At 75.7% G+C, this 43303-nt stretch carries 44 protein-coding genes; 31 read left to right on the top strand and 13 right to left on the bottom strand.

From position 1 onward, the window contains the following. Positions 1-69 precede the first annotated feature (69 nt). The gene (locus tag UXQ13_RS20590) at positions 70-1080 is read left to right on the top strand and encodes an Acg family FMN-binding oxidoreductase (RefSeq protein WP_404820984.1); all 1011 of its coding nucleotides are present in this window, start codon (positions 70-72) and stop codon (positions 1078-1080) included. A gap of 487 nt (positions 1081-1567) precedes the next feature. Next, a complete protein-coding gene (locus tag UXQ13_RS20585) occupies positions 1568-1903 on the top strand; it encodes a hypothetical protein (protein ID WP_225236169.1) in 336 nt (111 codons plus the stop codon). Positions 1904-2127: 224 nt separating this feature from the next. Here the strand turns inward: UXQ13_RS20585 and UXQ13_RS20580 are convergent, their stop codons facing one another. Continuing rightward, positions 2128-3192, bottom strand: coding sequence for a universal stress protein (locus UXQ13_RS20580; protein ID WP_336392880.1), 1065 nt, complete (start codon positions 3190-3192; stop codon positions 2128-2130). 238 nt (positions 3193-3430) lie between these two features. On the opposite strand from UXQ13_RS20580, the gene UXQ13_RS20575 reads away from it, so the two are divergent. From UXQ13_RS20575 to UXQ13_RS20565, 3 genes are all read left to right on the top strand, one after another. After that, a complete protein-coding gene (locus UXQ13_RS20575; protein WP_225235704.1) occupies positions 3431-3784 on the top strand; it encodes a hypothetical protein in 354 nt (117 codons plus the stop codon). Positions 3785-3869: 85 nt separating this feature from the next. After that, entirely contained in the window at positions 3870-4766 is an 897-nt protein-coding gene (locus UXQ13_RS20570) for a universal stress protein (protein ID WP_225235703.1), read from the top strand. Next, positions 4763-4996, top strand: a complete 234-nt coding sequence (locus UXQ13_RS20565; protein WP_225235702.1) for a DUF1918 domain-containing protein — start codon at positions 4763-4765, stop codon at positions 4994-4996. Before UXQ13_RS20570 ends, UXQ13_RS20565 begins: the two co-directional genes overlap by 4 nt. Before the next feature lie 71 nt (positions 4997-5067). On the opposite strand, the gene UXQ13_RS20560 is transcribed toward UXQ13_RS20565, so the two are convergent. Continuing rightward, positions 5068-5610 carry a universal stress protein gene (locus UXQ13_RS20560; protein WP_225235701.1) on the bottom strand — a complete coding sequence of 181 codons (543 nt, stop codon included), beginning with the start codon at positions 5608-5610 and terminating at the stop codon, positions 5068-5070. Positions 5611-5802: 192 nt separating this feature from the next. Between UXQ13_RS20560 and UXQ13_RS20555 the strand changes: the two genes are divergently transcribed. From UXQ13_RS20555 to UXQ13_RS20545, 3 genes are all read left to right on the top strand, one after another. Next, positions 5803-6837 (top strand): PEP-utilizing enzyme, encoded by a 1035-nt coding sequence (locus UXQ13_RS20555; RefSeq protein WP_336392879.1) that lies wholly within the window; start codon positions 5803-5805, stop codon positions 6835-6837. Between the two features lie 121 nt (positions 6838-6958). Continuing rightward, entirely contained in the window at positions 6959-7228 is a 270-nt protein-coding gene (locus UXQ13_RS20550) for a DUF1876 domain-containing protein (RefSeq protein ID WP_225236158.1), read from the top strand. Between the two features lie 144 nt (positions 7229-7372). Then, positions 7373-7810 (top strand): proteasome activator, encoded by a 438-nt coding sequence (locus UXQ13_RS20545; protein ID WP_318250083.1) that lies wholly within the window; start codon positions 7373-7375, stop codon positions 7808-7810. Between the two features lie 163 nt (positions 7811-7973). Here UXQ13_RS20545 and UXQ13_RS20540 read toward each other — a convergent pair whose 3' ends face one another. Further along, positions 7974-9512, bottom strand: coding sequence for a GAF domain-containing sensor histidine kinase (locus tag UXQ13_RS20540; protein WP_225236159.1), 1539 nt, complete (start codon positions 9510-9512; stop codon positions 7974-7976). 285 nt (positions 9513-9797) lie between these two features. Between UXQ13_RS20540 and UXQ13_RS20535 the strand changes: the two genes are divergently transcribed. Together UXQ13_RS20535 and UXQ13_RS20530 are read left to right on the top strand one after the other, a co-directional pair. Then, on the top strand, positions 9798-10508 hold the full coding sequence (locus UXQ13_RS20535; protein WP_336392878.1) for an HAD-IC family P-type ATPase: 711 nt from the start codon (positions 9798-9800) through the stop codon (positions 10506-10508). Between the two features lie 153 nt (positions 10509-10661). After that, positions 10662-12428, top strand: a complete 1767-nt coding sequence (locus UXQ13_RS20530) for a cation-translocating P-type ATPase (RefSeq protein WP_225235699.1) — start codon at positions 10662-10664, stop codon at positions 12426-12428. Positions 12429-12482: 54 nt separating this feature from the next. On the opposite strand, the gene UXQ13_RS20525 is transcribed toward UXQ13_RS20530, so the two are convergent. Beyond that, positions 12483-14111, bottom strand: a complete 1629-nt coding sequence (locus UXQ13_RS20525; RefSeq protein WP_225235698.1) for a DUF4389 domain-containing protein — start codon at positions 14109-14111, stop codon at positions 12483-12485. A gap of 208 nt (positions 14112-14319) precedes the next feature. Between UXQ13_RS20525 and UXQ13_RS20520 the strand changes: the two genes are divergently transcribed. From UXQ13_RS20520 to UXQ13_RS20510, 3 genes are all read left to right on the top strand, one after another. Then, a complete protein-coding gene (locus UXQ13_RS20520; protein ID WP_225235697.1) occupies positions 14320-14679 on the top strand; it encodes a hypothetical protein in 360 nt (119 codons plus the stop codon). 91 nt (positions 14680-14770) lie between these two features. After that, entirely contained in the window at positions 14771-15691 is a 921-nt protein-coding gene (locus UXQ13_RS20515; RefSeq protein WP_225235696.1) for an ABC transporter ATP-binding protein, read from the top strand. Then, positions 15688-17286, top strand: coding sequence for an ABC transporter permease (locus tag UXQ13_RS20510; RefSeq protein WP_336392877.1), 1599 nt, complete (start codon positions 15688-15690; stop codon positions 17284-17286). Before UXQ13_RS20515 ends, UXQ13_RS20510 begins: the two co-directional genes overlap by 4 nt. Before the next feature lie 18 nt (positions 17287-17304). On the opposite strand, the gene UXQ13_RS20505 is transcribed toward UXQ13_RS20510, so the two are convergent. Both UXQ13_RS20505 and UXQ13_RS20500 read right to left on the bottom strand, forming a co-directional pair. After that, complete coding sequence (locus tag UXQ13_RS20505; protein ID WP_225235694.1) at positions 17305-17619, bottom strand: hypothetical protein; 315 nt, start codon at positions 17617-17619, stop codon at positions 17305-17307. Positions 17620-17751: 132 nt separating this feature from the next. Beyond that, positions 17752-18780 carry a universal stress protein gene (locus tag UXQ13_RS20500; protein WP_225235693.1) on the bottom strand — a complete coding sequence of 343 codons (1029 nt, stop codon included), beginning with the start codon at positions 18778-18780 and terminating at the stop codon, positions 17752-17754. Between the two features lie 145 nt (positions 18781-18925). Here UXQ13_RS20500 and UXQ13_RS20495 point away from each other — a divergent pair, with 145 nt between their 5' ends. Then, complete coding sequence (locus UXQ13_RS20495) at positions 18926-20671, top strand: sensor histidine kinase (protein ID WP_225235692.1); 1746 nt, start codon at positions 18926-18928, stop codon at positions 20669-20671. 366 nt (positions 20672-21037) lie between these two features. On the opposite strand, the gene UXQ13_RS20490 is transcribed toward UXQ13_RS20495, so the two are convergent. From UXQ13_RS20490 to UXQ13_RS20475, 4 genes are all read right to left on the bottom strand, one after another. Further along, on the bottom strand, positions 21038-21520 hold the full coding sequence (locus UXQ13_RS20490; RefSeq protein ID WP_225235691.1) for an Hsp20/alpha crystallin family protein: 483 nt from the start codon (positions 21518-21520) through the stop codon (positions 21038-21040). 206 nt (positions 21521-21726) lie between these two features. Then, positions 21727-22737 carry a zinc-dependent alcohol dehydrogenase gene (locus UXQ13_RS20485; protein ID WP_225235690.1) on the bottom strand — a complete coding sequence of 337 codons (1011 nt, stop codon included), beginning with the start codon at positions 22735-22737 and terminating at the stop codon, positions 21727-21729. A 53-nt stretch (positions 22738-22790) separates the two neighbouring features. Next, positions 22791-23021: an SHOCT domain-containing protein gene (locus UXQ13_RS20480; RefSeq protein WP_225235689.1), complete on the bottom strand. Its 231-nt coding sequence runs from the start codon at positions 23019-23021 to the stop codon at positions 22791-22793. A gap of 228 nt (positions 23022-23249) precedes the next feature. Continuing rightward, entirely contained in the window at positions 23250-23990 is a 741-nt protein-coding gene (locus UXQ13_RS20475; RefSeq protein WP_336392876.1) for an ABC transporter transmembrane domain-containing protein, read from the bottom strand. Between the two features lie 282 nt (positions 23991-24272). Here UXQ13_RS20475 and UXQ13_RS20470 point away from each other — a divergent pair, with 282 nt between their 5' ends. The 10 genes from UXQ13_RS20470 (at position 24273) to UXQ13_RS20425 (ending at position 33431) form a co-directional block, all read left to right on the top strand. Next, complete coding sequence (locus tag UXQ13_RS20470) at positions 24273-24926, top strand: CBS domain-containing protein (RefSeq protein WP_225235687.1); 654 nt, start codon at positions 24273-24275, stop codon at positions 24924-24926. After that, a complete protein-coding gene (locus tag UXQ13_RS20465) occupies positions 24923-25348 on the top strand; it encodes a hypothetical protein (protein ID WP_225235686.1) in 426 nt (141 codons plus the stop codon). The genes UXQ13_RS20470 and UXQ13_RS20465 overlap by 4 nt, the downstream gene beginning before the upstream one ends. Then, positions 25345-25806 carry a CBS domain-containing protein gene (locus UXQ13_RS20460; RefSeq protein ID WP_225235685.1) on the top strand — a complete coding sequence of 154 codons (462 nt, stop codon included), beginning with the start codon at positions 25345-25347 and terminating at the stop codon, positions 25804-25806. Before UXQ13_RS20465 ends, UXQ13_RS20460 begins: the two co-directional genes overlap by 4 nt. A 49-nt stretch (positions 25807-25855) precedes the next feature. Then, positions 25856-26809: a universal stress protein gene (locus UXQ13_RS20455; RefSeq protein ID WP_225235684.1), complete on the top strand. Its 954-nt coding sequence runs from the start codon at positions 25856-25858 to the stop codon at positions 26807-26809. Next, positions 26806-27144 (top strand): DUF4808 domain-containing protein, encoded by a 339-nt coding sequence (locus UXQ13_RS20450; RefSeq protein ID WP_225235683.1) that lies wholly within the window; start codon positions 26806-26808, stop codon positions 27142-27144. The genes UXQ13_RS20455 and UXQ13_RS20450 overlap by 4 nt, the downstream gene beginning before the upstream one ends. Then, the gene (locus tag UXQ13_RS20445; RefSeq protein WP_225235682.1) at positions 27141-29600 is read left to right on the top strand and encodes a phosphoketolase family protein; all 2460 of its coding nucleotides are present in this window, start codon (positions 27141-27143) and stop codon (positions 29598-29600) included. The genes UXQ13_RS20450 and UXQ13_RS20445 overlap by 4 nt, the downstream gene beginning before the upstream one ends. After that, the gene (locus UXQ13_RS20440; protein ID WP_225235681.1) at positions 29597-30517 is read left to right on the top strand and encodes a universal stress protein; all 921 of its coding nucleotides are present in this window, start codon (positions 29597-29599) and stop codon (positions 30515-30517) included. Before UXQ13_RS20445 ends, UXQ13_RS20440 begins: the two co-directional genes overlap by 4 nt. A 41-nt stretch (positions 30518-30558) precedes the next feature. Continuing rightward, entirely contained in the window at positions 30559-31092 is a 534-nt protein-coding gene (locus UXQ13_RS20435; RefSeq protein WP_263639407.1) for a flavodoxin domain-containing protein, read from the top strand. 147 nt (positions 31093-31239) lie between these two features. Then, positions 31240-31698 carry a pyridoxamine 5'-phosphate oxidase family protein gene (locus UXQ13_RS20430; protein ID WP_225235679.1) on the top strand — a complete coding sequence of 153 codons (459 nt, stop codon included), beginning with the start codon at positions 31240-31242 and terminating at the stop codon, positions 31696-31698. Continuing rightward, on the top strand, positions 31695-33431 hold the full coding sequence (locus UXQ13_RS20425) for a sensor histidine kinase (RefSeq protein WP_225235678.1): 1737 nt from the start codon (positions 31695-31697) through the stop codon (positions 33429-33431). The genes UXQ13_RS20430 and UXQ13_RS20425 overlap by 4 nt, the downstream gene beginning before the upstream one ends. Before the next feature lie 17 nt (positions 33432-33448). Here UXQ13_RS20425 and UXQ13_RS20420 read toward each other — a convergent pair whose 3' ends face one another. Continuing rightward, the gene (locus tag UXQ13_RS20420) at positions 33449-34120 is read right to left on the bottom strand and encodes a response regulator (RefSeq protein WP_225235677.1); all 672 of its coding nucleotides are present in this window, start codon (positions 34118-34120) and stop codon (positions 33449-33451) included. A gap of 236 nt (positions 34121-34356) precedes the next feature. On the opposite strand from UXQ13_RS20420, the gene UXQ13_RS20415 reads away from it, so the two are divergent. From UXQ13_RS20415 to UXQ13_RS20405, 3 genes are all read left to right on the top strand, one after another. Continuing rightward, on the top strand, positions 34357-34764 hold the full coding sequence (locus tag UXQ13_RS20415; RefSeq protein WP_225235676.1) for a hypothetical protein: 408 nt from the start codon (positions 34357-34359) through the stop codon (positions 34762-34764). A gap of 131 nt (positions 34765-34895) precedes the next feature. Further along, positions 34896-35495: an Rv1733c family protein gene (locus tag UXQ13_RS20410; protein WP_336392875.1), complete on the top strand. Its 600-nt coding sequence runs from the start codon at positions 34896-34898 to the stop codon at positions 35493-35495. Then, positions 35492-36394, top strand: a complete 903-nt coding sequence (locus UXQ13_RS20405; protein WP_225235674.1) for a universal stress protein — start codon at positions 35492-35494, stop codon at positions 36392-36394. The genes UXQ13_RS20410 and UXQ13_RS20405 overlap by 4 nt, the downstream gene beginning before the upstream one ends. A 37-nt stretch (positions 36395-36431) precedes the next feature. Here UXQ13_RS20405 and UXQ13_RS20400 read toward each other — a convergent pair whose 3' ends face one another. Further along, positions 36432-36785, bottom strand: a complete 354-nt coding sequence (locus tag UXQ13_RS20400) for a universal stress protein (protein WP_225235673.1) — start codon at positions 36783-36785, stop codon at positions 36432-36434. Between the two features lie 128 nt (positions 36786-36913). Here UXQ13_RS20400 and UXQ13_RS20395 point away from each other — a divergent pair, with 128 nt between their 5' ends. From UXQ13_RS20395 to UXQ13_RS20385, 3 genes are read left to right on the top strand one after another with little or no spacing between them, the layout of a single operon-like run. Then, entirely contained in the window at positions 36914-38056 is a 1143-nt protein-coding gene (locus UXQ13_RS20395) for an Acg family FMN-binding oxidoreductase (RefSeq protein ID WP_225235672.1), read from the top strand. Continuing rightward, positions 38047-38955, top strand: a complete 909-nt coding sequence (locus UXQ13_RS20390; RefSeq protein ID WP_318250053.1) for a universal stress protein — start codon at positions 38047-38049, stop codon at positions 38953-38955. The genes UXQ13_RS20395 and UXQ13_RS20390 overlap by 10 nt, the downstream gene beginning before the upstream one ends. Positions 38956-38960: 5 nt before the next feature. Then, entirely contained in the window at positions 38961-39890 is a 930-nt protein-coding gene (locus UXQ13_RS20385; protein ID WP_225235670.1) for a hypothetical protein, read from the top strand. Positions 39891-39904: 14 nt separating this feature from the next. Here UXQ13_RS20385 and UXQ13_RS20380 read toward each other — a convergent pair whose 3' ends face one another. Beyond that, positions 39905-40921: a universal stress protein gene (locus UXQ13_RS20380; protein WP_225235669.1), complete on the bottom strand. Its 1017-nt coding sequence runs from the start codon at positions 40919-40921 to the stop codon at positions 39905-39907. Positions 40922-41958: 1037 nt separating this feature from the next. Between UXQ13_RS20380 and mdo the strand changes: the two genes are divergently transcribed. Next, on the top strand, positions 41959-43251 hold the full coding sequence (gene mdo / locus UXQ13_RS20375) for an NDMA-dependent methanol dehydrogenase (RefSeq protein ID WP_336392874.1): 1293 nt from the start codon (positions 41959-41961) through the stop codon (positions 43249-43251). Positions 43252-43303 lie beyond the last annotated feature (52 nt).

Genomic DNA, 43303 nt, shown 5'->3' with positions numbered 1-43303 from the left:
CGCCCGCCCGACGACCGGACACGCCCTGCCGCCCGGTGGCGACACGGTGCCGGTGCCGGCGACGCCCTGTTGGACCCGGCGACGGCGAGGAGCGTCATCGAGCTGGCCTGCCGTGCGCCTTCGTTGCACAACACGCAGCCGTGGCGGTGGCGGATCGGACCGTCGTCGCTGCACCTGTTCGCCGACCCAGACCGTCGGCTGGACGCCAGCGACCCCTACGACCACGACCTCGTGGTGGCGTGCGGGGCTGCGCTGCACCACCTGCAGGTGGCGCTGCGTGCGGCCGGCTGGCAGCCGCTGGTGCACCGGATCCCCGACCCGGCGCGACCCGACCACCTCGCGGCCGTGGAGATGCATCCCCGCGAGCCGAGCCAGGAGGACCTGGCCCTGGCGTCGGCGATCGAGCGGCGCCGCACCGACCGGCGGGCGTTCACCTCCTGGCCGGTCCCGGACCAGCTGCGGGAAGGATTCTGCCGCCTCGCCGAGGACGCCGGCGCGGAGCTCCTGCCGCTGGACGCTCCTGGGGAACGGTGGCGGATCGCGCAGTTCGCCGAGGCGGCTGCCGTAGCGCAGGCCCTCACCCCCGGGGTTGTCGCGGAGACGCACTCCTGGTCAGGCCGCCGCCGGGGGGCTCAGGACGGCGTCCCGGCCGGGAACGTGAGCGACCCGGGCCGTGGTGATGACGCACCGACCTTCCCGCTGCAGAACGTGGCGGGGGCCGAGCTCCCCGCGCCGCTGACCACCGACCCCGACGACGGGACGTGGCTGGCCCTCCTGGTCACCCGCGAGGACGGTCGGCTGGCCCGGCTGCGCGCCGGGGAGGCCCTCAGCTCGGTCCTGCTGGAGGCCACCGTCGTGGGGATGGCCGCACAGCCCGTGACCCAGCTCCTCCAGGTCCCCGAGCTGCGAGCCCGGGTGCGGGACGAGGTGACCGGTGGGCTGGTCCCGCACGTCCTGCTGCGCCTGGGCTGGGCGTCCTCCAGCGCGCCGCCTGTGCCGCCCACCGGGCGGCGCGGGCTGGCCGACGTGCTCGAACCGTGGGATGCGCCCTGGCCCGACCCGGCCACCGCGGAGCCGTGACCGTGCCGCACACGTCGGGGCACGGCCGACGGACGGGGAGGTCAGCGTGGCCGAGGTCGTGGTGATCCGCCCGGACGGGTCCCGGAGTCATCTCCAGGTACCCGGGTCGGCCTCGCTGCGGGTGACCGGAGACGGAGCCCTGGTGGTGCTGGGGACCGACCCGGGCGGCGTGGACCTCGGCGTGCACCTCGCGGTGGCCGGGACGTGGTTCCGGGCCCGCATCGGGGCGGACCTGCCGCGGTGTCCCCGGGCTCGCGTGTCGGCCCCGCTCCCCGAGCCCTGAGCGTCGACGGGCGCGCGGCGGCACGGGAGGCCATCGGTCCTCGTCGCAGGTGTCGAGGGACCCCTGCGCGGAAGGGTGGTTCAGCCCGACGATCGACCGGTACCCACCCCTGATCGACGGAGGACGACCGTGAGCCCTGGCCGAGCACCCGACACCCGGCCGCCCCCGGACCGACGACCGCGTGGTCAGGCACCCCTCGCGACCGTGCCGGCGCCGACCGCCTGGTGGTTCGAGCACGACCCACACGGGCTGACGGCCCACGACCAGGCCGGCTTGGTCGGCCGGGTGGACGTCCAGGACACCGAGGCCGAGGTCAAGGTGGTGTTCTCCCTGACCGACCGCGTGCCGCACGGCATGGCCACCGAGCTGGCCCGGGGTGCCTTCGCCCACCCTGCGCTCGAGCCCGACCGGACGGTGGCCGTGTCGCTCCCCCAGGGTGAGGTCGACGTGCTGGCCGAGGTACGGCGGCACCTGTGGGTCGTCCAGACGCACGTCGCCGGCGCGACGTGCCTGGTCGAGGGCCGGGTCCGCGGCAGGTGAGCGGCCAGCGCGGTCACCTGCTGCTGGTCACCCCGCGCGGCACCGCCTCGGGCACGGGCACCACCCCGGCGACGTCCTCGCCATCTCCCCAGCACACCCGGTGGCCGCACGTGGGCGACGACGGCGCCGTCCCCGGACGTCTGCGGCAGGCCGCCCGCCGCCCCGGCGGGGTCGCGCCCGACGGCGATGCGCAGGCCGCCGGGCACCTCAGGTCGAACCGGGCGTCAGCCGGTGCCCGAGGCGCCGGTGCGGACCGCGGAACCGTCCTCGGTGCGGGCATCGGGGTGGGCGACCTCGTCGGCGGGAGCGGCGCGCACGACCAGGACCGGGCAGGGGGCGTGCAGCACGGCGTGGAGGGCGACCGAACCCAGCACCAGCCCGCGCGCCTCTCCCTGGTTCCGGGTGCCGACCACGAGCAGCTCGGCCCCCTGCGCCTGGTCGATCAGCACCCCGGACGCCGGCCCGGCCAGCACCGAGGTGTCGACCCGGTCGGGACGCTGCGCCGGGGGCAGCGCGGAGAACTCCTCGGCGACCACGGCCTGCACCCTGGACTCCACGGCACGGCGGATCTCGGCCTCGGCCGGCGCCCACGCCGCGTGCACCGGGCTCCACAGGTCCAGCTCCGAGACGGCCGCGACCACCACCAGGCGCGACCCGGCCCGGGCTGCGTGCGCCGCGGCCTCGCGGACGGCGGCCCGGCCGGCGGCGGAGCTGTCCACACCCACCACCACCCGTCGGTCGGACTGCGGGGTGAGCGGACCCGGCGCGTGCGGGCTCCCCGGGCCGGGGACGACGACCACCGGGCACCCGGCGTGCACCACCACGTGCAGGGACACCGATCCGAGCAGCACGCTGCGCGCCGCGCCCCGTCCGCGGGACCCCACGACGAGGAGCGCGGCATCGACGGCCGCCGTCTCCAGCACGGTCGTGGGCAGACCCACCCGGGTCTGCACGGTCACCTCCGGCCAGGGCCGGTCCCCGACGGCGAGCTCGGCCCGCGCCCGGTCGACCTCCTCCGCCGCCAGCCGCGCGGTGTCGGACCGGGCCTGGTCGGCGCGTTCGGTGAGCACGAGCAGGGGGTCGGCCCACGGCTCGTCCACCGGCACCGCGCAGACCACCCTCAGCCCCACCCCCCGGCTCACCGCCTCCCGGGCGGCCCACACCAGCGCGGCCCGTGACCCGGGTGACCCGTCCACCCCCACCAGCACGTCGCCGGCCCGGCGCCGGTCACGCGGCGGGTCGTCGAGCCCGAGGTGGGTGTACGGCTGCGGTCCGGTGCTGTTCGGCATGGTTCCTCCTGGCTCGGCAGCGGGGCGCCCGGGTGCGGGCACCACATCGGGTCACCCCCGGTCCCCGGCGCGGCCGGGGAGGCTCCTCGGGCTGTCCGACCCGATGGTGTGGCCGGCGCCCGTCGAGGACCAGGGACCCAGGTCCCCGACGCCGGGGCCGTCGTGTGGTGCCGGACCTCCGGCCCACGGCCCAGACTCGTCGCCACCCTGATCGAGCGGCCCTCCCGGAGGAGATCCCGTGGACCTGCAGGACGTGTTGAGCCAGACCCGCGACGCCATCACCGTCAGGCGGGTGTTCGCCGACCCCGTGCAGGTCGACGGGGTCACCGTGATCACCGCGGCCGCCGTGGGGGGCGGTGGCGGTGGCGGTGGCGGTCATGCCGAGGACCAGGAAGGCCAGGGAGCCGGGTTCGGGGTCGGCGCCCGGCCGGCCGGTGCCTACGTGATCAGCGGTGGCACCGTGTCGTGGCGCCCTGCCGTGGACGTCAACCGACTCGTCGGCGTGGCCGGACTGGTGCTAGTGACGCTGTTCCTGACCCGGGCCCGGGTCGCCCGTCCACGCGTGTCCGTGCGCCGATCCCGCCGGGGCTGACCCGAGCGGGCCGCCCGGGTCCCGGGGCGGACACCCGACCACCACCCGACGAGCCGGGGTCCTCCCCGGCGGACAGGAGCTGGACATGACCCACGCCGAAGGCCCGGTCGTCGCCGCGGTCGACCACACGCCGGGAGCCCGGGCCACCGTCCGGGCAGCGGCCATCGAGGCCGCGCGACGCCGCACCCCGCTACGGCTGGTGCACGTGCACCGCCCGGTGCGCCGGAGCTGGTTCGCGGGACCGGCCGCGACGGACCTCGGGACGACGACCCGGTGGGCTGCCGAGGACCTGCTCCAGGCCATCGGCGACCTGGTCCCCAGCTGCCGCGTGGACACCGTCGTGCGGACCGGGCACCCGGCCGAGCTGCTCGTGGACGAGACGGTCACCTCACCCCTGGTGGTGCTCGGTGGCCGGTCCGGCAGCCCCCTCACCGGCGTGGGCTCCACGGCGGCCCGGGTCGTCGCCCACGCGGCCGGCCCGGTGCTGGTGCTGCCCGACGAGGACGACCGGGCCCTGGTGGCGGGCCGATCGGTGGTCGTCGGCGTGTCCGGGGGACCTGGGGACGAGGCGGTGCTGCAGGCCGCCTTCGAGGAAGCCGACGCCCGGGGCTGCGAGCTCGTGGCCGTGCACACCTGGATCGAGCCTGCCCTGGAACCCACGTACCAGACGATCAGCCCGTTGATCGACTGGGACAGCGTCCGGGACGAGGAGCAGCGCCTGCTCGCCGAAGCGCTGGCCGGGCTGCAGGAGAAGTGGCCGGGCACCGAGGTCCGGCCGGCGTTGATCAAGCAGCGCCCAGCGCCGGGGCTGTGCGGTGCGGCGAGCACCGCGGAGCTGCTGGTGGTCGGTCACCGCCACCACGGCCGGGTCCCGGGGCTGGGCTCGACCACCCGATCGCTGCTGCACCAGGCGCCGTGCCCGGTGCTCGTCGTGCCGGTCGCTGGTCGATCGGACCACAGGACCTCGGAGCACACCCGATGACGCGGGCGCAGGTCGGGGACTGGCTCACCGTGCGCGGGCCGGCCGTGGGCGGTCGGGTGCGCCATGGCCAGGTCATCGACGTCGCGCACGCCGACGGCAGCCCGCCGTGGACGGTGCGTTGGACCGACGACGACCGGACCAGCGTGGTGGTGCCCGGCTCCGACGCGACGATCGAGCACCACCCACCCAGCCCGGAGGATCGAGGAGGGACGAGGGCAGCGGAGCCGTGACCGCAGCCGCGGTCGTTCGTCGTCGCCTGCCGGGCCCCGGTGGCGGAGTGAGCAGCCACCACCGGGCCGGCTCAGCGACCGGCTGCCGACCGCGGGGCGGTGTGCACGACCGTGACCGGGCAGGGCGCATGCCGCACGCACTGGTCGCTCACCGAGCCGAGCAGCAGGCCCCGGAAGCCACCCCTGCCGCGGGACCCCACCACGAGCAGGTCGGCCTTCGCGGCCGACTCGATCAGCCGGGGCGCGGGCGCGCCGTGGACGGCGTGCAGGACGACCGACCCACCGGCGCGGATGCCGGCTGCCGCGACGTCGGCCGCGAGCTGCTCGCGCACCGCGCCCTCCCAGTCGTGCAGCGGCGGGACGTAGCCGGGTTCCCAGCTCGCCGGGCGCGGAGCGTTCGTCAACGACCAGGCGCGCACCACGTGCAGGTCGTAGCCCGCCCGGGTCGCCAGGGCCGCCGCCCACCGGAGGGCCTCGGTCGCGCAGGCAGACCCGTCGTGCCCGACCAGCACGCCGCTGGGCACGTCCGCCACCCGGTCGACCCGGTCCACGTAGGACTCCGCGTCCGACACGTCCTGCCTCGTCTCCTCCGGCACCAGCACTCCCCAGTCCATGCCCACCCGTGGGCCACCGACGACGGGACCAGGCTGCGGGACGGCGCCGGGTCCCCGGCAGGGTCCTCGGTCCCCCGCGGGCGGGACCTCGGCCGCACCCGGGGACCCCCGTCCCGCAACTCCTGCCAGAGGTCCCTGCCCAGCCGCCGATGGCCCGGGGACCCTCGGGGAGGACGACACCGAGGAGGCACAGTGGACCACGCCGTCCCGTCCCGCGACGCCGCGCCGTTGCTGACCGGGCTGGGCGATCCGGTCGACCCCGCGGAGACCGGGTGGGCCAGCGCGCGGCTGTCCGCGCTGATGGGGGCCGGCTTCCCGGTCCGCCCGGGCTTCGTCGTCACCGCGAGTGCCCGCGAGCGCGCACTGCGGGAGACCGGGGTCGACGGTGAGCTCGCCCACCTCTACCGGCGGGCCGTCACGGGTCTGCTGGACGGCGCGTGGGGGGACGGTGACGCGGGGCTCGCCGGCGCCTGCCACCGCGCCCGTTCCCTGGTCCTCCGGGCGGGCCTGCCCGACCGGCTGGCGGCCGACGTGCTCACGCGGTGGAGTGCCCACCCGGGCGACCCGGCGACCGACCTCACCTCGTTGTCGACCTGCGTGGTCGACGGGCGGGACCTGCCCACGGCGCGGGCGCTGGTCGACGGCACCGGCGGAGCTCGCGGGCCGGGCGTGACCGCGGCCCTGGTCGCCGGGTGGGGATCGGTCTTCGCGCCCTCGGTGGTGGCCGCCCGGACGGACGCCGGCCACACCGCCTCCCCCCGGGTGGCCGTGCTGGTCCAGCACGGGGCCCGCCCCGCGGTCACCGGGACGGTCACGACCGCGGACCCGGTGACGGGTCGGCCCGACCGCGTCGTCGTGGTCGCCCGGGCGGCCACGGTCGGCAGCGGGGTCCGTCGCTGGGTCTTCGACCCCACCGGCCGCCTGGAGTGGCCCGGCGACGCCTCCCCGGCGACCACGCCTCCCCTCCCGGAGCACCAGGTCCTGTCCGTGGTGGAACTCGGGCTGCACCTGCAGGCGCACGCGGACGCGCCGCAGTCGGTCCAGTGGAACCTGGACCCGGAGGGCCTGTGGGTGACCGACGCCCGGACCGTCCACCCGCCCCGCGGCAGCGCCCGCCCCCGAGCCCCCCACCGACCCCCAGGTGACCCGGGCCGCACACCTCCGTGCCCCGCGCCCTCCCCGGAGGACCCCGGCCTCGAGGTCGGCACGGCAGCACCGGTCCGGTGACGGGCCCGGCACCCCCCGCCGGGCCCGCCCGGGTCGATGGTCCCTGCGTCGACGGCCCTCCGACCGCGTCGGTGGGGCCCCGGCGCGGGCAGGGTCGGACCTCCCGAGCGAGGAGGCCGACGTGGACGCGACCACGACCTGGACCACCAGGATCACCATCGGTGAGCACGACGGGCGCACGCGGGCGGTGGCCCACCTGCGCACCCGCGACCTCGACGAGCTGGTCGGGGTGGGCTTCACCCGCCTGTCCCCCGCCGACCCGGACGTGCCCCGGATCGGTGACGAGATCGCCGTCGCCCGAGCCCTCGTGGACCTGGGCCACCGTCTGCTGCACGTGGCCGCCGAGGACCTCGAAGAGGTCACCGGCCGGCCCGCGCACCTGGTGGTGTGAGCGCGCCGTGCGCAGGATCTCGCCGGTGATCGCCGCCAGCGGGCGGCCACCGGGTGGGCCGATGCTGCTCCGCCACCTCGACCGGGGCGACCACCCTGGTCAGCCTGCTGCGCCGACAGCAGCCGGGACAGGGCAGCTGACCTGGTGACCGGGTCGACGAGCAACCTCCCCGGACCGGTCGTGCCGGTGGAGCACCCGGCGAAGCTCGTGCGGATCGGTTCCATGGTCAAGCAGCTGCTGGAGGAGGTGCGTGCCGCACCCCTCGACGACGCCGGCCGAGAACGACTGCGGCAGATCCACCACACCTCCGTCGCGGAGCTGCAGGACAGGCTCGCCCCCGAGCTGCGGGAGGAGCTCGACCGGCTCGCACGGCCTCTGGGGAGCGGACCACCGCCCTCCGCCGCAGAACTGCGCGTCGCCCAGGCCCGGCTGGTCGGTTGGCTCGAAGGGGTCGTCCACAGCCTCCGGATCAGCGTCCTCCTGGGGCCGATGGGGCCCGCGCGGCTGGGCGCCCAGCACAGCGCCGCGCCCGAGCCGGAGCCGGAGGACTCCTTCCCGGCCACCCCGGGCACCTACCTCTAGTCCCCTGGGCAGCCACCACACCGCAGGAGGAGCAGGTGGCCTCAGGACCCGCACCCCGGACCGACCGTCGTCGCGGTGCTGCCGCTGCTGGGCACGGCGCTGAGCGGGCTGCTGAGGCACGAACTCGGGGTGGACCTGATCGCGGTGCGGGCGCTGCGCGGGGTCAGGGCCGGGGCACCCACCAGTACTGCGAAACCCCGTGCGGTGTCGCCGCGCTGACGGTGAAGGTGCCGCCGTGCCGGCGTGCGCGGTCCCGCAGGTCGACGCCCGCGGCGCCGGGACCGTCCGGTGCCCGCGCGTCGTCGTCGCGCACGTGCACGACCAGCCCGTCCCGGTCCTCCACCACGTCCACGACCGCGGTGGTCGACCGCCCCCGCCCGGCGACGTCGAGCAGGGCCCCCCGGACGACCGCCGCGACGTCCTCGGCCAGGTCGGCGGCCACCCGTCCCGAGCGCAAGCCGGAGAACCGCACGTCGGGCTCGAAGCCCAGCACGCCGCCCGCCTCGGCCACGGCGTCCAGCACCCGGTCGAGCGGGTCCACCGGGGCCGACTCCGTGCTCGACGGGAAGACCGTGCTGCGGACGTGGTCGATGGTCGCGTCCACCTCGTCCACGATGGCCCGCAACCGGCCGGCGGCCCGCCCGTCGCCCAGCTCGGCGAGCACGCCCTGCATCGCCAGCCCGATCCCGAACAGCCGCTGGACGACGGTGTCCTGCAGGCCGGTGGCGATCCGTTCGCGTTCGTCCAGCACGGCGGCACGTTGCTGGTCCGCCCGTGCCTCGGCCAGCTCGATGGCGACCGCGGCCTGGTTGGCGAAGCCACCGGCCATCTCGGTGTCGGTGACCGAGAACCCGGGCCGGCCGGGGCGACGGGCGGCGCAGAGCACCCCGCGGACGTCCCCGGCCCCGACGAGGGGCACCGCGATCACCGCCCCCATCTGCACGCCGGTCCACGGCAGGGCGCCGGACTCCTCCTCAAGCGCGCCGCCGACCAGGGACTCCGGCGCGCCCCCCTCGAAGACCCGGCCCAGCACGGTCCCGGCGAGGGGCACCGACCGGGCCGCCCGGGCGCCCTCGCCCGGAGCGACCAGGACGTCCACCCCCAGCTGCCGGACGCCGGACCCCTTCGCGCCGGGCCGGAGGACGGCCACCACGTCGGCCCCGACGACGTCCCGGCAACCCCGGGCGAGGAGGTCGAGGGCCTCCGCACCGCTCGTCGAGCCGGAGAGCAGCTGCCGGGTGATCGCGGCCGAGACCTGCAGCCACTCGACCCGACGGCGGGCCGACTCGTACAGCCGGGCGCCCTGGATGGCTGTGCCGGCGGTCGACGCCAGGGCCTGGACCAGCTCCTGGTCCTCGGTGGTGGTGGACCCGTGGTCGCTGTCCTCCAGGTGGCGCGTCCCGATCGGGGCACCGCGGACCTGGACGGGCACCTCGAGGCCGCCACCGTGCTGCCGCTGAGGCGGACCGGACGACCGCCTGCCTGTGCCGCCCGGTTCTGCGACCTGCCGGCCGGCTCGCCGGGCTCCGACGAGGTCCCCGGCGGCCTCCGCGGTGCGGTGCAGCACGCTGCTGGACGCCCGGTCGACCAGCTGCGCGAGGAGCTGGTCGAGCTCCAGGCGCGGGACGTCCGGGAACGACGGCCGCGGCTCGCCGTCGGGGACGCGCGGCACGGGTAGGTCGGGGTCGTCGCGTTGCGCCATCGGATCCACGGGGTCCTCCGACCGCACCGCAGGGAGGTCCGGTGCAGGTCGACCGTAGTGGGAGAACTCCGTCCCGGGCCAGAGCCGGTTGCGCACGACCGACGTCCGGTCCGGTCGACCTCGGTCGCGGCCACCGCGTCCAGGACTGCCCGGAGGCGGTCCCGCGCCGACTCCGCTGCGGATCGGTCCGCGAGCACACCGCCCTTGGTCCCTGTCCCGGAGCGCGGGCGGGCACGCAGGGTCGGGGGGACGCCGGGGGCCGGTGCGGGAGCGGGAGGACCTGGGGTGGACGCGATCGGTCCGGCGGGAGGGCGGCCACGGTCGTCGTCGGAGGGGCTGACCGGCGCCGAGGTGGCCGACCGGCAGGTGCCCGGGGGCAACCGGTTGCCCCAGCAGCGTCCCCCGTCCGCGGCGCGCATGCTCGTGGCCCAGTTCGTGCACTTCTTCGCGCTGCTGCTGTGGGGGGCCGCCGCGCTGGCCGTGCTCGGTGGGATGCCGCAGCTCGGGATGGCGATCGTCGTCGTCGTGCTGCTCAACGGCACCTTCGCCTTCGTCCAGGAGCACCGGGCCGACCGGGCGGCGCAGGCCCTGCGGGACCTCGTCCCGCACCGGGTCACCGTCGTCCGCGACGGGCGCCGGCAGGAGGTCGACGCCGTCGACCTGGTCGTCGGCGACCGGGTGCTGCTCGAGGCCGGTGACCGGCTGGCCGCCGACCTCGTGCTGGTGGAGGTGCACGGCCTGCGGCTGGACGAGGCGATGCTCACCGGGGAGAGCGAGCCGGTGGACAAGGCGGGCGGGGACACCGGCTCGGCGGGGTGCTTCGTCGTCGAGGGCGAGGGCTCGGCCGCCGTCACCGCCGTCGGCGGTGACACCCGGCTGGCCGGGATCGCCACGCTCACCGGCACGGTGCAGCGCGCGAGGTCGCCGCTGGGCCGGGAGCTGGACCGGGTGGTCCGGGCCATCACCGTCCTGGCGGTCGCCGTCGGGCTGGCGTGATTCGGCACCGGCCTCCTCCTGGGGCTCCCGGCCTCCGACGGGTTCCTGTTCGCCGTCGGCGTCACCGTCGCGCTGGTCCCCGAGGGGCTGCTCCCCACCGTCACGCTGTCCCTGGCCCGCGGCGCCCAGCTGCTGGCCCGTGAGCAGGCCCTGGTGCGCCGGCTCGAGTCGGTGGAGACGCTGGGTTCGACCACCGTCATCTGCACCGACAAGACCGGCACCCTCACCCAGAACCGCATGGCGGTGCTCGAGGTGTGGACACCGGCAGGTCGGGTGCAGGTGAGCGGCGTGGGCTACGAGCCGACCGGGCAGCTCACCGGTCCACCGGGCGCGCGGGAGGCCACCGCGGAGCTCGCCCGGGCGGCGGTGCGCTGCTCGACCGGGCGCATCCAGGAGGCCCCGGACGGGTGGACCGCCTCCGGCGACCCCATGGAGGCCGCCCTGGACGCCCTCGCCCGCCGCAGCGGCGCCCCGGCTCCGGACGACGTCCCGGCCACCCGCCGGTTCCCCTTCGACCCGCGTCGCCGCCGGATGTCGGTCCTGGTCGGCCACGAGCTGTACGTGAAGGGTGCCCCCGACTCGGTGCTCCCCCGCTGCACCGACCCGTCCGGCGCCGCTGCGGAGGCGACCCGGCTGGCCTCCGCCGGGCTGCGGGTGCTCGCCGTCGCCGTCCGCACCGTGGACCTGCCTGCGCGGGCGGGGGCCGACGAGGCCGAACGGGAGCTGCACCTGCTGGGCCTGGTCGGTCTGGAGGACCCACCGCGGGAAGGTGTGGACGCCGCGCTCGTGGAGTGCCGGCGGGCCGGCATCGCGGTCGCCATGGTCACCGGGGACGCCGGTGCCACCGCGACCGCGATCGCCCGCCAGGTGGGGCTGTGGCAGGAGGGCTCCAGCCGGGTCGTCACCGGCGCCGACCTGCCGGCCGACGCGACGGCCCTGGGTGCGCTGCTCGACCACGACGGGATCGTGGTGTGCCGGGTCGCGCCGGAGGACAAGCTGCGCATCGCCCGGGCACTGCAGGCACGCGGTCACGTGGTGGCCATGACCGGCGACGGGGTGAACGACGGGCCGGCGCTGCGGGCGGCCGACATCGGCGTGGCCATGGGGCGCAGCGGCACCGACGTCGCGCGCCAGGCAGCGGACCTGGTGCTGCTGGACGACCACTTCGCCACCGTCGTGGCGGCGGTGCGGCAGGGGCGCACGACGTTCGCCAACATCCGCCGCTTCCTGACCTACCACCTGACCGACAACGTGGCCGAGCTCGCGCCCTTCCTGGTCTTCAGCGTCACCGGGGGTGCGGTCCCCCTGGCCATCGGGGTGCTGCAGGTGCTCGGCCTGGACATCGCCACCGACCTGTTGCCGGCGCTGGCGCTGGGCGCGGAGCCCTCCTCCCCTCGGGTGCTGGAGGGTCCACCGCCCCGCCGCCGGCTCGTCGACCGGCACGTGCTCACCCGGGCGCTGGCCGTGCTGGGACCCGTGGAGGCGACCGTCGCGATGACCGCCTTCCTCACCGTGCTGGTGTCGGCGGGGTGGAGCTACGGCGAGACGGCATCCGGCACCGCGCTGGCGACCGCCTCGGGCGCAGCCTTCACGGCAATCGTCCTCGGCCAGTTCGGCACCGCCTTCGCCTGCCGCAGCAGCAGCCGGCCGGTCTGGCGGCTGGGCTGGCGCGGCAACCCGCTGCTGGTCGGTGCGTTGGGTGTCGAGGTGCTCGTGCTGGCCGCGGTGCTCACCGTGCCACCGGTCGCGGACCTGCTGGGCCATCGGCCGCCGTCCCTGGCCGGCCTGGCCGTGGCCGGGTGCGCGGTCCCCGCGGTGCTGGCCGTGGACGCGATCGGCAAGGCCGTGCGGGCCCGGCGGCCTGGCCGAGGCGTCGATGCCGTCGACCGGACCGGGCGGGCAGCACCGCCGCGCGGCTGAGCCGCAGGCACCCCCGACCCGACGGTCGGTGCGCGGTGTCGGCCCGCGGACAGCTCAGCGCTGCCCGCCGGAGGGGCTCAGCGGCCGGTCGACGGTCGGAGCCGGTGGAGCGCCGCCCGGGTCCGGGGCCGGGCCGGTCGGCGCGGCCGGGTGGCCGGCCGGCGGTGGCGTGGGGCGGCCCTGGGCGCGGTGCACCGCCAGCGCGATCAGCAGGACGCCGGCGACCAGCAGCACCGCACCGAGCGCGAGCAGCCCCGAGGCCAGCCAGACCAGGCCCGGTGCGGTCGCGGCCACGGCCAGCCGCACGGCGAGGCCCGCGCCCCGGTCGGTGGGCATCACGACGACCGTCCAGTCGCCGTCCTCCGGGGTCCACTCCAGCGTCTGCGTCCCGGCGCCCTCGGACGACGCCGTCCAGATGTCGAGCTCGCCGGGGGCGGTCCCCGGCGGTCCGCCGGGCAGGTCGTCCATCATCGCCGGGCCCATGCGGGACCCGGAGCCGGTGTCCCAGGCCCAGCCGCGCCCCTCGTCACCCACGTCGTCGACCCGGGTGCGTCCGACACCGCCCAGGTACCCGGCGACCGCGGCGGACGGCGCGACGCCGACGAACACCTCCTCCCCGTCGAGTGCGGTCACCTCGATGCGGACGTCGCCCAGGAAGTCGTCGACGACCCAGTCCGCACCGGCGGTGTCCAGGGGGACGTCGTCGCTGACCAGCGCGTAGCGGTCCGTCGCGGCCACGACGTCCGGGCTGGTCAACCAGTCGCCGTCCCGCTGGGTGCGGTCGGCCCACAGCAGCGCTCCGCCGCCGAGGAGCGGCCCGGTGGAGGCGAGCACCAGCAGCGCGCCGATCACCAGGGCCGCCACGCGCCCCCCGGTCCACCGGCTGCCCACCGGGTGCCGGCCGTCGCCGACCGACGGCGAGCCGACCGCCGGCGAGCTGGCCGGCGGGGTCGGCCCGTCCACAGCCGCCCCGCCCCCGACGGGTGCCGGTGGGCCGGTCAGGGGCCGCGAGCCCGGGTCGGTGCCGCCCATGTCCAGCCGGAACGGGGGGTACTCGTCGGTCAGCAGGGTGGCGTAGGCCACGACCCGCAGCACCCAGCGGTCCAGGCCCAGCACGAAGTCGAAGAGCTGCCCGGGATAGCGCCCGGTGAACAGCAGGATGACCCCCGTGACGACGACCAGCAGGCCCACCAGTCCGCCGAAGGCCCAGCCGTCGTCCCCGCCGCGGCTGGACCAGGAGCTCAACCAGAGGCCGCCACCGGCGAGGACGGCGACGACCAGGTACTGCGGCAGCGCCAGCAGCCACCACTTGACCAGCACCAGCCCACGGGACAGCCGCTCGGGGTACGGCACGTCCAGGTGCGCCGGGTAGTCCGGCACGTCGGCGAGGGTGAACGGCGGGTAGCGGTCGGTGCCCAGAGCCGCGTAGCCGTAGTAGTGGACCCGCCAGGTCCAGCGGAGCACCCCCACGGTGTAGTCGAACAGCGGCCGGGGGTACCGGCCGGTGACCAGGACGGCGACGAAGGCGACCACCGACACGACCCCGACGCCGATCCACAGGAACGCCAGCACGACGGCGTGCGGGATCAGCAGCAGCCACTTGACCAGCCAGAGCCACCGGGAGATCGGTGCGTCGAGCGTGGCGTCGACGCGGACCGGGTACGGCGTGTGCTTCTCGGTCACCGGGGACCCTCCTCGCTCTCCCGCCCGCACCGCAGGTCGATCCCGGGGTCCCGCCCAGCCGGTCCCGCGCCCGGCCTACGTCCCGATCGCCGAACGGTTTGCCGCCCGGCTGCGCGGGTCCGGGGTGCTGGTCGCCTGCCTGCCGCTGGGCCCGGACGTGCAGCCGTAGGACTTTGGTGCACGGGTGGTGGGCAGCGCGGTGCACGGCATGGCGTGGTTGCCGGAGGCGGTCGACTTCCTCCGGCGCGCGTTCGAGGTCCCTGCACGGCCCTGCTGGGCCTTCAGCGTCGGCGGCGTGGCCCCGGACGGGTTCCTGGGCCGCCGGATGGCCGCACAGGAGGTCCGCCGGGTGCAACGGAAGTTCGCCCCGGGCCTGGCGCTGCACGTCCACCCGCTGTTCGCCAGGGTCGTCGACACCCGGGAGGTGGGCCTGGCCGGTCGGGCCTTCTGGCGGGCGGTCGGCGGTAGTCCCGGCGACGCACGGGACTGGCCGGCGATCGACCGCTGGGCGGACCGGGTGGCCGCCCAGCTCGAGGTCGACCAGGTCGTGCCCCCGGGCGCAGCGTGACCTGCGGCGACGGGACCAGGGTCGCCGGTCCCGCGGATCAGCAGCGGGAGCACCTTCCCGCGGACCGCCCGGCCGGGCACGGTCCTCAGCTGTGACCGCGGTGATCTCGGTGTCGGACCTGGTCAAGACCTTCGGGCGCACCCGCGCCCTGGACGGGCTCGACCTCCAGGTGCGGGCCGGTGAGGTGCACGGGTTCCTCGGCCCGAACGGATCGGGCAAGTCGACCACCATCCGGGTGCTGCTGGGTCTGCTGCGGCCCACCTCCGGACGCGTCCGGCTGCTCGGGGGGGACCCCTGGCGGGACGCCGTCGCGCTGCACCGGCGGCTGGCCTACGTGCCCGGCGACGTCACGCTGTGGCCGACCCTCAGCGGTGGCGAGGTGATCGACCTGCTCAGCCGGCTGCGGGGCGGGATCGACCGGCGGCGCCGAGAGCAGCTGCTGGAACGCTTCGAGCTCGACCCGCGGAAGAAGGCGCGCACCTACTCCAAGGGCAATCGGCAGAAGGTCGCCCTGGTCGCGGCCCTGGCCTCCGACGTGGAGCTGCTCGTGCTCGACGAACCGACCTCCGGCCTCGACCCGCTCATGGAGGCCATCTTCCAGAGCTGCATCCGCGAGGCCCGGGCCGAGGGGCGCACCGTGCTGTTGTCCAGCCACCTCCTGGCCGAGGCCGAGGCGCTGTGCGACCGGGTGAGCATCATCCGGCTGGGGCGGACCGTGCAGAGCGGGACCCTCGCCGAGCTGCGCTCGCTGACCCGGACGTCGGTCACCGCCGAGACGGAGCGCGCCGTCACCGGGTTGACCGGCCTCCCCGGCGTGCACGGGCTGCAGGTCGCCGACCGGCGGGTGCGGTTCGACGTCGACCGCGACCAGCTCGACGGTGCCGTCCGACGACTGGTCGAGGCCGGCCTGCGCAGCCTGGTCAGCGCCCCGCCGACGCTGGAGGAGCTGTTCCTGCGGCAGTACGGTGACGTCCCGACCGAGGCCGTCCCGGCCGGCAGATGGTCGTCGTGAGCACCCCGACGCTGACCGGCACCCTGGCGCTGTTGGGGTTCGCGGTGCGCCGGGACCGGCTGCGCCTACCGGTGTGGCTGCTCGCCGGCGGCGCGCTGGTGGCCGTCCAGTCCACCTCCAACCAGACCATCTACCGGACTCCCGAGGCACTGGCGGCCTACCAGGCGTCGGCGGGGAGCAACGCGGCCAGCATCGCGTTCTCCGGGCCGCCGGTGGGCCTGGACACGGTGGCCGGCACGGTTGCCTTCGAGATCTCGACCCCGCTGGTGGTGCTCACCGTGCTGATGGCGATGTTCACCACCGCGCGGCACACCCGGGCCGACGAGGAGTCCGGCCGGACCGAGCTCGTCCGCTCGGCGCAGGTCGGGCGGCACGCGCCGGTGACGGCGGCCACCCTGCTGTCGGTGCTGGCCTGCACGGGGATGGGGGCGTCGGTCGCGGCAGGGGCGGCGCTGACCGGTCTGCCGGAGCAGGGTTCAGTGCTGCTGGGCACCGCCACCGCCGGCGTCGGCTGGGTGTTCACCGGGGTCACCGCCGTCTGTGCGCAGCTGACCGCGGGGACCAGGGGTGTGCACGGGCTGGTCGGTGGCGCGCTCGGGCTGTCCCTCGTGGTGCGGGCGATCGGCGACATCACCCACGACGGGCTGTCCTGGGCATCGCCCGTCGGCTGGGCCCAGGCCACCCACCCGTGGTCGGCGGACCGGTGGTGGCCGCTGCTGCTGCCCGTGGTCGGGACGCCGGTGCTGATGCTGGCCGCCCGGCACCTGCTGGACCGCCGCGACCTGGGGTCGGGGCTTCTGCAACCCCGACCCGGGGCGGCCACGGCACCGCGGTCGCTGTCCAGCCCGCTGGGCCTGGCCTGGCGGCTGCACCGCGGCGCCCTGCTGGCGTGGGCGGCGGGGATCGTCCTGCTCGGCCTGGTCTACGGAGGCCTGGCCGAGTCCGTCGAGACGCTGATCGGTGACAACCCGGATGCACAGGTGTTCTTCCCCGCGGGCTCGACCGCCGGCCTGGTCAACGCCTACCTCGGGGTCACCCTGCAGGTCACCGCGCTGATGGTGGCCGGCTACACCGTCTCGGCCACGATCGGGGCGCGCACCGAGGAGGCCGCCGGCCGGGCCGAGCCGGTGCTGGCCGCCGGTGTCGGCCGGCTCCGCTGGCTGGGCAGCCACCTGACGGTGGCCCTGGTGGGGGCCACGGCCCTGCTCGCGCTGGACGGGTTGGCCACCGGCGTCAGCCGCGCGGTGGTCACCGGTGACGCAACGGACCTGCTCCGGCTCACCGGGGCGGCGCTGGGCTACGCACCGGCGGTGTGGGTGGTGGCCGGGCTGGCGGGGGCGCTCCTCGGCGCTGTCCCCGCCGCCGCGGTGCCCGCCGCATGGATCGTCGTCGGGGTCGTCGCGGTCATCACCCTGTTCGCCGAGTCCTTCGACTGGCCGGGATGGGTGACCGTCCTGTCCCCCGTGGCCCGGACGCCGGCGGTGCCGGCCGAGAAGTGGGCGGCGCTGCCGCTGCTCACCCTGTCTGCGCTGGCCGTCGCGCTGCTGGCGGCCGGTCTCGGCTCGTTCCGACGCCGGGACCTCGTGCCCGGTTGAGGTGCGGGGGATCCGCGCTCAGCGAGCTCTGCCGAAGGGCCACCAGCGTCGGCGCCGGGCCGGGGGCGGGGTCGACGACGCCGGGTCCACCGGTGCCGGGCTGTGGGGCGGCGTCGAGGCGTGCGCGGCCGACCCGGACCCGCCGCGCTGCGCCTCGCGGGCCCGCGACTCGGCGAGGTAGTGCTGAACGGCGCCGGCGGAACCGCTGTGGCCGCGGGCCGCGGCGTCGTGCCGGGCCTCCCACTCCGCGGCCACCTTCTCCGCCGGTGACATGGCGAGCGGGTCGGGGCGTGGGCGCTGCCGCGACGTCCCGGCGTCCTGAGGTGTGGTCATGGTGGTTCTCCTCCCAGCGGGTCTGATCCCTGCCCCTCCACGATCGGCGGGCGGCTCGGCCGCGGCGAGAGCGGTACGGCTCGGCCCTCGGGGACCAAGGCCCCCTGCTCCTCCTGGGCGACGGTCGGGCGGTCAGTTCGCGGCGCCGGCCAGGGTGGACGACGTCCCTTCCTGGGCGGCGCCCGGCGCCGGGTGCACGACCATCACCGGGCAGGGCGCGTGCACCACGCTGTGCAGGGACACCGAGCCGAGCAGCATGCCCGACAGCGCGTTCCGGCTGCGGCTGCCCACGACCAGCAGCTCGGCGCCGGCGGCCTGCTGCACGAGCGCCTCCCCCGCCGTCCCCCGGACGGTCACCACGGTCACCGGGACCGTCGGCTGCTCTCCCAGCACCTCGGCGACCGCTGCCTCGGCGTGTCGTCGGGCGGCGTCCTGGACCTCCTCGAGCGACTCGGCGAGCACGACGTACAGCTCGCTCCAGTAGTTCGGCAGGTCGTACGCGGCCACCACCTCGAGCTCCGCGCCCCGCTCGGCAGCCGCCTCAGCTGCCCTGGCCAGCGCGGTCCGGGACGGCACCGACCCGTCCACCCCGACGACCACACGGGCCGGGCCGGTCGTCGTCGAGGGGTGGACGACGACGACCGGGCACGCGGCATGGGTGGAGCAGTGCAGCGCCACCGAGCCGAGGAGGGTGCTGCGGATGCCGCCACGGCCCCGGCTGCCGACGACGAGCAGGTCGGCGCCCTCGGCCACGCGGACCAGGTGCTCGGCCGGCGCCCCGGCCACCACGGTGACCTCCGCCGGGACGTCGCCGGTGCCCGGGACTGCGGCCACGCCGGGCTCCCGGCGGACCGCCTCGACGAGTTCCCGCGTCCGCGCCCCGGTGTCCGAGCGCAGCGAGTCGACCCGGCCGCGGTCGAGCAGGTAGGGGTCGGTCCAGTAGAAGTCCACCGGGAAGGCGGACACGACCTCGAGTGACGCACCGGCGCGGGCCGCCGCGACGAGTGCCCACCCGAGGGCGTCCCGGGAGCCGGCTGACCCGTCGACGCCGACCACCACCCGGGGGTGCCCGCTCCTGGTCCCCGCGCGGCCCTGCCGGTCGTTCGGCTCGGTCTCGTCGTCCACCACGGCCTCCTCGGTGTCGTCCCCGGGTGCGTGCACCGGGCTGGTGCCAGCGTCTTCACCCGTGAGCCCACCCAGGACGGGCGCACGTCCTGGACGGGCGGGACGAAGGTCCCCGTCCGTGGTCCACCCGGTCTCGTCCGGAGCCTGTTCACCCGCTACCGGGGCTGCGATGCTCTCGGGCATGGTCGAACCAGCCGGCGCCCCGCCCGCGGCGGGCGGTGAGCACCCCCCGTCCCCGCTCGCCGGCATGCGGCTGACCGAGCTGCTGGGAGAGGTCCAGGAGCGCCTGTCCGCAGTCGCCCGCACCCAGGAGCGCGTGCAGGATCTGCTGGACGCCTTCCTCAGCGTCACCACCGGCCTCGACCTGGACACCACGCTGCGGCAGATCGTCGAGGCCTCGACGAGGCTGGTCGACGCGCGGTACGGCGCCCTCGGGGTGCTCGACCCGACAGGCGGGCTGGGGGCGTTCATCACCGTCGGTCTCGACGACGACGTGCAGGCGACGATGGGTCACCTGCCCGAGGGGAAGGGCGTACTGGGTCAGCTGATCACCGACCCGCACCCCCTGCGCATCGCGGAGCTGAGCTCGCACCCCGCGTCGGTCGGCTTCCCCCCGGGGCATCCACCGATGCACACCTTCCTCGGGGTGCCGGTGCTGGTCCGGGGCACGGTCTTCGGAAACCTGTACATGACCGAGAAGCGCGGTGGCGGCCAGTTCACCGCCGAGGACACCGCCGTGCTGGTCGCCCTCGCCGGGGCGGCCGGGATCGCGATCGACAACGCCCGGCTCTTCGAGCAGGGCGAGCTCCGGCGCCGGTGGACCGACGCCGTGGGCGATGTCCGCGGAGCACTGCTCAACGGCATGTCACCGGACGAGGCGCTCCACCTCGTCGTGGACCGGGTGGCCGACCTGGCCGCTGCCGACGGCGTGTGGCTGTTCACCGGACCGGACTCCGGCGACGGCGCCTACGAGGTCCGGGCGCAGGCAGGGGACGGGCTCGTCGACAGCACCGGCCGGCGCCTGCACCCTGACGACGCGCCGGCTCTGGGGGCAGTGCACGCCGCCGGGGAGATGGTTGCCCTCGACATGGGCGGCATCCCCTACGACGGGCCGAACAGGCACGTGCCGTGGGGTTCCACGCTCGGGGTCCCGTTGCGCAGCATCGACGCGCGGGCCGCGGTCCTGGTCGTCGCCCGCCGGGGTGGCGGGGCACCCTTCGACCCAGCGGTGGGCCCTCTGGTCTGCGAGTTCGCCGACCAGGTCGCGCTGGCGCTGGACATGGCGACCCGCGCGCAGGTCGCCCGGAGGCTCGATGTCTACGAAGACCGCGACCGGATCGCCCGGGACCTGCACGACCACGTCATCCAACGGCTGTTCGCCGCAGGCCTCAGCCTGCAGGCCACCACGAACCGGGTCCACGACGTCGCGATCCACCAGCGGTTGCGGCAGGTGGTGGGCCAGCTCGACGAGACGGTCAGGGACATCCGCACCACGATCTTCGACCTGCACACCACCGACGGCGCCGACCACGGCGAGAGCCTCCGACGCCAGGTGCTGGACGTCGTCACCGAGACCGCGGGCGAGGAGCTGGACTGCACGGTGCGCATGTCCGGCGCGGTCGACAACCTGGTCACCGGTGACCTGGCCGGGGAGGTCACCGCCGTGGTCCGCGAGGGCGTGAGCAATGCCGCCCGGCACTCCGGCGCCCGGCACGTCACGGTCACCGTGGACGTCACCGACCGGGTGGTCCTCGAGGTGCGGGACGACGGCCGCGGCGTCGACCCGACCGTCGCCCGCAGCGGGCTGCGGAACCTGGCCGAGCGCGCCGAGCGTCGGGGCGGCTCGTGCACGGTGCGGCCGGTGGCCGACGGATGGGGGACGCTGCTGCGCTGGGAGGTCCCGCTGCCGGTGTCGCCGAACGGGTGACGGGGTGGACGACCACCAGGACGGTGGTGGCCGGCGGCCCGAGCCGGTGCCCGGCACCCGTCGGCCCACGAGGCGACGGGCGGGATCCACCCCGCTGCACGAGACCCGACCCGGGAGACGGGGGGCTCCCGGGCCGGGCCGATGACCCGGTCCCGGCCGACCACGCACATCGACCACAGGGTTCTCGGTACGGCCCACGGTGTCCGTCCTGGACGGTTGCCGCCAGGGTCCGAGGTCCTCCCGCCCGTTCCCCACCGGAGTTGCACCTCGTGCCACTCCGGTGAGGACGGCGGAGTCCCACCCACGTGGGAGGGCTCGACGCCCCGCGGACGACCGGCCTCCGCCGGTCCGGTCCGCGGTGGGAACTCAGGTGCGGCTCACCGGGACCCGGGTCTCGGCGGGTGCCGTGGGCTGCTCGGCGACGGGCACACGCACCTCCAGGATCCCGTCGCGGTAGCTCGCCGACACGTCCCCCTCCGTGGTGCCCTCGGGGAGCGGGAGGGTACGGGTCAGGTGACCACGCCGGAGTTCGTGCCGGATGCACCCGTCCTCGCGGTGCTCCTCCTCGGACTCCCGCCGGGCGTCGATCCGCAGCATCCCGCCGGCGACGACCACATCGACGTCCCGCTCGGGGTCGATGCCGGGTAGCTCGGCCCGGACCACGAGCGTCGAGCCGTCGCGGTGCTCGTCCACGCGGATGAGGTCCTGCCCGGCCGGACGGTCTGCCAGTGGCCGCAGCAGCACCTCGCGGGACAGCGGCAGTGCACGGAGCCAGTCGTCGAGCACCCGGTCCAGGGTCGTGAACGGGGGCAGGGCCGGGGCGGCCCGTCGTTCCTGCAGCGAGGTCATCGTTCCTCCAGGTGGGTGTTCCGGGCGAGCTCGTCCCGCCCCCGACCACCTTCCGAGCCCTGGCGGACCCGCGGGAGGGGCGCAGGTCCCCTCTGCCCCCGCCCGGACGTCCTGCCGCCGTCCCGGTGGCTGGCCGGAGGGCGGTCCGTCCGCGAACCGGCCCCTGTGCACCTCGAGCGCGCAGACCCCCTGCAGGCGACCTCGCGTCAGAACCCGAACACGACGCGGGCCGGGACGGTGCTGGCCAGCACCTCGGCCATGGCGTCGTTGACCTCGTCGAGCTTGCGCTCCACCGAGATCACCCGGGTCCGGCCCGCCGCGTGCAGGGCGAACACGTCGGCCAGGTCGTTGCGGGTGCCGACGATGGAGCCGAGGACGTGCTTGCCCGAGAGCACCATGTCGAAGATCGGCAGCGACAGGTTCCCCCCGGCCGGCAACGCCACGCAGACCAGCCGCCCGCCGCGCCGCAGCGAACGGTAGGCCTGGTCGAACGAGGTCGGCGAGGCCGCGAGCGCGATGGCCACGTCTACCCCACCGCGGGCCTGGATGGCCTGCACGGGGTCGGCGGTCGAGGCGTCCACCGTGTGGTCGGCGCCCAGCTCCCGGGCCATCACCAGCTTCTCCTCGGTGATGTCCACCGCGGTGACGAAGGCGCCGGCGATCCGGGCGTACTGCACCGCCAGGTGCCCCAGCCCGCCGATCCCGAACACCGCCACGGAGTCGGCGGGAGCCACCCCGGCGACCTTCACCGCCTTGTAGGTGGTGACCCCGGCACAGGTCAGCGGGGCGGCGTCCAGGCTCGTGACGCCGTCCGGGACACGGACGGCGAAGTCGGCGGCCACGGTCGCGCACTCGGCGAACGCGCCGTCCCGGCCGTAGCCGGAGTTGGTCTGCGACTCGCACAGGGTCTCCCACCCCGCGACGCAGGACCGGCAGTGCCCGCAGGCCGACCCGAGCCAGGCGATCGCCACCCGGTCCCCGAGCGACCGGGAGGTCACCCCGGGCCCGAGGGCGGTGACGATGCCGACGCCTTCGTGGCCGGGCACGAACGGTGGGCTGGGCTGCACCGGCCAGTCGCCGCGGGCGGCATGGATGTCGGTGTGGCAGAGCCCGCTGGCCTCCATCCGGACCAGTACCTCGCCGGAGCCGGGCTCGGGAACGGGACGGTCCTGGATCTGCAGGGGTGCGCCGAGGCGCGGGACGACGGCAGCCTTCATGACAACTCCTCGTGGTCGGTGCTGGTGGGTGCTGGTCGAGAGCTCTCGGGAGGTCACCGGCTGTCCGCCAGGGCGTCGAGGCGACGCTGGTACTCGTCCTCGTCGACCACGCCGCGGGCCAGCTGCCCGTCGAGCAGCTCCCGGGCGGCCCCCCGCCGGGGCGTGGTCGGCGGAGGACCGCCGGCGGCCCGGCCGGACCGCACCCCCACGACGACGATCGTGGTCACGACGAGCACGACGAGCAGGGCCAGCAGCAGCGTGGGCACGCCCGTGCCACCGGTCATCGGTCCCCAGGCCGTCGACCCGCCCCACCCCGTCGTCACGGTCGGGCACCTGTCGTCGGTCCTCGTGCGACGGACACGTCGACTCCCCTCCGGCCGTGGGCCCGGCTCCGGTCCGAGCGTGCGGCGCAGGGGGAACCCGCCGCTGCGGTCCGGGGACCTTCCCCCGTCGTCGTCGGACCCGAGCAGGAGGGACCTCCGTCCCCGTGCGGGCGCCGAACGCGTCGTGGATCATGCTGCGACCCGTGGCAGGTCCAGCTCCAGCACGAGACCGGACAGGGACGCCGTCCGCAGGGTGCGCACGGTGGCTCGCCGGTGGGCCCGTGACCGGGCCTCCACCACGGCCACCTCGTCCTGGTCGCGGCCGAGGGCGCGCAGCGTGGGGAGTCCGGCGACCAGGTCGAGCAGCTGGGCGCCGAGCCGGGTCAGGGTGTGCAGCCGGGCGTCGGCCTCGTCACGGGCGACCAGCCCGACCAGGACGAGGAAGACCGTGAGCAGCACCAGCACCACCAGCAGGATCAGCGCGGTGGGCGGGTCGACGACGGCGACCACGACGAGCACGGCCACGGGGAGGACCGCGGCCTCGATGCGGGCGGGCAGGTGGACGGCGAGGTCCTCCTCCGGCCGGTCCAGGCCATCGGTGGCCAGCAGAGCGACCTCCGACGGGTCGAGAGCTCCGGGCCCGGCCGTCGTCGTGCGGTCGACCAGGCCCGCCCGCAGCTCGCCGACGGCCCGGCGGGCCGAGCGGTGCGCCCACCACTCGCGCAGCCACCCGGCCCCGGCCCGCAGCAGCACCGCGGCCACCAGGACTCCGAGCTGCTGCCGCTCACCGGTCAGCGCCCGGGAGAGGGCGACCGCCGCGAGGATCGCGGCGGTCGCCGCACCCGCGCCGAGCGCGGCGGTCCCGAGGAGGTGCACCCGGACCCGCGGGACGAGGTCGGCGGCGCGCCGACCCAGCAGGCCGGCGCGCACGCCTGCGCCAGCGGCACGCAGTCGGTGTCCGGCCCCGCTCAGGGTGTCCACGGTCAGGACCCTAGGAACGGCCCGGTGGCCCGGCCTCCGGCCGAGGTCCTGGCCGCGCTGACCCCAGGTCCCCCCGCCGGGGGACCTAGGTCCTGCGCGGCGCGCCGGGTCCTTCGCCCCGGGGCGCAGCGGCGAAGGCCCCTGGGCCGCCGGCCGGCCCGGGCACAGGCTCGGTGACGGGCCCGTCCGGGCTCCCCGAGCCCGGGAGGACACGTGCAGGTGCGAGAGCTGATGAGCGCCCCGGCCGTCACGGTGGGGCCGGCCACGCCGGCCACCTACGCCGCGGAGGTGCTGGCGTCCCGCGGGTTCGCCGCGCTCCCCGTCGTGGACACCGGGGACCGGCTGCTCGGCGTGGTGGCCGAGGTCGATCTGGTGCGCGACCGCATCCGACCCGACCCCCGGCTGCACGCCCGCCGGGACGTCCGGGACCGGGACCACCGACCGGCCGCGCTGGTCGCCGGGATCATGACCGCCCCGGCGACCGCCGTGGACGTCGCCGACGACGTCGCCGACGCCGCACGCCTGCTGCTGGAGCGCTCGCACCGCAGCCTGCCCGTCCTCCAGCACGGTCGGGTGGTCGGGGTGCTGAGCCGCCGCGACCTCCTCGGCATGCTGCTGCGCCGGGACGAGGAGGTGCGCCTGGACCTGCTGGGCGTCATCGAGCAGTACACCGGTGAACCCGGGAGGTTCGAGGTGGGGGTCTCCGACGGGTGCGCTGCGCTGGTGCGCCGCGCGGGCGCGCCCTCCCCCGACCCGGCGCAGGAGGCCTCGGCGCTGACCACGCTGGCCCGCACGGTGCCCGGGGTGGTGGACGTGCGCGTGCGTGATGCACCGGTCGGCGCGCCGCACCACGAACCGGCCGGCACTGCCGGGGGACCCCGGTGACCCGGCATGCCGCCCCGGCCACCACCCAGCTGCGGGCGGGCCCCGGCGCCGTCGTCCTGCCCTGCGCCCTCATGGGGCTGACCGCGGCCACCGGCGCCGTGGGACTCGCCAGCGATGGGCTCGACCTCGGCGCGCGGGTGCGGGACCGCCTGCCGTGGGACAGCCCCGTGCTGGCGGGGGCCGCCCTGTTCGTGCTGGTCGGTCTGCCCATGTTCGTCGCCGCCTGGGCCGGGGCGCGTCGCCGTCCGGCCACCGGCGACCTCACGACGCTCGCCGGTGCGCTGCTGGTCGGGTGGATCGTGGGACAGGTCGCCGTCCTCGCCACCTTCTCCTGGTTCCAGCCGCTGTGCCTGCTCTACGGTGCCGTGCTCGTCGTCCTCGGCCGCCTGGTGGACCGGAGCCGGGACCGAGGACCGCGGTGACCGGCACGGCTGGCGACCTGCGGGTGCGTGATGTGATGACCCGGTCGGTGCGGACCGTCTCCGTCGACGACCCGGTCAGCACCGCGGCGGCGGTGCTGCGCCGCTGGGGTGTCGGCGCACTGCCCGTGCTGGATGCCGACGGCCGGGTCGTCGGCATCGTCGCCGAGCTGGACCTGCTGCGGGCCGGGCCCGGAGCGGGGACATCGGTGGGTGCGGTCATGCGGACCCCGGTCCGGTGCCTGTCCCCCGGCGCCCGCCTCGCCGGCGTCGCGGACGCCCTCGTCCAGGACGGGCTGCGGAGCATGCCCGTGGTGCTGGGTGGCGAACTGGTCGGCATCGTCAGCGCTGCCGACCTCCTGATCACCACCACCCAGGAGGACCGAAGGCCCGACCCGGCCCGACCGGAGGCCCTGGGGGACGGAGACCGGGCGGCCCAGGCTGCACCCCAGGGCCGATAGGCAGGCCCAGCCCAGGAGCCGGGCGGCGCCCGGAGGACAGGAGCCCAGCATGGACAACATCGCCCCACCGGTGGTCGTCGCCGTGGACCACTCCCCCCAAGCCGTCCCGGCTTCCCGGGCGGCAGCCCGGGAAGCCGCCCGGCTGGGGCGGGGACTGCGGATGGTCCACGTCGAGCACCCGGTACGGCCGGGGTGGTTCACCAGCTCCCGGGCCGCGCACGATGTCCATGAGCTCCACCGGCGCGCCGCCGAGGACCTGCTGCAGCGCGCCACGAGGGCCGTCGGCGACCTGCTGCCGGCCTCTTCGGTGCAGACCGCGGTGCGCTCGGGCCACGTCGCGGAGGTGCTGGTCGAGGAGAGCGTGGGGGCGTCCTCGCTCGTGCTTGGCGGCCGGTCGGGCGACCGGATCGCCGGTCCCGGCGCGACCGCTGCCCGGGTGGTGGCCCACGCTGCCTGCCCCGTGCTCGTCCTGCCCGACGAGGACACCGCGGTCCTCGTCGAGGGCCGGTCGGTCGTGGTCGGGGTGGCCGGGCGCCCCGGCGAGGCGGCCGTGCTGCGCGCCGCCTTCGAGCAGGCCGACGCCCGGGGCGGCGACCTGGTCGTGGTCCACAGCTGGGTCGAGCCCGCCCTCGAACCCACCTACCGGGCGATCGGCCCGCTGATCGACTGGGCGAGCGTGCGGGACGAGGAGCAGCGTCTCCTGTCCGAGGCCCTCGCCGGCCAGGCCGGCACCTGGCCCGACGTCACCGTCAGGCCCGCTCTGGTCAGGGCCCGGCAGGTGCCCGCTCTCCGGTCGATGGCCAGCACGGCCGAGCTCCTCGTGGTGGGGCACCGCCACCGGGGACCGGTCACCGGGCTGGGGTCCACCACCCGCGGGCTGCTGCACCACGCTCCCTGCCCGGTGCTGGTCGTGCCGCTGCCCGCGGTCGGACGGGGGGACGGGCCACGAGCCCCGGAGGACCACCCGGGTGCCTCCGTGACCATGCACACCGCTGGCCGGTGAACCGCGCCCGGGGACGGTGGAGGGACCTCGAGCCCGCCACCCGGACCACGCTGCTGGTCGTGGGCGGCACCCAGCTCTCCCTGGCCGTGTCGGCGTGGACAGACCTGCGGCGCTGCCCGCCGGACCAGGTGCGCGGGGCCAAGCTCCCCTGGGTCCTGGTCATCGCGATCAGCTGGGTCGGCCCGCTGGCCTGGTTCCGCTGGGGCCGACGGCGCACCGGCCGGCCGGTGCGAGGGCGGTACGGCTCGGGGATGCGGGACCAAGGCCCCCGACCGGAGCTGCTCGGCGGCGCCACGATCGGAGCCACCCGCCGATCCCAGGAGCCCCGACCATGACCGTGACCGCCCTCGGTGCCCGCACGGACGGCGCGGTGCCGCCGGAGCCCGAGCGCTACAGCGATCTCGACCTGGAGCTCGACCTGAGGTGGTGGGGTGCGGCCAACCTGCTCACCGCGGCCCAGATCTACCTGCTGGACAACCCGCTGCTGCACCGCGCGCTGCGTCCCGACGACGTCAAGCCGCGCCTGCTGGGGCACTGGGGCACCAGCCCCGGTCTGACGATGCTGCACACGCTGCTCAACCGGCTGATCCGGCGCACCGGCAGCCAGGTGCTGGTGGTGACCGGCCCGGGCCACGGAGGCCCGGCGTTGCTGGCCTGCTCCTGGCTGGACGGGCACTACAGCCAGGTGCACCCGGAGGTGACCCCGGACCTGGCCGGTCTCGGCCGCCTCGTCCGCCAGTTCTCCACCCCGGGCGGGGTGGGCAGCCACGCCGGGGTGCACGTGCCGGGCAGCATCCACGAGGGTGGTGAGCTGGGCTACGCGCTGGCGCACGCGGCCGGCGCCGCCTTCGACGACCCTGATCTGCTGACGGTCTGCGTGGTCGGCGACGGCGAGGCGGAGACCGGCCCGCTCGCGGCGTCCTGGCGGCTACCGGCGTTCCTGGACCCGGTCCGGGACGGTGCGGTGCTCCCGGTGCTGCACCTCAACGGGTACAAGATCTCCGGTCCCACCGTGCTGGGCCGGTCCTCCGACGCCGATGTGTGCGCGTTCCTCGCCAGCCAGGGCTGGGCACCGGTGGTGGTCGCCGGCGACGACCCGCACCAGGTGTTCCGCCAGCTGGAGCACGCCCTCACCCAGGCCCACGCCACCATCACCGACCTGCAGCGACGGGCACGGTCAGGTGAGGACGTGCGGCCGGCGCGCTGGCCGGCGGTCGTGCTGCGCACCCCGAAGGGCTGGACCGGTCCCCGGCTGGTGGACGGCGTCCTGGTGGAGGGCACCTGGCGCGCCCACCAGGTCCCGCTGACCCACGTCCGCGACGACGCGGGGCACCTGGCCCAGCTGCAGTCCTGGCTGTGGTCCTACCGACCCGACCTGTGCTTCGACGCCGGGGGCCGCCTGGTGCCCGAGCTGGCCGCCCTGACCCCGGAGGCCGACCTGCGCATCTCGGCCAGCTCGCGGGCGGGTGGTCCGGGATTCCGCGTCCGCCCCCTGCCCCTGCCCGACCTCGCCCAGCACGCCCTGGACCTCCCCGCACCCGGGGTGGTCCGGCACGGGTCGACCCTGCCGCTCGGCGGCCTGCTGCGCGACCTCCTCGCGGCCACCGGTCGGCCCGACGGCGGCGGTGACTTCCGCCTGTTCTGCCCCGACGAGACCACCAGCAACCGGCTGGGCGCGGTGTTCGAGGTGACCGACCGGTGCACCCAGCTACCGGTGCTCCCCCACGACGTCCACGTCGCCCCGCAGGGCCGGGTGCTCGAGGTGCTCAGCGAGCACCTCTGCGAGGGGTGGTTGGAGGGCTACACCCTGACCGGCCGGCACGGCCTGTTCGCGACCTACGAGGCCTTCGCGATGGTCGCGGCGTCGATGGTCGTCCAGCACGCCAAGTGGCTGCAGCTGGCCGCCGGCCAGCCCGACCGCACCCCGGTGCCCTCGCTCACGGTGCTGCTGACCAGCACGTGCTGGCGCAACGACCACAACGGCTTCTCCCACCAGGGCCCCGGCCTGGTCGACACCGTCGCCCCGCTGGCGCCCGAGGTGACCAGGATCTGGTTCCCGCCCGACGCGAACACGGCGCTGGTGGTCGCCGAGCAGTGCCTGGCCGGTCGGGGGCAGGTCAACCTGGTGGTGGTCGACAAGCAGGAGCACCTGCAGTACCTCGACCTGGGGCAGGCCCGCGCCCTCGTCCTCGCCGGGGCGGCCGTGTGGGAGTGGGCGGGCAGCGAGGACCCGGACCGCCGACCGGACGACGACCCCGACGTCGTGCTGGCGGCAGCGGGGGACGTGCCCGTGCTGGAGGTGCTTGCCGCCGCAGAGCTGCTCCGCACCCACGTGCCGCACCTGCAGGTACGGGTGGTGGCGGTCGTCGACCTCCTCGGTCTGCTCCCACCCGGTGATCACCCGGCGGCGCTGCCCACCGACCGGTTCACCGAGCTGTTCACCGACACCGTGCACGTGGTGTTCGCCTTCCACGGCCATCCGCGCACCGTGCACCCGCTGCTGCACGGCCGACCCGACGCCGACCGGTTCCACGTCCGCGGGTTCACCGAGCACGGGAGCACCACCACACCCTTCGACATGGTCGTGCTCAACCGCATGAGCCGTTACCACCTGGTGCTGGAGGCCCTCCGCCGTGCCCGCCGCGTGCCGGACGGCGCCGACCGGCTCACCGCGCTCTGCCGGGACCAGCTCGACCGGCACCGCACCCACGTCGTCGAGGCGCTCGACGACCTGCCCGAGGTCCGCGACTGGACCTGGGGATCCCCTCCCCCGCCCGAGGAGCACCCATGACCACCCACACCCCGTCCGTCGTCGTCGGGGTGGACGGCTCCGAGCACGCCGAGCTGGCCGCCCACGTCGCCGCCGCCGAGGCGGTCCGCCGCCAGCGGCCGCTGCGCCTGGTCCGGGCCTTCACCTGGACCGACCAGCTCATGCCCGGGCTGCCCGACACCCTCGCTGCCCGGGCCGCCGCCCGGCGCAGCGCGAACGCTGCCCTGGACCGGCTGCGCCGCGAGCTGACGGCGAGCATCCCGGGGTGGACCGTGGGGGCCACGTTGGTCGAGGGCCGCCCGGAGACCGCGCTCTGCCGGGCCGTCGAGGCAGATGACCTCCTGGTGGTCGGCGCCAGCGGGACCACCTGGGGCTCCACCGGTGTCCTCGGGACCGTGGCCGAGACCGTGGCGGCCGCTGCGCCCTGCGCGGTCCTGGTGCACCGCCCGCTGCCCGCACTCCACGCCGACCGGCACGAGGTCCTCGCCGGGGTGGACGGCGGCCCCGGCACCGCGGCGGTGCTGGCCGCGGCGGCCCAGGAGGCAGAGGCGAACTCGGTGTCCCTGGCCGTCGTGCACGCGTGGCGGCAGCTCACCGAGGACGCGCCGGCGTCGTTGAGGTGGCGGTTGGACCGCGACGCCACCGAGCGGACCGAGCGGGACGCCGTCGAACCGGCGGTGGCCGAGCTGCGCCGCCGCCGTCCCCGCCTGGAGATCGACGTCACCGTGGCCCCGGGACGGGCCGGACGGGTGCTGGTGCAGTTCGCCGAGACGGCCCGGATGCTGGTCGTGGGGCGCCGCTGCCTGGCCGACGGTGGACCGGGGGCCACCGTGCACTCGGTGCTGCACCAGGCCGACGTGCCCGTCCTCGTCGTCCCGGTCGCCTCGGTCGCGGCGCACGCCGCTGTCCGACCGCAGGCGATCGCGACCACGTCGTGACCGGCGCTCCTGGTCGACCCGGTCCCGGACCCCGGGTCCTGGTGACGGTGGCGAGCAAGCACGGGTCGACCGCCGAGCTCGCCGAGCGGCTGGCGGTCGACCTGCAGGAGAGCGTGGCCGGTCGGCGGTGCCGCCTGACCGCCGCCTGCCGGCGGGTCGAGCAGGATCCCGACCCCGCCCAGTTCGACGCCGTGGTGCTGGGCAGCAGCGTCTACGCCGGACGCTGGGCCGAGCCGGCCCGGCGCTGGGCCAACCAGCACCTGGTCACCCTGCGCAGGCGTCCCGTGTGGTTGCTCAGCAGCGGCCCGATCGGCGAGCACCCGTTCCCGCCCGACGAGGCGCACGACATCGGTCCGCTCGCCGACGAGCTGCTCGCCCGGGGACAGCGGACGCTGCCCGGTCGGCTCGACCCGGCCCGGCTGGGCTTCGGTGAACGGGCGGTCGTCACCGCCATGCGCGCACCGCACGGGGACTTCCGCGACTGGACGGCGCTGCGCAGCTGGGCGGAGGAGATCGCCTCCCAGCTCGAGCTCAGCCCCGCCGGCGCCGCCCAGGTCGGCACCGCCCCACGCTGAGCACCACGCTGAATGCCGCACCCGAGCTGCACCGGGCCGAAATACCTGCAGGTGCGTGACCAACGCCCGGTGTGCGCGCGGCCGCGGCCGGACAGGGTGGGGACGTTGCGGGCCGGGAGGACCGGCACCGGACCGGGCGGAGGCAGGATGGACGGCACAGCGGAGCGGCGCATCGAGGAACTGGACGAGGCAACCTGCCGTGCACTGCTGCGGACGGCGGCCATCGGCCGCATCGCGTTCACCGAGGGCGCGCTGCCGGCGGTGCAACCCGTGGCCTTCGTCGTGGACGGCGCGGAGATCGTCATCCCGACCAGGCGCGGGAGCAAGGTCACCGCGGCGAGCCGGCACACGGTGGTCGCCTTCGAGGTCGACGACGTCGACCTCGCCGAACGCACCGGGTGGAACGTCACCGTGGTCGGCCCCTCACGGGTGATCGAGGACCCCGACGAGATCCACCGCCTCGATGCGTACGGCGTGCGGCCCTGGGCGCCCGGTGGGGCAGGCCACTGCTACGTCGGCATCACGGTGGGGCTGCTGAGGGGACGCCGGGTCCACCGCGACGGGCAGCCCCAGGGGCCCCGCTGCGTACCCGCCGGGTTCTGGTGAGGGCGGCACAGCCCGGCGCCGGGCCGGGCGAGGGCTGCGCCCAGTGCGAGGCACTGGCCGGGATGGGGTTGAACGATCTGCTCGAGGAGGCGCAGGACCGGCTGGCCTCGGTCGCCCGCACCCAGGAACGGGTGCCCGAGCTGCTCGCTGCGTTCCTCAGCGTGTCCAGCGGGCTCGACCTGGACGGGACGCTGCACCGCGTGGTGCTGGCTGCCGCCCACCTGGTGGGCGCCCGGTACGGGGCGCTGGGGGTGCTCGCCCCGGGCGGTGGGCTGGGGACCTTCCTCACCGTCGGGGTCACCGCGGAGCAACGGGCGGCGATGGGCCGCCCCCCGCACGGTGACGGCATCCTGGGCCAGCTCATCACCGCCCCCCGCCCCCTGCGGATCGACGACCTCGCCGAGCACCCGTCCAGCGTCGGCCTGCCACCTGGGCACCCGCCCATGCGCGCGTTCCTGGGGGTACCGATCACCGTGCGGGACGTCGTGTTCGGCAACCTCTACCTGACCGAGAAGCGGGGTGGCGGCCCGTTCACCGACGAGGACGAGAGAGTGCTCGTCGCCCTCGCGGCCGCTGCCGGCACCGCCATCGACAACGCGCACCAGCACCGGGACAGGGCTGAGCTGTCGCGGTGGCAGGCAGCCGTCGGTGACGTGCGGGCTGCGCTGCTCGACGGGCAGCCTCCCGAGGTCGCCCTGGCGCTGGTCGTCGAGCGGGTGGCGAGCCTGACCGAGGCCGACGGCGCCTGGCTGCTGCTCGGGCCGGATGCCGCCGGTGGCTGGGAGGTCCAGGCGCAGAGCGGCGTGGGTCTGGTGGACCTGAGCGGGGAACGGCTGTGGCCCGCGGACTCACCGCCGCTGCAGGCCGTCGTCGACACCGGGGCCGTCGTCATCGTGGACCTGGCCGGTCGCTCGTCCACCGGACCGGACGGGCACGTCGCATGGGGCCCGGCGCTGGGCGTGCCCCTGCCCGGACCCCCAGGTCGCGGCGCGGTCGTCGTCGCTGCCCGCCGCGCCGGACGGGCCACCTTCGACCCCGGTTGCGGGCAACTCGTGCGCGCCTTCGCCGACCAGGTCGCCCTGGCCCTGGACACGGCCGCTCGTCAGCGGGTGGCGCGTCGGCTGGACGTGGTGGCCGACCGGGAACGGATAGCTCGGGACCTGCACGACCACGTCATCCAGCGGCTGTTCGCCGCCGGCCTGAGCCTGCAGGCAGCGCTCCCCCGGGTGGCCGACGACCAGGTCCGGGTGCGGCTGAGCAGGGTGGTCGAGCAGCTCGACGAGACGGTGCGGGACATCCGCACGACCATCTACGACCTGCACGACAGCCGTGCCGTCGACCCCTCGGCCGGTCTGCGCCGCCGGCTCCGGGAGGTGGTGACCGAGACGGCCGGGGACGTCCTGCGCACGGCGGTCCGCACCTCGGGTGCGGTGGACTCCCTCGTGACCGGGCCGTTGGCCGCCGACGTGCTGGCCGTGGTCCGCGAGGGTGTCAGCAACTCGGCCCGCCATGCCGCGGCCCGCCACGTCACGGTCACGGTGGAGGTCACCGAGGAGGTGGTCGTCGAGGTCCGGGACGACGGGCGGGGCATCGATCCGGCGGTGGCCCGCAGCGGGCTGCGCAACGCCGCGGACCGCGCCGAGCGGCGAGGCGGGTCGTGCGTCGCCGTCCCGCTGCCCGACGGCGGTACGGCACTGCGCTGGCGGGTCCCCCTGCCGGTGCCGACCGGTTGACCGGCCGGCAGCAGCAGTCAGCGGCGTGGTGGGGCAGCGCGCAGCTCGGTGGCCAGGATGGCCACCTGGGTGCGCCGCTCGAGGCCCAGCTTGGCCAGCAGGTGCGACACGTAGTTCTTGATGGTCTTCTCGGCCAGGAACATCCGTTGACCGATCTGGCGGTTGGTCAGGCCCTCGCCGATCAGCTCCAGCACGGTGCGCTCCTGGTCGCTGAGCAACGCCATCGGCCCGGCGGGCTCGGCTGCCCGCCGCATCCGGTCGAGCACGGCAGCCGTGGCCGTGGGGTCCAGCAGCGATCCGCCGGCACCGACGGTGCGCACCCCCGCGACGAGGTCCTGACCGAGGATCTGCTTGAGCAGGTACCCCGAGGCCCCCGCCATGATCGCGTCGAACAGCGCCTCGTCGTCGCTGTAGCTGGTGAGCATGACCACCTTGAGGTCCGGCATCCGGGAGCGCAGCTCGCGGCACACGGTCACCCCGTCGCCGTCGGGTAGCCGCACGTCCAGGACGGCGACGTCGGGACGCAACGCCGGCACCCTGGCCAACGCCTCGGAGGCGTTCTTGGCCTCACCCACGACGACGATCCCCGGGTCGCTCTCCAGTGCGTCGGCCACACCGCGCCGGACGATCTCGTGGTCGTCGAGCAGGAAGACGCGCAGCTGCTCCGGTCGGTCCGTGTCGGTCGTCATCGGTCCCCCGTCCTCCCCGTCCCCGGCGGCCGGTCCGTCGCCTGCCCCGACCCTAGACACCCGGAGATGCCCAGGACCCGGGACGAAGGTCCCGCACGTCCGGCCCGACCAGGGTCCCAAGTCCCTGGTGTGGTGTGCCGGCGTCGGCCAGCGTCGGCACCTCGTCAGCGGGTCGACCGGAGGTGGACGTGGAGGGAGCGACGCCGACCGGGGGCCGCCCCGGTGACGACCGCAGGGTGGACTGCGCCGACCCCGTGCCCGAGCTGCGCGTGGTGCACCACGTCCACCGGGTGCCGGGCGGGGCGATCAGTGCGGTGTGCGCCGGGGCGGCCGCGGCCGCGTGGTCACCGCGACCGGTTGCCGGGGTCCTGGAGGACCTGTGCCGCGGGACCGCCCGCTACGTCGTGTCCTGGTTGGGCGACGCCCGGCCGGTCGTCGCACTGCCGCGGCCCGAGGGCGGGCGGTACCTGCACAGCACGAACCCGGCCGGGCACGGGAATGCCCTGGACTCGCTCCCGTCCTGCCCCGTCCACGCCTCCGGCGCCGGAGGTCCCGGGCAACCCGAGCCCGGTGCCGCGGAGCTCGCTGCCTGCCGGGCCCGGCACCCCTCGAGCTGGCCGCCCCGCCTGCTCCCCCCGGTCTGAGGCCGCGGCCGGTCCGGTCCGCTCGGCGGGACCGAGGTCCCGTCGAGCCGGGACCCTGGCCCGTCCCCGAGGAGGGGCCACCGACGTCACGGTGGGCTGGGTCGCCGGACAGGCGGCCGGGGAGGAGCAGGATGAGCAACGGACGAGTGCTCTGCCTGGGCCACGCCGTGCGGCGGTTCAGCCTGGGCTCAGGGTCGATGAGACGCACCACGGACCGTCTCCACGTCGGGTTGCGGCTGTGGTTGACCGCCGTCCTCGTGATGTCCCCGGCCATCGGGTTGTCGGCCGGGACGGCGGCCCGCGAGGTGTTGTCCCAGCAGGCCGCTGCCGACACCGCGCGCCTGCACCAGGTGGAGGCCGTGCTGGCGGTCGACGTCCACCGGACCGCGGGCACCACGTCCGGTGAACCGGTGTGGGTCGCAGCCAGCTGGACCTCCCCGGCAGGCCTCCCGGTCCAGGGCAGGGTGCCCGCGTCGGCGGGGGACGACGCCGGCGACAGGATCATGATCTGGACGACCGCGACCGGTGAGCGGCGGCACGCCCCGCTGAGCCCCTCCGACGTCGCCCTGCAGTCGGCGGCCATCGGCACCGTGACGGCACTCGGGGTCGTGGTCACCGCAGTCCTCGCCCACCTCGGTGGGGTGGCGCTGCTCGACCGGTCGCGGGCCCGTCGCTGGGCGGCGGGCTGGGCGGCGGTGGAACCCTCGTGGCGCAAGCAGCTGCTGCGGTGAACGGGCCCCGGGTCGTCGTCGGGGTGGATGGGTCCCGCGCATCCAGGCCGGTCGTCGCGGTCGCAGCCCGGGCCGCCCGGGACCGCGGGTGCGGACTGCTCATCGTGCACGTGTCGCCCTGGGCCGGCGCCGGTGTCCAGGGCCGGGACGGCCACGGCGCCGCCTGCGCCCTGCGGTCGTCGACCGAGCTCGCCCTGCGGACGGCGGCGCAGGACGCGGCGCAGGACTCTGCGCAGGACACCGCGCCGGTCGGGGGGCCACTCGACGTGCAGTGGCGGCTGGCCGACGGGAGCACCGCACCGGCGTTGCTGGCCGCCGCCGCGCACACCGACCTGCTGGTGGTGGGCAGTCGGGCCCGCAACCTGGCCGAACGGGTCCTCCTGGGGTCGGTGACCACTGCACTGCTGGAGAGCTCACCGGTGCCGCTGCTGCTCGTCCCGACCGCGTCCCGCACCGTGGTCATCGGTCCGCCGGGCCCCGTCGTCCTGGCCCTGGACGGCCGTGCGGAGTCCGGGCCCACCGTCCGCCTGGCCTTCGCCGAGGCCGCACGCCGACGGGCCGAGCTGGTGGCCGTCCACGTCTGGGACGCACCGTCGCCGGCCTCGGCGTGGGAGCACCCGGACGGCCCGCTCAGCCTCACCGACGCCCGTGACGACGAGGTCCGGCTCTGGGGCGAGAGCCTGGCCGGCTGCCGGGAGGACTTCCCCGACGTCGTCGTACGGGGAGTCGTGCGCCACGGCCCCGTCCTGCCGACGCTGCTGGGTGCAGCCACCGCCGCACAGCTGCTGGTGCTGGGCCGCCGCGGTGGACGCCGGACACCGCACCGGGACACCGGGTCCGTCCTCGCCCACCGCGCCGACTGCCCGACCCTGGTGCTCCCCCTCGGCGGACCGGGGTGACCTGTCGCCGGCACCGGACCCGAGGAGCATCCCCGGGTCACCCGCCGTGGGAGACCTCGTGGGATCCCAGGACCAGCAGGTCCGCCTCCTCGGCGAGCGCGGCGAGCACGCCGTCGGGGTCACCGTCCAGCAAGCGCACCCAGGTACGTCCGCGCACCCCGGTGTCCTGGACCGCTGCCCGCACCGTGGCCACCAGGTCCCGCTCGCACTCCGCGCGCGCCGCAGCAGCGCCCCCGGCCCAGACCCGGACAGCCATGACCTTGGCATCGCGCTCCGCGGCCTCGCGCAGGGCCCACCGCAGCGCGGCCCGGCTGTTCGGTGATCCGGAGACCCCGCAGACCAGCCACGCATCGGCACCCGGCCAGCTCCCGTCCACCTGTCCCAGCTCCACCGGACCACCGTGGGTCGGCGGAACCCGGACCGGCCAGGGACCCAGGTCCCCCGGGATGTGGCCCACGGCCCCTGCCGCACGCGGCGGCAGCTACGGGACGGTCGGGGAACCCGACCCCTGGAGGCACCGTGACCACCGGACCCGACCTGCCCCGACCCGTCGACCCGACCCGGATGGCCGACATCGAGGCCGCTGCCGACGCCGCGCTGCTGGCCCCGTCGGTGCACAACACCCAGCCCTGGCTCCTGGTGCTGCACCCGGACCGCATCGACGTCCGTGCTGACCGCAGCCGCCGACTGCCCGTCCTGGACCCGGCCGGCCGTGAGCTCATGCTCAGCGTGGGCGCCGCCGTCCTCAACACCCGGGTCGAGCTGGCCGCCCGCGGCCGGGCGGTCGAGGTGGACCGTTCCGCACGGACCACCGACCCCGACCTGGCCGCCGTCGTCCACCTGGTCGACGGTCCCCCGGACAGCGCCCTGGCCGCGCTCGCCCCGCAGGTCCGGGCCCGGCGCACCAACCGCCGGGGCTACACCGACGACCCGGTCCCCCCGGACGTGCTCGACCGGGTGCTCGTCGCGGCCGCCGCCGAGGACACCGTCGCGGTGCCGGTGCTGACCGAGGACCAGCACCGGCTCGTCGCCCGTCTCGCCCAGGACGCCGATGCGGAGCAGAACGCCGACCCCGCCTACCGGCACGAGCTGCGGATCTGGACCAACCGCGACACCCGCAGCGGGGACGGCGTGCCGTCCACCACGGTGCCGCGGGTGGACGGCAGCGCCCAGGACGACGTCCCCGTCCGGGACTTCGACACCCGAGGCCTGGGTGCCCTGCCGGCCGCGACGCGGGCGGGGAGGACCGGCGCCCTGGTGGTGCTGGCCAGCCATGCCGACGACGAACGGGCCTGGGTGCGGGCCGGCGAGGCGATGGAGCGGGTGCTGCTGGAGCTCACCGCAGACGGCTGGGCGGCCGGTCCGCTCAGCCAGGTCACCGAGGTCCCCCGCACCCGCGCATCGCTGGGCCGCGAGCTGTGCTGGGGGGTGCACCCGCAGCTGCTGCTGCGGATCGGCCGGGCGGTGCCCACCGCGGCCAGCCCCCGACGAGCCCGTCACGAGGTGGTCAGCGGCAGCACCCGACCTGCTCCCGGACCACCCCCCGTCCCCTGCCCGGGCCCCACCGGCTGGCCCGCGGCCCGCGGTGCACGGGCCGCCCGGGACCTGCCCGGTCATCACCTGCCGGTGTCCGACGGACGCGGGGGGACGACGTGGGTGTGAGCCCTCCGCCGTCGGTCGTCGTGGGGGTCGACAGCGGCCCCGCGTCGACGGCGGCCGCCCGCGAGGGTGCAGCACAGGCCCGACGTCGACTGCTGCCGCTCCACCTCGTGGCAGGAGCACCGTCGATCCTCACCGTGATCCCCTCCGGGGGCGCCGGGGGGATCACGGCGGCGCTCGAGGTGGGTGCTCGGGCGCTGCAGCAGCGGCTCGCGGTGCTGCAGGACGAGCTGACCGTCGCGTGCCCGGCCCTGCGGGTCACGGCCGAGTACACGACCGGCAGCGCCGAGCAGGTCCTCGCCCGGCGCGCGGGCCCGGAGGGCCGGATCGTCGTCGGGGGCAGCTCGACCGGCAGCCGCCCCACCCTGGGCCGGGTCGCCGGCCGGTTGGTCCGCGACGCGCCCTGCCCCGTCCTGGTGCACCGCGCCGGCGGCGACCCCACCGGGCCGGTCGTCGTCGGCGTGGACTGCCGGCCGGGCACGGCCGAGCTGATCGGTGCCGCGGTCGACGAGGCATGCGTGCGGGGCTCCTCGCTCGTGGTGCTGCACGCCTGGCGGGTGCACGGGACCGGGCCCAGCTCCGCTGCTCCACCGGAGCACTCGGTGGCCCAGGCCGAGGCCGACCTGCTCGAACGGCTGGTCGCCGACGTCCGCACCGGGCACCCCGCAGTACCGGTCGAGCTGGTCCTGCGACCCGGGACGGCCGCGGACAGGTTGCTGGAGGCAGCGGAGTCCGCTGCCGTGCTCGTGCTCGGCCGGCACGGACTGCGCCCCCGCGTCCCGGCCCGCCGCACGTCGGGCTGGGTGCTGGACCGGGTGGGATGCCCGGTGCTGGTGGTCCCGGTCGGTGCGGACGTCCGCCGACCGCGCGGAGTGGTCCGGGCCCGGACGTCCGCACGGTGATCGGCATGCCCGGCATCGCCCCGCCGGCCTCCTCCCCCCGGCGGCTGCCGCGGCGGACGTCGAACGCCCTGCGGCGCGGCGTGGACCGCGCCCGCTGGTCCCCGTCGGCAGAGGACACCCAACCGTGGTGGTGGGTCCTCCTCCCGGACCGGCTGGAACTGCGGCTGGACCGCTCCCGCTGCGTCGACCACGACCCCACCGGTCTCGTCGCGCTGGCCGGCGCGGGCGCCGCGCTGTGCACCGCCGAGGTCGGCGCCGCAGCCGTGGGTGTCGCCGTCGACGTGCAGGTGCTGCCCGACCCCGCGGACGAGGCGCTGGTCGCCGTCCTCCGACCAGGGGGGCAGGTCCCCGATCCGCGCCTGGCGGCGCTCGACCCGGTGGTCGAGCTGCGGCACACCTGCCGGGAGGGACTGGTGTCCGAGGACCTCCCCTGGGACCTGGCCGCGGACCTCACCGGCGCGGCCGCTGCCCACGGCGTCCAGCTGATGGTGCTCCCGCAGGAACTGGCCAACCGCTCGACGCAGTGGGCCGGCGACGCCGCCGCGCTGTGCCCGGCTCTGCACGGCACCCGCCGGACCGGTGCGGCCGAGCTGGCGCGGGCACCCGCGCGGATCGCGCTGGTCACCGCTGGGGACACCGCCTCCGACCGTGTGCAGGCCGGCCGGGCCCTGCAGAGGGTGCTGCTGGAGGCCACCCGCCACGGCCGCACGGGCGGCCCGGTCACCGGACCGGTCGAGGTGCCGGCCGTCCGGGCGCGGGCGGAGCAGGAGCTGTGCCCCGGCCGACGGCTGCAGGCCTTGGTGCGGGTCGGCAGAGGCACCCCCGGCCCGCTGCCGGGGCCCCGCCGTCCGATGGTCGACGTCCTGCACGACCACACCGAGACGTGGGAGGTGCCGCCGCTGCACCGCGACCCGGACGCCGGCCTCGCCCGCTGACCGTGCGCCCCGGGTCAGCCGGTGGCCGCGGCGGCCGCGATCGGGGCCGAGTCCGTCGCCCGGACGGACGTCGGGTGCACGACCAGCACGGGGCCCGGTGCCCGGGCAGCACAGGCCAGCGCGATCGAGCCGAGCAGCAGCCCGCGCAGTTCACCGCGACCGCGGCTCCCGACCACGAGCAGCACGGCGTCCAGGTCGGTCGCCTCGCGCACCAGCACCTGGGCGGGTGGCCCCTCGACCACCAGGGTCCGCACGACGGGGACCGGACCGACCGTCACGGCCTGGTGCTCGCACAGCGCATCGGCGACGAGGTCATCGACGCCGCGCTGCACCTGCCAGCGCACCTCGTCCCGTCCTGGGGCGCCCACGGTGGACAGGTCCACCCAATGGTCGACCATCTCGAACGCGGCCAGTGCGACGACCTCCGCCCCGCGGCGAGCCGCCTCGGCCAGGGCCGCGACGAGCGCCGCCCGCGACCCTTCAGACCCGTCCACGCCGACGACCACCGGACCCGGTCGACCGACCTGCGTACCTGCCCGGACGACCTGGACCGGGCAGTGCGCGTGCGCCACGCACTGCAGCGCCACCGACCCCAGCAGCACGTCCCGCGCGACTCCACGCCCATGCGTGCCCACCACCAACAACGAGGCACCGGCCGAGGCCTCGACGAGCCTCGTGACCGCCGGCCCCACCGCGACGTCGAGCATGGTGACCACGCGGTCCGCGCCCGCCACGGAGGCGACGGCCGGGTCGTCGCGCACCTCGGTCAGCATCTGGCGCACCCGCGCCTCCAGGTCGTCCCTCAGCCTGTCCAGCGGCAGGGCGATCGGCCAGCCACCCCACCACATCGCCTGCAGCGAGAAGGTCGACACGATCCGCAGCTCCCCTCCCCGGCGTGCCGCCGCGCCGAGGGCGTGGACCAGGGCGGCTCGGGAATCGACCGAGCCGTCCACTCCCACCACGACGGGCGGGGACGAGGGATCGGCCGAGGTATTGCTCGGGCCGGAGGGGACGTCGGTCAGGTCGGGCATGGCACACCTCCGTGGTCAGCCCGGACCGGTCGCCGGGCCTGTCCACCGTGGTGCCGCTCTCGACCGGCCGGGAGGGGCGGAGGTCCCGATCCAGCGGCCGGTCGTCGGTGATCCGACGTCCGACCCGGCTGGAGGAAGACGGGCTGCTCGCCGCACCCGCCACGGCCCCCAGCGCCCCGCCGGGAGGGCCGCAGCACGAGCAGCAAAGGAGACCCCATGCCACTCCGAGCGTCAGGGCTTCCGCTCGACACCGGGGAGTCGGCCGTCCAACCGGTGTCCTCGGACGGTCTTCCAAGGTGCCCAGAAGTACGAATCCGACCTCTCCGACTGAGCGACCGATCAACCAGAATGGGGCCCGAAGGGGTATCCCCACCGCAGCCCTCTTGAGCCTCCCGTGATACTGATCTTGATACTGCAGCCCGGGAACCTGGGTGCATCTGCATGCATCTGGAGGCCGATGCAGCAGACACCGGAGGCGCTGAACGCGCAGCTCAGAGCCCTGCAATGCCCCTAGATGCTCAGGCCGAGTTCGGAGTTCAAGTCCCCCCTCGGACGCAGTGCAGCCCCGGTGTTCCTGCAGGTCAGGAGGTCGGGGCTTTCTGTTGGTCAAGCTCAGATCGACTCGTGACACTCATGTGGTGATCCACCGGCTCACCGGCGATCACCAGTGACCACGACCAGCTGCTCCCCGCCTGCGAGGGCTTGCTGGTGGGCTCGGACGAGGACCCGGAGCCCTTCCCCCCGGTTTGCCCGCAACCTGGGCACCAATAGGCCGCGGGGGCCGCGACCGGCGGGCTGGACCGGGCGTTCCGGGTGCACCACGACGCCGCCCACCCGTCCTCGATCACCCTCCCCCGCCTGGGGTGACCGGGCGCGGTCCGAGGCCGACCTGACCGATCGGGCAGGTCTGCCTGACCGGTCGGGCCGACGTCGATCTCCGACCGGTCGGACACCGGCCCAGACTCTGCCCATCGTGTGACCCGCGCCATAGGTTCGGCCCCGACTCCGGCACCGCTGCTGACGAGGAAGGTCCACTCATGCAGGTCGAAGAACTGCTCAAGCCGTTCCCCATCAAGGAGTTCCACCCGTTCCCGCGGGCGATGCTCGGCCCTGGCGCCCACGAGCTCATCGGGCCCGAGGCCCTCAAGCTGGGCTTCAAGAAGACCTTGATCATGACCTCGGGTCTGCGGGGCACGAACATCGTGGAGAAGATCTCCGAGTCCATGAAGTGGCACGGCCTCGACGTCGTCATCTACGACAAGGTCGAGTCCAACCCCAAGGACTACAACGTCATGGACGCGGTGAAGCTGTACCAGGAGAACGCCTGCGACAGCTTCGTGTCCATCGGCGGCGGCTCCAGCCACGACGCCTGCAAGGGCGCCCGCATCTCGGTGGCCCACGACGGCCGCAGCGTGAACGAGTTCGAGGGCTTCAACCAGTCCGAGAACCCCAAGAACCCGCCGCACATCGCGGTGTCGACCACCGCCGGCACCGGGTCGGAGACCTCCTGGGCCTACGTCATCACCGACACCACGACCGACCCGGACAACCCGCACAAGTACGTCGCCTTCGACGACACCTCGGTGGCCACGCTGGCCATCGACGACCCGGTCATGTACTACGACTGCCCCGTCGACTACACCGCCCAGTGCGGCTTCGACGTCCTCGCGCACGCCTCGGAGCCCTACGTCAGCCGGCTGAACTTCCCGCCGTCGATGGGCAACGCGCTGTACGCGGTGAAGCTCACCGCGGAGAACCTGCGGGCCGCGGTCTGGAACGGCCAGGACCTCAAGGGCCGCGAGGGCATGATGCACGCCCAGTACATCGCCGCGCAGGCCTTCAACTCCGGCGGGCTGGGCATCATCCACTCGATCAGCCACGCCGTGAGCGCCTTCTACGACACCCACCACGGTCTCAACAACGCGATCGCCCTGCCCCGGGTGTGGGCGTTCAACATGCCCACCCAGTACAAGCGGTTCGCCGAGATGGGTGCCGCCATGGGGGTGGACACCTACGGGATGACCGACGTGCAGGCCGCCGACGCGGCCCTGGCCGCGGCGATCCGACTGCTGCGCGACGTCGGCATCACCGAGAAGTTCACCGACGTCACCGCCGACAGCTACTCCAAGAACCGGCTGGGCACCGGCCCCACCGCCTTCTACGAGAACGCCAAGGTGATCACCGGCGACGACGCCGATGTCGACCGGATCACCAACCACGTCCTCGGCGACGCCTGCACCCCGGGCAACCCGAAGGAGTGCACGTTCGAGACCGTCCGCCCGGTCGTCGAGCACTGCATGAACGGCGACCTGGACGACCTCCTCACCTGATCGACCCCGTCCAGGCCCATCCCGTCGGGGGGGGGGGGGGGGCGGGGGGGGG

It is taken from the genome of Klenkia terrae (genome assembly GCF_037083865.1).
Taxonomy (GTDB): Bacteria; Actinomycetota; Actinomycetes; order Mycobacteriales; family Geodermatophilaceae; genus Klenkia; species Klenkia terrae.
Note: the sequence above shows the minus strand (reverse complement) of the source record. Positions and strands in the feature narration are given on the sequence as shown.

Bases quoted from the DNA above. Each gene is read 5' to 3' on its own strand.
- UXQ13_RS20580 (WP_336392880.1), bottom strand. From the start codon at position 3,192: ATGCCGAACAGCACCGGACCGCAGCCGTACACCCACCTCGGGCTCGAC.
- UXQ13_RS20570 (WP_225235703.1), top strand. From the start codon at position 3,870: ATGACCCACGCCGAAGGCCCGGTCGTCGCCGCGGTCGACCACACGCCG.
- UXQ13_RS20565 (WP_225235702.1), top strand. From the start codon at position 4,763: ATGACGCGGGCGCAGGTCGGGGACTGGCTCACCGTGCGCGGGCCGGCC.
- UXQ13_RS20560 (WP_225235701.1), bottom strand. From the start codon at position 5,610: ATGGACTGGGGAGTGCTGGTGCCGGAGGAGACGAGGCAGGACGTGTCG.
- UXQ13_RS20540 (WP_225236159.1), bottom strand. From the start codon at position 9,512: ATGGCGCAACGCGACGACCCCGACCTACCCGTGCCGCGCGTCCCCGAC.
- UXQ13_RS20520 (WP_225235697.1), top strand. From the start codon at position 14,320: ATGGCGTGGTTGCCGGAGGCGGTCGACTTCCTCCGGCGCGCGTTCGAG.
- UXQ13_RS20505 (WP_225235694.1), bottom strand. From the start codon at position 17,619: ATGACCACACCTCAGGACGCCGGGACGTCGCGGCAGCGCCCACGCCCC.
- UXQ13_RS20495 (WP_225235692.1), top strand. From the start codon at position 18,926: ATGGTCGAACCAGCCGGCGCCCCGCCCGCGGCGGGCGGTGAGCACCCC.
- UXQ13_RS20490 (WP_225235691.1), bottom strand. From the start codon at position 21,520: ATGACCTCGCTGCAGGAACGACGGGCCGCCCCGGCCCTGCCCCCGTTC.
- UXQ13_RS20485 (WP_225235690.1), bottom strand. From the start codon at position 22,737: ATGAAGGCTGCCGTCGTCCCGCGCCTCGGCGCACCCCTGCAGATCCAG.
- UXQ13_RS20480 (WP_225235689.1), bottom strand. From the start codon at position 23,021: ATGACCGGTGGCACGGGCGTGCCCACGCTGCTGCTGGCCCTGCTCGTC.
- UXQ13_RS20470 (WP_225235687.1), top strand. From the start codon at position 24,273: ATGAGCGCCCCGGCCGTCACGGTGGGGCCGGCCACGCCGGCCACCTAC.
- UXQ13_RS20455 (WP_225235684.1), top strand. From the start codon at position 25,856: ATGGACAACATCGCCCCACCGGTGGTCGTCGCCGTGGACCACTCCCCC.
- UXQ13_RS20445 (WP_225235682.1), top strand. From the start codon at position 27,141: ATGACCGTGACCGCCCTCGGTGCCCGCACGGACGGCGCGGTGCCGCCG.
- UXQ13_RS20440 (WP_225235681.1), top strand. From the start codon at position 29,597: ATGACCACCCACACCCCGTCCGTCGTCGTCGGGGTGGACGGCTCCGAG.
- UXQ13_RS20430 (WP_225235679.1), top strand. From the start codon at position 31,240: ATGGACGGCACAGCGGAGCGGCGCATCGAGGAACTGGACGAGGCAACC.
- UXQ13_RS20420 (WP_225235677.1), bottom strand. From the start codon at position 34,120: ATGACGACCGACACGGACCGACCGGAGCAGCTGCGCGTCTTCCTGCTC.
- UXQ13_RS20410 (WP_336392875.1), top strand. From the start codon at position 34,896: ATGAGCAACGGACGAGTGCTCTGCCTGGGCCACGCCGTGCGGCGGTTC.
- UXQ13_RS20385 (WP_225235670.1), top strand. From the start codon at position 38,961: ATGCCCGGCATCGCCCCGCCGGCCTCCTCCCCCCGGCGGCTGCCGCGG.
- UXQ13_RS20380 (WP_225235669.1), bottom strand. From the start codon at position 40,921: ATGCCCGACCTGACCGACGTCCCCTCCGGCCCGAGCAATACCTCGGCC.
- mdo (WP_336392874.1), top strand. From the start codon at position 41,959: ATGCAGGTCGAAGAACTGCTCAAGCCGTTCCCCATCAAGGAGTTCCAC.